General features: G+C 64.9%; 55 protein-coding genes (2 of these 55 only partly in view). 21 read left to right on the top strand and 34 right to left on the bottom strand.

What is annotated here, in order from left to right:
• Window positions 1-71 carry the start of a hypothetical protein gene (locus tag AB7535_RS01655; RefSeq protein WP_071917696.1) on the bottom strand. Its footprint begins 238 nt before the window's first position, so the window shows 71 of its 309 coding nt (coding positions 1-71); it begins with the start codon at window positions 69-71; its stop codon lies off the left edge, out of view.
• A 263-nt stretch (window positions 72-334) separates the two neighbouring features.
• On the opposite strand from AB7535_RS01655, the gene AB7535_RS01650 reads away from it, so the two are divergent.
• The 3 genes from AB7535_RS01650 to AB7535_RS01640 all read left to right on the top strand — a co-directional run bounded on the left by AB7535_RS01650 (window position 335) and on the right by AB7535_RS01640 (window position 3200).
• Window positions 335-1741, top strand: coding sequence for a DHA2 family efflux MFS transporter permease subunit (locus AB7535_RS01650; RefSeq protein WP_085403282.1), 1407 nt, complete (start codon window positions 335-337; stop codon window positions 1739-1741).
• Window positions 1742-1938: 197 nt separating this feature from the next.
• Window positions 1939-2676 (top strand): SDR family oxidoreductase, encoded by a 738-nt coding sequence (locus AB7535_RS01645; protein ID WP_028158991.1) that lies wholly within the window; start codon window positions 1939-1941, stop codon window positions 2674-2676.
• Between the two features lie 26 nt (window positions 2677-2702).
• Complete coding sequence (locus AB7535_RS01640; RefSeq protein WP_167768142.1) at window positions 2703-3200, top strand: DoxX family protein; 498 nt, start codon at window positions 2703-2705, stop codon at window positions 3198-3200.
• Window positions 3201-3243: 43 nt separating this feature from the next.
• On the opposite strand, the gene AB7535_RS01635 is transcribed toward AB7535_RS01640, so the two are convergent.
• A complete protein-coding gene (locus tag AB7535_RS01635; protein WP_085403281.1) occupies window positions 3244-3927 on the bottom strand; it encodes a TetR/AcrR family transcriptional regulator in 684 nt (227 codons plus the stop codon).
• 204 nt (window positions 3928-4131) lie between these two features.
• On the opposite strand from AB7535_RS01635, the gene AB7535_RS01630 reads away from it, so the two are divergent.
• The 6 genes from AB7535_RS01630 to AB7535_RS01605 all read left to right on the top strand — a co-directional run bounded on the left by AB7535_RS01630 (window position 4132) and on the right by AB7535_RS01605 (window position 9164).
• Complete coding sequence (locus tag AB7535_RS01630) at window positions 4132-4965, top strand: sugar phosphate isomerase/epimerase family protein (protein ID WP_085403280.1); 834 nt, start codon at window positions 4132-4134, stop codon at window positions 4963-4965.
• Between the two features lie 19 nt (window positions 4966-4984).
• Window positions 4985-6064 (top strand): Gfo/Idh/MocA family protein, encoded by a 1080-nt coding sequence (locus AB7535_RS01625; protein WP_094184291.1) that lies wholly within the window; start codon window positions 4985-4987, stop codon window positions 6062-6064.
• 100 nt (window positions 6065-6164) lie between these two features.
• Window positions 6165-6833, top strand: a complete 669-nt coding sequence (locus tag AB7535_RS01620) for an amino acid ABC transporter permease (RefSeq protein ID WP_085403278.1) — start codon at window positions 6165-6167, stop codon at window positions 6831-6833.
• Window positions 6834-6842: 9 nt separating this feature from the next.
• The gene (locus AB7535_RS01615; protein ID WP_063985335.1) at window positions 6843-7484 is read left to right on the top strand and encodes an amino acid ABC transporter permease; all 642 of its coding nucleotides are present in this window, start codon (window positions 6843-6845) and stop codon (window positions 7482-7484) included.
• Between the two features lie 22 nt (window positions 7485-7506).
• Window positions 7507-8349 carry a transporter substrate-binding domain-containing protein gene (locus tag AB7535_RS01610; protein ID WP_167768141.1) on the top strand — a complete coding sequence of 281 codons (843 nt, stop codon included), beginning with the start codon at window positions 7507-7509 and terminating at the stop codon, window positions 8347-8349.
• 56 nt (window positions 8350-8405) lie between these two features.
• Window positions 8406-9164 (top strand): amino acid ABC transporter ATP-binding protein, encoded by a 759-nt coding sequence (locus tag AB7535_RS01605; protein ID WP_085403328.1) that lies wholly within the window; start codon window positions 8406-8408, stop codon window positions 9162-9164.
• Between the two features lie 53 nt (window positions 9165-9217).
• Here AB7535_RS01605 and AB7535_RS01600 read toward each other — a convergent pair whose 3' ends face one another.
• The 7 genes from AB7535_RS01600 to AB7535_RS01570 all read right to left on the bottom strand — a co-directional run bounded on the left by AB7535_RS01600 (window position 9218) and on the right by AB7535_RS01570 (window position 14025).
• Window positions 9218-10015 carry an adenylate/guanylate cyclase domain-containing protein gene (locus AB7535_RS01600; RefSeq protein WP_085403327.1) on the bottom strand — a complete coding sequence of 266 codons (798 nt, stop codon included), beginning with the start codon at window positions 10013-10015 and terminating at the stop codon, window positions 9218-9220.
• Between the two features lie 86 nt (window positions 10016-10101).
• Entirely contained in the window at window positions 10102-10314 is a 213-nt protein-coding gene (locus AB7535_RS01595; RefSeq protein ID WP_014497603.1) for a hypothetical protein, read from the bottom strand.
• 1 nt (window position 10315) lies between these two features.
• Window positions 10316-10501 carry a hypothetical protein gene (locus AB7535_RS01590; RefSeq protein WP_085403277.1) on the bottom strand — a complete coding sequence of 62 codons (186 nt, stop codon included), beginning with the start codon at window positions 10499-10501 and terminating at the stop codon, window positions 10316-10318.
• A 79-nt stretch (window positions 10502-10580) separates the two neighbouring features.
• The gene (locus tag AB7535_RS01585) at window positions 10581-10793 is read right to left on the bottom strand and encodes a hypothetical protein (RefSeq protein WP_063985337.1); all 213 of its coding nucleotides are present in this window, start codon (window positions 10791-10793) and stop codon (window positions 10581-10583) included.
• A 704-nt stretch (window positions 10794-11497) separates the two neighbouring features.
• Complete coding sequence (locus tag AB7535_RS01580) at window positions 11498-12691, bottom strand: adenylate/guanylate cyclase domain-containing protein (RefSeq protein ID WP_085403326.1); 1194 nt, start codon at window positions 12689-12691, stop codon at window positions 11498-11500.
• Window positions 12692-12817: 126 nt separating this feature from the next.
• On the bottom strand, window positions 12818-13402 hold the full coding sequence (locus tag AB7535_RS01575) for a HutD/Ves family protein (RefSeq protein ID WP_085403276.1): 585 nt from the start codon (window positions 13400-13402) through the stop codon (window positions 12818-12820).
• A 101-nt stretch (window positions 13403-13503) separates the two neighbouring features.
• Window positions 13504-14025, bottom strand: a complete 522-nt coding sequence (locus tag AB7535_RS01570) for a hypothetical protein (RefSeq protein WP_135215557.1) — start codon at window positions 14023-14025, stop codon at window positions 13504-13506.
• Between the two features lie 800 nt (window positions 14026-14825).
• Between AB7535_RS01570 and AB7535_RS01565 the strand changes: the two genes are divergently transcribed.
• Window positions 14826-15125 (top strand): hypothetical protein, encoded by a 300-nt coding sequence (locus AB7535_RS01565; protein WP_085403273.1) that lies wholly within the window; start codon window positions 14826-14828, stop codon window positions 15123-15125.
• Between the two features lie 57 nt (window positions 15126-15182).
• Here the strand turns inward: AB7535_RS01565 and AB7535_RS01560 are convergent, their stop codons facing one another.
• From AB7535_RS01560 to AB7535_RS01550, 3 genes are read right to left on the bottom strand one after another with little or no spacing between them, the layout of a single operon-like run.
• Window positions 15183-16028, bottom strand: a complete 846-nt coding sequence (locus AB7535_RS01560) for an SDR family NAD(P)-dependent oxidoreductase (protein ID WP_085403272.1) — start codon at window positions 16026-16028, stop codon at window positions 15183-15185.
• A gap of 10 nt (window positions 16029-16038) precedes the next feature.
• A complete protein-coding gene (locus AB7535_RS01555) occupies window positions 16039-16590 on the bottom strand; it encodes a carboxymuconolactone decarboxylase family protein (RefSeq protein WP_085403271.1) in 552 nt (183 codons plus the stop codon).
• A complete protein-coding gene (locus AB7535_RS01550; RefSeq protein WP_085403270.1) occupies window positions 16568-17266 on the bottom strand; it encodes a TetR/AcrR family transcriptional regulator in 699 nt (232 codons plus the stop codon). The genes AB7535_RS01555 and AB7535_RS01550 overlap by 23 nt, the downstream gene beginning before the upstream one ends.
• A gap of 168 nt (window positions 17267-17434) precedes the next feature.
• Between AB7535_RS01550 and AB7535_RS01545 the strand changes: the two genes are divergently transcribed.
• The 5 genes from AB7535_RS01545 to AB7535_RS01525 all read left to right on the top strand — a co-directional run bounded on the left by AB7535_RS01545 (window position 17435) and on the right by AB7535_RS01525 (window position 22008).
• Window positions 17435-18646, top strand: coding sequence for an ABC transporter substrate-binding protein (locus AB7535_RS01545; RefSeq protein ID WP_085403269.1), 1212 nt, complete (start codon window positions 17435-17437; stop codon window positions 18644-18646).
• Window positions 18647-18650: 4 nt separating this feature from the next.
• Complete coding sequence (locus tag AB7535_RS01540; RefSeq protein ID WP_085403268.1) at window positions 18651-19544, top strand: MBL fold metallo-hydrolase; 894 nt, start codon at window positions 18651-18653, stop codon at window positions 19542-19544.
• An 11-nt stretch (window positions 19545-19555) separates the two neighbouring features.
• The gene (locus AB7535_RS01535) at window positions 19556-20524 is read left to right on the top strand and encodes a Bug family tripartite tricarboxylate transporter substrate binding protein (RefSeq protein ID WP_085403267.1); all 969 of its coding nucleotides are present in this window, start codon (window positions 19556-19558) and stop codon (window positions 20522-20524) included.
• Between the two features lie 31 nt (window positions 20525-20555).
• Entirely contained in the window at window positions 20556-21095 is a 540-nt protein-coding gene (locus AB7535_RS01530; protein WP_135215556.1) for a VOC family protein, read from the top strand.
• Between the two features lie 100 nt (window positions 21096-21195).
• Window positions 21196-22008, top strand: coding sequence for a class I SAM-dependent methyltransferase (locus AB7535_RS01525; protein ID WP_085403265.1), 813 nt, complete (start codon window positions 21196-21198; stop codon window positions 22006-22008).
• Window positions 22009-22018: 10 nt separating this feature from the next.
• Here AB7535_RS01525 and AB7535_RS01520 read toward each other — a convergent pair whose 3' ends face one another.
• Window positions 22019-22984, bottom strand: coding sequence for a GlxA family transcriptional regulator (locus AB7535_RS01520; RefSeq protein ID WP_135215555.1), 966 nt, complete (start codon window positions 22982-22984; stop codon window positions 22019-22021).
• Window positions 22985-23249: 265 nt separating this feature from the next.
• Here AB7535_RS01520 and AB7535_RS01515 point away from each other — a divergent pair, with 265 nt between their 5' ends.
• Together AB7535_RS01515 and AB7535_RS01510 are read left to right on the top strand one after the other, a co-directional pair.
• Window positions 23250-23543 (top strand): hypothetical protein, encoded by a 294-nt coding sequence (locus tag AB7535_RS01515; RefSeq protein WP_085403325.1) that lies wholly within the window; start codon window positions 23250-23252, stop codon window positions 23541-23543.
• 151 nt (window positions 23544-23694) lie between these two features.
• Window positions 23695-24099 (top strand): hypothetical protein, encoded by a 405-nt coding sequence (locus AB7535_RS01510; protein ID WP_063985350.1) that lies wholly within the window; start codon window positions 23695-23697, stop codon window positions 24097-24099.
• Between the two features lie 93 nt (window positions 24100-24192).
• On the opposite strand, the gene AB7535_RS01505 is transcribed toward AB7535_RS01510, so the two are convergent.
• The 17 genes from AB7535_RS01505 to AB7535_RS01425 form a co-directional block, all read right to left on the bottom strand.
• On the bottom strand, window positions 24193-25755 hold the full coding sequence (locus AB7535_RS01505) for a L,D-transpeptidase (protein ID WP_085403263.1): 1563 nt from the start codon (window positions 25753-25755) through the stop codon (window positions 24193-24195).
• Window positions 25756-25975: 220 nt separating this feature from the next.
• Window positions 25976-26194 carry a hypothetical protein gene (locus AB7535_RS01500; RefSeq protein ID WP_085403262.1) on the bottom strand — a complete coding sequence of 73 codons (219 nt, stop codon included), beginning with the start codon at window positions 26192-26194 and terminating at the stop codon, window positions 25976-25978.
• Window positions 26195-26296: 102 nt separating this feature from the next.
• Window positions 26297-27412 carry a CaiB/BaiF CoA transferase family protein gene (locus AB7535_RS01495; RefSeq protein WP_439037213.1) on the bottom strand — a complete coding sequence of 372 codons (1116 nt, stop codon included), beginning with the start codon at window positions 27410-27412 and terminating at the stop codon, window positions 26297-26299.
• 165 nt (window positions 27413-27577) lie between these two features.
• Window positions 27578-28792 carry an ABC transporter substrate-binding protein gene (locus tag AB7535_RS01490; protein WP_167768139.1) on the bottom strand — a complete coding sequence of 405 codons (1215 nt, stop codon included), beginning with the start codon at window positions 28790-28792 and terminating at the stop codon, window positions 27578-27580.
• 235 nt (window positions 28793-29027) lie between these two features.
• Window positions 29028-29723 (bottom strand): ABC transporter ATP-binding protein, encoded by a 696-nt coding sequence (locus tag AB7535_RS01485; RefSeq protein WP_063985355.1) that lies wholly within the window; start codon window positions 29721-29723, stop codon window positions 29028-29030.
• Window positions 29723-30514, bottom strand: coding sequence for an ABC transporter ATP-binding protein (locus tag AB7535_RS01480; protein ID WP_085403260.1), 792 nt, complete (start codon window positions 30512-30514; stop codon window positions 29723-29725). The genes AB7535_RS01485 and AB7535_RS01480 overlap by 1 nt, the downstream gene beginning before the upstream one ends.
• Window positions 30511-31791, bottom strand: a complete 1281-nt coding sequence (locus tag AB7535_RS01475) for a branched-chain amino acid ABC transporter permease (RefSeq protein ID WP_135215553.1) — start codon at window positions 31789-31791, stop codon at window positions 30511-30513. The genes AB7535_RS01480 and AB7535_RS01475 overlap by 4 nt, the downstream gene beginning before the upstream one ends.
• Window positions 31788-32735 carry a branched-chain amino acid ABC transporter permease gene (locus tag AB7535_RS01470; protein WP_038936438.1) on the bottom strand — a complete coding sequence of 316 codons (948 nt, stop codon included), beginning with the start codon at window positions 32733-32735 and terminating at the stop codon, window positions 31788-31790. Before AB7535_RS01470 ends, AB7535_RS01475 begins: the two co-directional genes overlap by 4 nt.
• A gap of 119 nt (window positions 32736-32854) precedes the next feature.
• Window positions 32855-34087 (bottom strand): branched-chain amino acid ABC transporter substrate-binding protein, encoded by a 1233-nt coding sequence (locus AB7535_RS01465; RefSeq protein WP_085403258.1) that lies wholly within the window; start codon window positions 34085-34087, stop codon window positions 32855-32857.
• 245 nt (window positions 34088-34332) lie between these two features.
• Window positions 34333-35457 carry a mandelate racemase/muconate lactonizing enzyme family protein gene (locus AB7535_RS01460; RefSeq protein WP_085403257.1) on the bottom strand — a complete coding sequence of 375 codons (1125 nt, stop codon included), beginning with the start codon at window positions 35455-35457 and terminating at the stop codon, window positions 34333-34335.
• A 48-nt stretch (window positions 35458-35505) separates the two neighbouring features.
• On the bottom strand, window positions 35506-36543 hold the full coding sequence (locus tag AB7535_RS01455) for a tagatose 1,6-diphosphate aldolase (RefSeq protein ID WP_085403256.1): 1038 nt from the start codon (window positions 36541-36543) through the stop codon (window positions 35506-35508).
• Entirely contained in the window at window positions 36540-37499 is a 960-nt protein-coding gene (locus AB7535_RS01450) for a sugar kinase (protein WP_085403255.1), read from the bottom strand. Before AB7535_RS01450 ends, AB7535_RS01455 begins: the two co-directional genes overlap by 4 nt.
• The gene (locus tag AB7535_RS01445; protein ID WP_085403254.1) at window positions 37496-38569 is read right to left on the bottom strand and encodes an ABC transporter ATP-binding protein; all 1074 of its coding nucleotides are present in this window, start codon (window positions 38567-38569) and stop codon (window positions 37496-37498) included. Before AB7535_RS01445 ends, AB7535_RS01450 begins: the two co-directional genes overlap by 4 nt.
• A gap of 6 nt (window positions 38570-38575) precedes the next feature.
• Window positions 38576-39580, bottom strand: a complete 1005-nt coding sequence (locus AB7535_RS01440; RefSeq protein WP_085403253.1) for a zinc-dependent alcohol dehydrogenase family protein — start codon at window positions 39578-39580, stop codon at window positions 38576-38578.
• An 8-nt stretch (window positions 39581-39588) separates the two neighbouring features.
• Window positions 39589-40416, bottom strand: coding sequence for a carbohydrate ABC transporter permease (locus AB7535_RS01435; protein ID WP_085403252.1), 828 nt, complete (start codon window positions 40414-40416; stop codon window positions 39589-39591).
• Between the two features lie 4 nt (window positions 40417-40420).
• Window positions 40421-41308 carry a carbohydrate ABC transporter permease gene (locus AB7535_RS01430; RefSeq protein WP_063986668.1) on the bottom strand — a complete coding sequence of 296 codons (888 nt, stop codon included), beginning with the start codon at window positions 41306-41308 and terminating at the stop codon, window positions 40421-40423.
• A 61-nt stretch (window positions 41309-41369) separates the two neighbouring features.
• Window positions 41370-42671, bottom strand: a complete 1302-nt coding sequence (locus tag AB7535_RS01425; RefSeq protein WP_085403323.1) for an ABC transporter substrate-binding protein — start codon at window positions 42669-42671, stop codon at window positions 41370-41372.
• A gap of 192 nt (window positions 42672-42863) precedes the next feature.
• Between AB7535_RS01425 and AB7535_RS01420 the strand changes: the two genes are divergently transcribed.
• Together AB7535_RS01420 and AB7535_RS01415 are read left to right on the top strand one after the other, a co-directional pair.
• Window positions 42864-43904 carry a LacI family DNA-binding transcriptional regulator gene (locus AB7535_RS01420; protein ID WP_063985365.1) on the top strand — a complete coding sequence of 347 codons (1041 nt, stop codon included), beginning with the start codon at window positions 42864-42866 and terminating at the stop codon, window positions 43902-43904.
• A gap of 10 nt (window positions 43905-43914) precedes the next feature.
• Window positions 43915-44649: an SDR family NAD(P)-dependent oxidoreductase gene (locus AB7535_RS01415; protein WP_085403251.1), complete on the top strand. Its 735-nt coding sequence runs from the start codon at window positions 43915-43917 to the stop codon at window positions 44647-44649.
• Window positions 44650-44658: 9 nt separating this feature from the next.
• On the opposite strand, the gene AB7535_RS01410 is transcribed toward AB7535_RS01415, so the two are convergent.
• Window positions 44659-46095: a lipopolysaccharide biosynthesis protein gene (locus tag AB7535_RS01410; RefSeq protein WP_085403250.1), complete on the bottom strand. Its 1437-nt coding sequence runs from the start codon at window positions 46093-46095 to the stop codon at window positions 44659-44661.
• 353 nt (window positions 46096-46448) lie between these two features.
• Here AB7535_RS01410 and AB7535_RS01405 point away from each other — a divergent pair, with 353 nt between their 5' ends.
• A complete protein-coding gene (locus AB7535_RS01405; protein WP_085403322.1) occupies window positions 46449-47516 on the top strand; it encodes an endo-1,4-beta-xylanase in 1068 nt (355 codons plus the stop codon).
• A 9-nt stretch (window positions 47517-47525) separates the two neighbouring features.
• Here the strand turns inward: AB7535_RS01405 and AB7535_RS01400 are convergent, their stop codons facing one another.
• From AB7535_RS01400 to AB7535_RS01390, 3 genes are all read right to left on the bottom strand, one after another.
• Entirely contained in the window at window positions 47526-48479 is a 954-nt protein-coding gene (locus tag AB7535_RS01400) for a DUF6492 family protein (RefSeq protein ID WP_085403321.1), read from the bottom strand.
• Window positions 48480-48574: 95 nt separating this feature from the next.
• Entirely contained in the window at window positions 48575-49369 is a 795-nt protein-coding gene (locus AB7535_RS01395; protein WP_085403249.1) for a protein-L-isoaspartate O-methyltransferase family protein, read from the bottom strand.
• Window positions 49366-52836, bottom strand: a complete 3471-nt coding sequence (locus AB7535_RS01390; RefSeq protein ID WP_085403248.1) for an ATP-binding protein — start codon at window positions 52834-52836, stop codon at window positions 49366-49368. The genes AB7535_RS01395 and AB7535_RS01390 overlap by 4 nt, the downstream gene beginning before the upstream one ends.
• A 135-nt stretch (window positions 52837-52971) precedes the next feature.
• Between AB7535_RS01390 and AB7535_RS01385 the strand changes: the two genes are divergently transcribed.
• Window positions 52972-56168 carry the start of an amino acid adenylation domain-containing protein gene (locus AB7535_RS01385; protein ID WP_354079376.1) on the top strand. 3247 nt of this gene lie beyond the right edge of the window, so the window shows 3197 of its 6444 coding nt (coding positions 1-3197); the start codon lies at window positions 52972-52974; its stop codon lies beyond the right edge, outside the window.

The following is a 56168-nucleotide window of genomic DNA, read 5'->3' as shown; positions in this document are numbered from 1 at the left end:
GCCGAAACCAGCTCGGCGTTCCTGTCGGCCAGCTCGGGCTTGGCCTTGTACCTGATCAACGTCCTTTTCATCGCGCTCTCCTTGCTCATCTCGCGACCTGGCTCGCCCATCGCGCGCCATCTTTCCATTTCGGCATGACCCTCCCGGAAAACCGGTGCCCCGCTTTCCGGATCAAGCTCGCGTCAATGGCCGCGTCATCCCCAAGGACGTTTGGCGGCCGGCGAAGGATGCAGCCGGGGAAAAATTATTTCCGGGCGCATCCTTTGCCCCTCCGACCTCGTCTAGCCCACAGAACGCGCCGCGACAGGGTGGCTCGACACACGGAGAGAGGGCGATGCAGACCCCGACCAATCGCGCCGAGAAGAACTGGGTGCTTGGCGTCACCGCGCTGGCATCCTTCATGATGGCGCTGGACGCCATGATCATCACGACGGCATTCGCGACCATCCGCGCCGAATTCGGCAGCCCGGTCGAGACGCTGCAATGGACCGTCAACGCCTTCAACCTGACCTTTGCCGTGCTGCTCCTGACCGGCGCCGCGCTCGGCGACCGCTTCGGTCGCCGCCGCATGTTCGCGGCCGGGATCGCCCTGTTCGTCGTTGCATCGGCGGCCTGTGCGCTCGCCGGCAATGCCACCGCGCTGATCGCCGCCCGCGCGCTGCAGGGCGCCGGCGCCGCTTTGGTGATGCCGCTGGCGATGGCGATCCTGAGCGGCACGTTCGGCCGCGAGGAGCGCGCCCGCGCGCTTGGCATTTTCGCCAGCATCACCGGCTGCGCGCTGATCATCGGCCCCGCCATCGGCGGCTTCATCACCGAACATTTCGGCTGGCGCTGGGTGTTCTGGATCAACCTGCCGATCGGCCTGATCGCGATCGCCCTGGTGCTGGCACGCTTGCGCGAAAGCTTCGGACCGGCTTCCGCATTGGACATCGCCGGACTGGCGCTCGTCGCCCTCGCGGCGCTGGCGCTGGTCTGGAGCCTGTTGCGCGGCAACGCCGTGGGGTGGGCGAGCGCCGAGGTCATGGGCACGCTGATGTCAGGCCTGGTATTCACAGCCGGCTTCGTGCTCTGGGAATTGCGCGCGGCCGCGCCGATGGTGCCGATGCGACTGTTTGCATCGCGCGCCCTCGCCTCCGGCATGTCCGCAAGCGTCCTGTTCTACGCCGCGATGTATGGCGTCTTGTTCCTGCTGCCGCAGTTCCTGCAGACCACGCTGGGCTTCGACGCCTTCGGCGCCGGACTTCGCCTGCTGCCCTGGACCGCGACGCTGTTCGTCACCGCCCCGATCGCCGGCGCGGTCGTCAACAGGTTCGGCGAGCGGCCGCTGGTGGTGACGGGATTGCTGATGCAGGCGATCGGCCTTGGCTGGATCGCGGAGATCGTGAGCCCCACGGTCGCCTACTCCGCCTTGGTCGCGCCGCTGGTGCTGGCCGGCGTCGGCGTCTCGATGGCGATGCCGGCAGCGCAGAACGCGATCCTGAGCTCGGTCGCGGTGGCTGAAATGGGCAAGGCGTCCGGCGTCTTCAACATGGGCCGCTTCCTCGGGGGCATGTTCGGCATCGCTGCGCTGGTGGCGAGCTTCTCGGCCAACGGCGGGGCCTACTCGGCCGCACATTTCGAGAGCGGATTTGCTGCGGCGATGCGCCTCGCCGCAATGCTGTCGTTGGCCGGCGCGATTGCGGGGCTTTTCCTGCCGGCACGGCGACGGACCGCCAGTGCAGCCGCGCCACAGGATGCGTGACGCTGACACAGGCACGGGGCTGCGGTGACGTTGAGGTGGTGACCTCCCTCATGCCAAGGTAAGGGCCGCCAAGCCGTCAGCGGCGGATACCGCACCATTCACTGTTCGCCCCACCCGAACAGTGAAGCCAATTCCAGCGGGATTATCCAGCCAACCTCCCTGCCTATTATCTCCCCATCAAACAGGGAGACCCCACCATGACCACCCAGCACCCACGCACAGCCATCGTCACCGGCAGCTCGAAGGGCATTGGCGCGGCGGTCGCCGAGCGGCTGGCGCGGGACGGCCTCGCCGTCGTCGTCAACTATGCGAGCGGCGCTGCGCCAGCCGAGGCGCTGGTGGCGAAGATCAAGGCCGCCGGTGGAGCGGCGATTGCGGTCAAAGCCGACATCAGCAAGCTGGCTGACGTGCGCGCGCTGTTCGACGCGGCCGAGACGGCGTTCGGCGGCGTCGACGTGCTCGTCAACAATGCCGGGATCATGAAGGTCGCCCCATTGGCCCAGACCACCGACGAGGTGTGGGACCAGACCATCGCGATCAACCTCACGGGCACCTTCTATGCGCTGCGTGAAGCGGCGAAGCGGCTGCGCGAGGGCGGCCGGATCGTGAATTTCTCAACGAGCGTGGTCGGGCTTTATCAGCCGACCTATGCGGCTTACGCCGCGACCAAGGCCGGCATCGAGGCGATCACCCACATCCTCTCGAAGGAGCTGGGCGTGAGGCGGATCACGGTCAACGCGATCGCGCCGGGCCCTGTCAACACCGAGCTATTCCACAACGCCAATCAGCACGACATCTCGCCGATCATCGATCGGACGCCTCTGCATCGTCTCGGCGAACCCGACGACATCGCGCGCGCGATCTCGTTCCTGGTCGGGCCCGACGGCGGCTGGATCAACGGCCAGATCCTGCGCGCCAATGGCGGCATCATCTGAAGCCGCATCGTCTGGAGATCATGACCATGAGCGATGCGATCACGGGCGGGGCCCCACGGCACAGCCCCGCGTCCCTGCTGTTGCCTGGCTTGCGAAATTTCTACGAGATCGCCAATCCCGTTTCCTATGCGTTTCTGCGCGTTGCCTTCGGATTGATCCTGTTCACGCACGGCTTGCCGAAATTGCTCGGCGAGTCCCACGGCGCCATGGCCAATCCGTTCGCGAGCTCCATCAATTTCATCACCAATTCATTGCATTTTCCGGCCCCGGTGGCGTTCGGCTATTTCGTGATGCTGCTGGAAACCATCGGGGCCATCATGCTCGCCGCGGGGCTGTTCACCCGCCTCGTCGCGCCGATGGTCGCCGTGCAGATGGCGATGATCTGCCTTATCCATTACCCCAAATGGGCCTGGATCGATCGCGGCATGGAGTACCCGTTCCTGATGGGCCTCGTTGCCCTGCACATGTCGTTTCGAGGCGGCGGGCGATTCTCGGCGGACCGCTTGATCGGACGGGAGCTTTGAAGGCGCGCCGGAGGGCCCTGCCCGCTCCGGCCGCGCGAGGTCTTCACACCGCCGCCGTTCGATCCCCCCGCACACAACGCCACAGCAGATCGGCGATCTCGGCGCGGCGCTGCGCCCTCGCCTTTGGCGAGGACATGTCGAAGGCGAATTGCGCCTCGAACGTGTGACGGTTGGCGACCGCGAAGAAGCTCAGCGCATTCAGCGTCATATGCAGTTCGACCGGATCGATGCCGGGCCGGATCGCGCCGCAGGCCGCGCCGCGCTCCAGCACCTTGGCAATCTGGCTGATGCTCGGCTGCGTCATCTCCTTGAGCCTGCGGCTGATGGCCATGTGCCGTCCGCGATGGATGTTCTCGATGCTGACGAGGCGGACGAATTGCGGATGGGCCTGGTGGAAATCGAAGGTGAATTCGGCAAGCCGGCGGATCGCGGCCTCCGGCTCCAGCGCCTCGAGATGCAGATCCTCCTCGGCGGCGCGCATCTCCGCATAGGCCATCTCCAGCACCGCGGTGAACAGCTCTTCCTTCGAGTTGAAATAGTAGAAGATCAGCCGCTTGGTGATGTTGGCGCGGGCGGCGATGGCGTCGGTGTTGCCGCCGGACAAGCCGTTCTCGGCGAACTCCTCGAAGGCGATGTCGAGGATCTCCTGCCGCGTCCGCTCGCGGTCGCGCCGCTTGATCGGCACCGGCTTCGCCGCCCGGACGGGCTGCTTCTTCACACCTGGCATCTGGCCCTTCGGTCCTTCACGGCGGCCGGTCGCGGCATCGCCCTCCCTCCATAGCGCAATCGCGGGCCCTTGACATCAATTATCCCATTGGGTAATTATCAATTAACCTATGGATTAATTAAGAGGGAGGAGACACATGCGCCTGACCGGCGACCGCCGCGCCAGCTCCCGACTGCCGCGATTGCCTGTGCGGGCGAGCAGGCCATGACCGCGCTCGGCCTTGCCCATCTCACCGCGTTGGAGCTTGCGCCCACGGCGCTGGTTGCCGAGGCGGCGCGAGCCGGGTTTGCAGCCGTCGCGCTACGCTTCATCCCGGCAACCAGCGACGGGCCGGCCTATCCGACGCAGGTCGGCACCGAGGCCCACCGAGCGCTGAAGCGCGTGCTTGACGGCGAGGGCGTGCGGGTCAGCGACATCGAGCTGGTCCAGCTCAAGCCCGCCATCGACATCTCCTCGCTCGCAGGCTGTATCGAAGCCGGCGCCGATCTCGGCGCCACAGCGATCATCGCTTCGGGCGACGATCCGGATCGGTCCCGGCTCACCGCGCGTTTCGCCGAGCTCTGCCAACTCGCCGCGTCGTTCGGACTGCGCGTCGACCTCGAATTCATGCGCTGGCGCGCGATCGGCAATTTGGCGCAGGCCGCGGCGGTCATCCGCGACGCAGGCCAGACCAACGGCGCCATCCTGGTCGACGCGTTGCACCTGGCGCGCTCCGGCGGCCGCGCCGCCGACCTGATCCCGCTTCCCGACCATTGGCTCCGCGCCGCGCAACTCTGTGATGCCGTCGCCGAAACGCCGGCAACGGACGCGGCCATCATTGCCGAGGCGCGCGCGGGACGGCTGCCGCCCGGCGACGGCGCTCTGCCGCTCGGCGCACTGCTGGAGGCGCTGCCCACTGATGCCGCCCTCAGCGTCGAGATGCCGTTGCCGGCGCTCGACGCGAGAGAGCGGATCGCCACGGCGTTCAACGCGACCAGGAACTTGCTCGAAGGCCAGGCCCGCGGCGCCAGACGCCGCGACTGCCACGGCTGGGCCTAAACCCAACGGAATGCACGAGATGACAAAAATCAGGATTGGCGTGATCGGCGCAGGATTGATCGGGCGCAAACATCTGCGCAAGCTGGCCGAGCATGGCGACTACGAGCTCGCCGGCATCGCCGACGTCAACGCCGAGCAGGTCGCGGCCGAGCAGCCCGGCGCACGCGTCTTCGCGGATTACCGGAAGCTGCTCGACGAGGCGCGGCCCGAGGCCGTGATCATCGCGTCGCCCAATCAGCTCCACGCCGAGAACGGCATCGCATGCGCGCGGGCCGGCATCCATATCCTGATCGAAAAGCCGGTCACCGATACGCTGGAGACCGCCGCCGGCCTGATCGCGGAAGTCCGCAAGGCCGGCATTCGGTCGCTGGTCGGGCATCACCGCCGCCATCATAGGCAGGTGAAGGCGCTCAAGGCGCTGCTTGGCGAGGGCCGTATCGGCGATGTCGTCGGCGTCTCGGCGATCTGGGCCACGCACAAGCCGGCCGACTATTTCAAGGCTGCGCCCTGGCGCTCGCAAGCCGGTGGCGGGCCGATCCTGATCAATCTGATCCACGAGATCGACTTCCTGCGCTTCGCGGTCGGCGAGATCGTCGCCGTGGAGGCCATCGCCGCGAACCGGCAGCGCGGCTTCGCGGTCGAGGATACCGCCGCCGCGCTGCTCGAATTCGAGAACGGCGCGCTCGGCACGTTCTTCCTCAGCGACTGCGCGGTGACGCCCTGGACGATGGAGCAGGGACTCGGCGAGGCGCCGGAGTTTCCGTTCAGCGGACAGAGCAGCTACCGCCTGATGGGCCGCCGCGGCGCGATCGAATTCCCAAGTCTCGATCAATGGACGCAGGAAGGCGGCGCGCAGGACTGGAACAGGCCGATCCAGGCGCAGGCCAATCATGCGGCGTCGACCGATCCTTATGTCGCCCAGCTCGATCATTTCCGCGACGTGGTCCGGGGCGTGACGCCGTCGCTGCAACCGGTCGAGGACGGCGCGCGAAGCCTGCTGGTGACGCTCGCGATCGCAGAGGCCGCGACGGCGCGACGGCGCATCGACCTGCGCGAGCGCTACGCGGGGCTAGGACAAGGCGAGCAGGCAACGACCTAGAGCACGGCTTTCACCGCCGTCGGACAGACGCGAACGGGCCAAGCCACGCCAAGAGGGCGGCCCGGCCACGCCAAGAGGGCGGCCCGGAGGGAGGAGCGAGGTGAACTACAAGTTCGATTTCGGACCCGTGATCGAGGGCCTGCCGGAGCTGCTCTGGGGCTGTGCCGGCACGCTCGGCCTGGCGCTGTCGGGCATGGTGCTGGCGCTGATCATCGGGATCGGCGGCGTGCTGCTGCGCGATTCCCGGCTTGCGTCGCTGCGCTGGCTAGTCATCGCGTTCGTCGAGGCGATCCGCAACACGCCATTCCTCGGCCAGATCTACTTCGTCTTCTTCGCGCTGCCGATGGTCGGCATCCGCCTCGATCCCACGCTGACCGCGATCATCGCGCTCGGCGTCAACGGCGGCGCCTATGCGATCGAGATTATCCGCGGCGGCGTGCAGTCGATCAACAAGGGGCAGGTCGAGGCGGGACTGGCGCTCGGCCTGAGCCGGACCCTGATCTTCCGCCTGATCGTGCTGAAGCCGGCGCTGCGCGCGATTTTCCCGTCGCTGACCAGCCAGTTCATCATGCTTACGCTGACGACGAGCATCGCATCGGCGATCTCGGCCTATGAGCTGACCTCGGTCGGACAGGCGATCGAGACCAATACGTTCCGCAGCTTCGAGGTCTATGGCGTCGTCACGCTGCTCTATCTCGCGATGTCGTGGATGCTGATGCAGATGTTCGCGCGGATCAACGCGCGCTTCCTGCTCTATCCCGTGAAGTGAGGACGGCGCATGGACAAGAACCAGTTCCTGTTCCTGCTCGGCGGCCTGAAATGGACGCTGGCGCTGTCCGCGATCGGCTTCGCGCTCGGCTCGGTCGCCGGCCTCGGCGTCGCACTGGCGCGCACCTCGGGCCGGCGCTGGCTCGAACGTGGCGCGGCCGCCTACATCGCGCTGTTCCAGGGCACGCCGCTGCTGATGCAGCTGTTCGTTGTCTATTACGGCCTCGCGCTCGCCGGGCTGAAGCTCGATCCCTGGGTTTCCGTCTCGATCGGCTTCACCCTGCATGCCGGCGCCTTCCTCGGCGAAATCTGGCGCGGCTCGATCGAGGCCGTGCCGCGCGGCCAGGTCGAGGCCGCCAAGGCGCTCAGCCTCGGCTATCTCGACCGGATGAAGGACGTCGTGCTGCCGCAGGCGATCCGCATTTCGCTGCCCGCGACGATCGGGTTCCTGGTGCAGTTGATCAAGGGCACCTCGCTTGCCGCCATCATCGGCTTCACCGAGCTGATGCGCGCCGGGACCATCGTCTCCAACCAGAACTTCAAGCCGCTGCTCGTGCTCGGCCTGGTCTGCGCGCTCTATTTCGCGCTGTGCTGGCCGCTTTCGCTCTATGGCGCCTGGCTGGAGCGGCGGCTCGTCACCGCGGCACGATGATGAATTCAACACAGAGGAGGGAATGATGACCAAAAAGACAATCCAGTTCAATCGCCGCCACATGCTGGCGCTCGGCGCCGCCGCGATCGCCTCGCCGTTCGTGCTGTCGCGCGCCGCTTACGCGGTGACGCCCGCGGAGATCAAGGCGCGCGGCAAGGTGCTGATCGGGATCCAGGGCGACAATCCGCCCTGGGGGTTCGTCAATTCCTCGGGCAAGCAGGAGGGCCTCGATGCCGACCTCTCCGAGCTGTTCGCAAAAGAGCTCGGCGTCGCCGCGGAATTTACACCGCTGGCCGTCGCCAATCGCATCCCGGCGCTGACGTCGGGACGCGTCGACATCCTGTTTGCGACCATGGCGATGCTGCCGGAGCGCGCCAAGGCGGTGCAGTTCTCAAGGCCCTATGGTGCCAACATCATCACCTTCATCGCGCCGAAGGAGATCGAGATCAAATCGCCGGCCGACATGGGCAAATATGTCATCGGTGTCGCGCGCGGCAGTGTGCAGGACACCGACGTGACCAAGGCGGCGCCTCCCGGCACCACCATCCGCCGCTTCGACGGCGATGCGCCGACCATGCAGGCGCTGCTGTCCGGGCAGGTGCAGGCGGTGGGCGGCAACATCTTCTACGTTCCGCGCCTCAACGAATCCAAACCCGGCACTTACGAGAACAAGCTCGAATTCACCAAACTCTATAACGGCGCCTGCACGCGGCTCGGCGAGAAGGAGATCAACGCCTTCGTCAACGGCTTCATCGACAAGATCATCGCCAGCGGCGAATGGGCCAGGATCTATCCGAAGTGGATCAACAACCCGCTGCCGGCTTTCCCCGACAGCATTCCCGGCATCCCCTTCACCGTCAGCTGAGGGAGAGTGCCATGTCGGTCACAGCCATGTCGGTCGCAGCCATGCCGGTCGCAGCCATGCCGGTCGCAGCCACGGCGGACACGATGATCGCGATGCGCGGTGTCAACAAATGGTACGGCACCTACCAGGTGCTCACCGACATCAACCTGGCGGTCCGTGCGAGCGAAAAGATCGTTCTGTGCGGGCCGTCCGGATCGGGCAAATCCACCCTGATCCGCTGCATCAATGCGCTCGAGAGCTACCAGAAGGGCGAGATCGTCGTCGACGGCGTCCATCTCGGCAGCCAAGGCAAGGCCGTCGATGCGGTGCGCCGCGAGGTCGGCATGGTGTTCCAGCAATTCAACCTGTTCCCGCACATGACGGTGCTGGAGAACTGCACGCTGGCGCCGATCCGCTCTCGCGGCATTCCGCGCCCGGCGGCCGAGGAGACCGCGCGGCGGCTGCTCGACCGTGTCAAAATCCTCAACCAGGCGGACAAATACCCGGCGCAATTGTCCGGCGGTCAGCAGCAGCGCGCGGCGATCGCGCGGGCGCTGTGCATGGAGCCCAAGGTGATGCTGTTCGACGAGCCGACCTCGGCGCTCGACCCGGAAATGGTCAAGGAGGTGCTCGACACCATGATCGGGCTTGCGACCGACGGCATGACCATGATCTGCGTCACCCATGAAATGGGCTTCGCCCGGCAGGTCGCCGACCGCGTGATCTTCATGGCGGAGGGACGGATCGTCGAGGAGGCGGAGCCGGAAGTCTTCTTCAGGGCCCCGCAGCACGAGCGCACCAAAAAATTCCTCGGCGAGATTCTGCCGCATCATTGAAGCCGTGCCGGCGCGGCGCGAAGGCGGTCCGGTGTCCACCCTTGCCGGACGCCTCACGCCTCCACCCGATACAGCCTCCACCGCTCCGGCACGCCCTTGAGCTGGTGCATGCCGTGATCCCTGAAGCTGATCGTCGATGGTGCCTTCAGCAAATCCTTGACCGCGCTCGAGACCAAGACTTCGCCGGCCCGCGCTTTCGCGGCGACGCGGGTGCCGATGTGGAAGGCGAGACCGACCATTTCGCCGCCGCTGATCGTATACTCGCCCGCATGCAGGCCGACCCTGATCTCTAGCCCCAGCGTGCGCACCGCCTTCTGGATCGCGGTCGCGCAACTGATCCCGGCAGCCGGCGCCTTGAACGTCGCTAGCACGCCGTCGCCCGTCGTCACGACTTCCTTTCCGCGCGAGCTCTTCAGCTCCTTGCGGACGGCTGCGTAATAATGGCCCATCACCTTGGTCCAGCGCGCATCGCCGAGCTTCGCGGCCTTGGCGGTGGAGCCGACGATATCGACGATCAGGATGGTGGCGAGCGCCCGCTTGAGATCGGTGCCGCGCTCGGCGGGGGGGCGCCGGAGCGCGATAGCTCCGGCCAGCGGCTCATAGCGATGGCTGCGGCGCCGCGCAATCGCGGCCTTTGCGTAATCCTGGGCACGCTGCGCCGTGCCGCACCGAACTGTCTTCTCCTGCGGCGAGCGCGTCCAGTAGACCTTGCGCCCGGCACCGGTGCCTTGGACCTCCACGCCGCCCCACTTCAGGAAAACCGCCGAGCCGACGCGCCTGACACACCACGCCTTCGACGTGTATCCCGATACGTTCGACTGATGGACTCCGATGCGAAGGAATTTTGGCATGAACGCGCGGCCAGTCGAAGGAACGTGGGCGGACCTCGGGCCAACGTATTCGCACATGCCTGCATTGGCAACAGGGCTCCTCGCACCTACGCTCCCCGGCGAGCCTCCTGCTTGCCGATCGAGCAGCGCCACGCCGCGAGACGTTCGGCCGGATGCTGCGCCATCCATTCGGCGAGCTGCGGCGCTCCCATCAGACAGGACTGCATCGTCACGTCAGCGAAATCCGAGGTCGTGACGATCTGCTCGTGGCAATCTGTCGGCGACGAGAGGCTGCAGAGCACGGCAATGATCTTGATCATGTCACGAGAGCTCCTTCGACGTACTCGGGCTCTGCGTCGCCGCCCGAGTGGTCGACCGCGGCTCGACGGGCCGCTCGCCGTCGGGATCGGCCCGCGGAAACACGGCGTCATAGTTAGCGCGCGCTTCGCGGATCAGCCGCGCACGCTCGCGCTCGGCTCTTGTGACCAGTCGAACAACTTCGCCCATATCGGCTCCACGGGGTGGCAAGAGAGGAAACTGACCAGACGGCCCTGATTGGGCGACCGGCTCACCGCGCAACCCGCAATCACGGGTACGATTCGTATCGCGTGCCGGCCGAACGCGCCGATGACCTCGCCGCATCGACGCTTGATGCCTTTTCGGCGCGCCGCTGATAGTCATTGGCCAGCATCTCGAGACGGGTCGCGACCACGATGTCCGTCATGGTCCGGGCCGCGCGCAGCAGGCTCTGCGCCGTCTCGAGATATTCCTTTCCTCGTCGTGACATCTGCATGGTCATAGGCGCCTCGCGCGGTTTTCTGAAAACATGTCGACAACCGACGGAAATCGACCGAACCAGTCGCGCTCACCCTGCCGGCGCGTCGCCAAACGTTCGACGCACTTTTTCGAGCAAAGGGGCTTTCGCCAAGAGTAGTAGCGGACTAGGCCAAACTTACCGTCGCACGCGGCACAGCGAGCGGTTCGACTTCCAGAAACTTGGGAACAGTTTGGCATTGTCGTCTCCTCTTGTGGTCGCGTCCGATGTGTCGATCACCTTTTCTGTTGCATCGAGGCAGCCGCATCGACTGTCCTCGACCAAATCTTGCGGCACCGTTCGCAACGCCGCCAGTGAACCCAACCTAGGCGTCCTGCGCGAACATATCTTTCAACAACGCGTCCGATATTGCCCATAAGCACGACTTCCATCGCGCGCAGGGAACGCACCCCGACGATTGCGCGTTTGCGCGATCGCCCGATTCCGGAACTGGATCGACGTCACGGCGACGCACGCATGCACCGTCAATCACGGCACATCGAGGCCATGACGGGCGGCGATGGCGACCGTCGTTCGGAGATGCCGGGGTGTGCGGGACGATGGCAAGCTGGCCGTGGCCGATGAGGATCAGGATTTCTCCGCCACGCCGCGCAATCGGTGGCGCGCGGGTCATCGGCAATCTTGCGTCAGCGAGATTTCAACCGGACGGCTGCGGCGAGCATGCCGCCTCAGCCGTGAAACGCAAACAGCTCGATCGGATCGCTGAAGCCGCGCACCTCGTATTTGCCGACATGCTCGAGCTCGAACTCCCGCTCGACCAGCTCGGCGAAGGCGCGCGAGAGCAGCACCGGTCGTCCGAGCTGCTTGGTCAGGGCTTCGAGACGGGAGGCCATGTTGACGGCGGGACCGATGACAGTGAAGTCGAGCCGGCTGGACGATCCGATATTGCCGTACATGACGTCGCCGACGTGGACGCCGATGCCGTAGTTCAGCGGCGCGCGGCCGGTCCCGTTGTTCCGTTCGTTCAGCGCGGCCATAGCCTGCCGGGCTTCAGTCACGGCGCGCAGCAGGTTTGCGCAGGCGCCGGGCCCGCTGAGCGGGAAAATGGCGAGCAGGCCGTCGCCGATGAATTTCAGGATTTCGCCGCCGTGCCGCGCGATCGGCTCCGACATCGCGTCGAAGTAGTCGTTGAGGAGATCGATGACGTCGTCGCGCGGCCAGTTGTCCGAGATCTTCGTGAAGTCACGGAGGTCGCAGATCATGATCGCGGCACGCACCGTCGTGCCGGTGCCGCGCCGCGTGGCCCCGGCCAGGATGAGCTCGCCGGCATGGGAGCCGACATAGGTCTCGAGCAGCGTTCGCGCCAGGCGGTTCTTGACGCGGATCTCGCTGACCAGCGCCAGCACCGGCAGCACGTTCTTGAGCGCAACCAGATGCGCGTCGTCGAAGCCGCCGGGGCGATCGGTCGCGAAGGTGACGAGATGGCGCTTACCGAGTGTGTGGTGGAGCGGCCAGGCGACGTAGTCGGTCAGACCTTTCGCGCGCATCTCGTCATAGACCGCGTGCCTGCGGCCGAGCGACGGATCGCCTTCGAGGTTCTCGCGGAGTTCGCTCGCACCGTCCAGCATTTCGCTGACAGGGCTGCCGATGAACTCGGATCGCTCGAGCACATCGAAGTCGACCCGCGAGATCTTCGCCTCGCGCATGCCATCCAACCACATGAAGGCGGCGCCGAGCCATTGCGGATGCTGGATCCGGACGTGCATCGTCGACCGCTTGAGCGGAATGCCCGCCTGCTGGAGGCGGATGCACATCTCGGCAAAGATGTTGTCGATGAAGCGCTCGTCGCTCGTGCCGTTGGTCAGCCAGTCGACGACGCCGTCGGATAGCGTGGTGGGGCGATTTTGGTCTGGCGCGGTCATACCCTGCCTGTTCATATCGTGCCTTGCGCGGCGGTCGGCATTGTCGGGGCAGATATCGTGTTCCGGCGCCGCTGCGTCAACCTAGCCAGGTGCATGGATTATGCGCATCCGCCGGGCGGTTGCCATCTAGCCGACGAGCTGAATCGAGCCCAGTACCGCCAGCCCTGAGACGAGTCCCAATCTGGACGCCTCGGTCAGCTCGACCTTCAGCGTGCTGCCGTCGGGAATGACAATATCCTCGCTATTGAGACGAATGCTGCATTCGCCGGAAACCGCGTAAACCAGGTGCGTGCCGGCGGACAAAGGCCGATCGCCGGGTTCCCTGAGTGCCAGCAACTCGATCTCGGCCGCGCCGCGCCGGGCCATCAGGTTGACGACCTCGACGGGACCCGCCTCGAGCGCGGTCACGATCTCCATCTCTCCGGTGAAGCGCACCGTTGTAAAAGGTTCACGCTCGTCAAAATCCTGCGTGGGCGACTTCAGCACCAGCCCACGCCCGCCGACGACCATTTGCAGGCGGTCGATGCCGGGCATGTAGGAGAAGGGCCCGGGCGCCACGATCGGCGTCGAGGCAAAACGCCAGAGCAGGCTGTCCCAATCCTTCGCCGGCGCGTCGGCGCGATGGGCATCCGCGATATCGGTGAAGATGCCGCCGCCGTTCTTCCAGGGCGAGCGGGTGTAGTCTTCGGACTTCAGCAGCGTGGTTTTCATGTCTTGAATTTATCCGGGAAAGCATGTGGCCGAGATCGCCCGCGCATCATGCGCGGGTTGGGCCGGCATTGCCAACCGGTTTCACCAGCGATGAACTGCCGTCACGCCTTGGCGTCGAGGTTCAGCCTGGTGCTCAGCTCGTTGACGAGCGAATCCACGATCTGGTTCTGATAGGCCGAGATGCCGTTGAAATAGACCGGGCCGCCGGACTGCACCAGCAGGCCGCCGCCGGACACTTCGGCATCCTTGGCACCGCTCTCGGATTGGGTATCGAGCTTGCCCATGGCGTCGTCGAGCTGCGCGGCGGTCTTGTCGTCCATCTCGCCATTGGCTTGAAGCGTGGCGAGCAAGGCCTGGGAGGCACTGCCGAGATCGGCTCCCGTCCCCGTCTCGGCCGTCGCCGAGAACGTGCCGTTGGTCTTGCCGCTGTAGCTCTTGTAGGTCAGCGTCTCCGTGGTGGTGCCGTCGCTGTTGGTTCGATTGTCGAGCAACAGTTCGAACGCGCTGCCATAGGCGCCCGTCGTCAGCATGTTCGGATCGTTCGGATTCTTGTTCTTGCTCGCGCCTGTCTTGTCGGAGCCTGCGGTCCAGTTCGGCGGAACGGTGTAGCTGACGTTGGTCACGGCGCGAATTCCTGTGATCATTGCGCGGAAACATTCAGCAATTTTTGTGCCAGCGAAAGCGCAGTTGATTCCTGTCGGCTTTCCTTGTCGTAGCGCGCGGACTTCGCACAACGCTGCAAAAATTGCCCGGCAGTTTCATCCCGTCGCGCGATTGTGCGGAGCTTGCGCCTCAGTTCGTAGCCCGGATGAAGCGCAACGCAGTGCCGGGGGCAGCTCGCGCGATGAGGCTGTGCTCCCGGATGACGCTTCGCTCCATCCGGCCGCGCACCTCACTCTTTGTCAGGGGCATTGTTGGCCGTCAGCCTTCATGGCCGCACCAAAAGCCTTGCTGTCGAACTTGCCTATCTTCTCGGTGACGGATTTGACGAGATTTGGGGGGACGGATCGCTTCCCCTTGCCCCCGCCGGCGGCAACTTAGGTCAGAAATCTACCCCTTTTGGGTACCTTGCACGAAGCTTGAAGCGCCGCATAATACAGACACTTATCCAAAGGTAACCCGCTCGCGCCTCGGCCAGGCAATTGCGTAACGCGCTCCTCTCAGTGGGAGAATTGCAATGCCCGTGTTGGACTTGCCGTACTGGTTGATCATTGCAGGCTCCGCGTTGGTATTGGGCGGGCTCATTGGCTTAGGGGTCAGCCGCAACAGGCGGGTTGAGAGCGATCCCATTCTGCTCCCGGGCGATTTGACGGCATGGAGAGACGAGGGATCAGAGACCTCGGACCTTGCGGCTATCCGGGATTCGCACAACTGACGGCTTGCGCCCGTGGCCCATTCTGCGGAGCAAACTCTGGAGAGAGACATGACCCTGCACTTTACGCGCGTCGAGACTCCGGTGCATGAACTTGAAATCTGGATGGCGTGCAGCGGCGGATTTTCGTTCGTGATCAGTAACGAAAACCGCACCGGTCCTGGCCTTCACGGAAAGCCGGGCCTGGTTGCCTCATGGCGACCGGTCGAAGAAAACAAGTCCGCGATCAAGCTTGGCGGCTCCCCCTTCAGTACCTTCGCCGAAGCCGAGAAGGCCTGCGAGGCCGTCCTGGAGGCACTTGAGCAGATGAGCGAATCGCAAACGCCGAAGATTGCGTCCTCGCCGCAATGAAGAGAGACTCTGCTCGCCGGGGCATCGAATTCCGCGCCGCCGGATTGTACTGGCGTCTTACATTCCGCTCAGGCCGCTATCCACCGCGAGCGACTGTGCGGTGACGTAGACGCTTTCATCCGACAGAAAGAACAGCACGGCATAGGCGATCTCCCAGGCGGTGGCCTGCCGGCCGAAGGGGACGTGGCCCTTGCCGCGGCTGGGGCGGCCGGCGCCGGCTTCGCGGCCGTTGGGGGTGTCGACGAGGCCGGGATAGACGAGATTGGCGCGGATGCCGCGGCGCGAGCCGAGATGGGCGATGTTGCGCATCAGGCCGCCGAGCGCGGCTTTTGAAGAATCATACGCCGCCATCTGCGATCCCGCTTTCAGCGCGGCGATCGAGGAGATGAAGACGATGGCACCGCCATTGTCGAATTTCGGCATCGCTGCGCGGCAACAGAGCATGGGACCGCGAACGTTGACGTCGTAGATCCTGTTCCACTCCTCGGGGCTGACGGCATCGAGGCCGGTCTTGCCGAAGGTGCCGATGTTCAGCACCATGCCGTCGAGGCCGCCCATGGCGCGATGCGCCTCCTCGATCATGCGCTGGACGTCAGGCTCCGACGTGACGTCGGCAGTGATGGCAAAACCCTCGCCGCCTTCGTCGGTGATGTGCTTGACGGTCTGCTGTGCGGACGTCCGGTTGAGATCTGCCACCGCCACCTTCGCGCCCTCACGTGCGCACAAAATGCTCATGGCGCGGCCATTGCCGATTGGATCGGTGGCGGCGTCGAACACGCGCTGGCCGCCGCCGACGATCAGGATACGGCGTCCCTTCAGGCGTCCCCTGCCCGGCGCTTCGCCCAATGACTCCGCGCTTGGTGGACGGACGTAACGTTCCGGCTTGCTATCGATTTCCGCCATCTCAGCCGCCCTACTTCTTGCCGCCGTCATAGACCTTCATGCCGGCCGCGGGATCGAGATCGGTTTCGGTTGCCTCGGTCAGGCGCGCCATCATCATATAGAAGCCGAGCGCGACGATGGCTTCGACGATCTCCTGATCGCTGAAGTGTCTTCGCGCGGCAGCGAAGGTCGCCTCGGGCACCCGAACATTCTCGACCACCTCGCGGCCGAACTTCAGCAACGCGCGCTCAGCATCGCTTAAGCCGGCGGCATCGTAGTCAGCCCGCTCCACCGCATCGATCTGTCCTTGCGTGCAGCCGACCCCGATCGCGATCGGCACGTGCTGGCGCCATTCATAGGCGCCGCCCTCGAGCTGGGCGGCCTGCAAGATCAAAAGCTCGCGGTTGACGGCTGAGAGCTTCTGCTTGTGCAGGATCGAATTGCCGAGCCGCATCGCCGGGATCATGTTGGCCTCGGCATGGGCCATCATGCGGAAGATGTTGAGCTTGACCGGCATGCGGTCGAACGAGGCGCGGATATCGCCGCTCGTCGTCTCCGGATCAATCAGGGGCAGCCTTGCCACGCGTTTCTCCCTTGGGTTTTCGTTTCTTGTTGTCTTCGCCATTGCCCGCCGCGATCAGCGACAGGAAAAAGGCGAGATAGCGGTCGATCGCCTCGATCACCTTCGGCCGCGGCGAAGGTGCTGCGCCCATCACGTAATGCTCGAGGCGGATGTAGATCAGGCCGGCCGCGAACAGCCGCGCGGTCTCGCGCGGATCGGGTGTCGAGACCAAGCCGGCGAGCGCAAAACCGCGAAAGTAATCCGTCATCATGCTCTGCTCGCGCGCGTAAAAATGGTCGGCGAATTTGGCGCGGATGCCGGGCACGCGGTTACGCTCGGCGGTGATTACTTTCTGGAATTGGTGCTCGCGCGGGTCGGACCATTGCTCGACGAGATCAAGCGCGAACTGACGGCAGAACGCGGCCGGCTGGCGCGCCAGCTGCTTGTAGCGCGGCTCTTCCAACCGGCTCGCCGAACTGGCGGGGCCGTGCTCGGCCACGATCGCTTCGAGGATCGCGGCCTTGCCGGAGAAATGATTGTAGAGGCTGCTTTCGCGAATGCCGACGCGGCGCGCAAGCTCGCGCATCGAGGCGCCGCCATAGCCGCTCTGCGCGAACAGATTGAGCGCTTCGGAGAGGATGCGCTCGCGGGTCGTGGGCGCAGCCGCTTCCGCCGCGCTGGAGGTGTGGACAGCCATTTGGCTTGACTAACGAACGATCGTTCGCTAGTCAACCGTACGAACGATCGTTCGTTTCGCCAGTCTGGCGGCAGCGGTCGCGGCCCCGCAAGTCCGCTTCGGGCGCTGTTCTCGCGTTTCAACTCCGCTCCAATGAGAGGCGGAGAGCAATTTTGGGGAGACGACCTCATGGCGCGCTTTGCCCGCCTTCGCCTTCGTGCGGCCTGCATCCTGTTGCCGCTGCTCGCAGCCAGTGCCGTTCAGGCCCAAAGCGCGAAATACGATCCCGGCGCCGACGACAAGACCATCAAGATCGGCACCACCGCGCCGCTGAGCGGGCCAGTGTCCGCCTTCGCGCAGATCGCGAAATCGGCGGAGGCCTATTTCCGCAAGGTGAACGACGACGGCGGCGTCAACGGCCGGCGCATCCAGATGATCATCGCCGATGATGCCTACAGCCCGCCGAAGACGGTGGAGCAGACCCGGCGGCTGGTCGAGAGCGAGGAGGTGCTGCTGATCTTCGGCGGCGTCGGCACGCCGACCAACAGCGCCGTGCACAAATATCTCAACGACCGCAAGGTGCCGCAGCTCTTCCTGGGCTCTGGCGCCGCGAAATGGGACGATCCCAAGAACTTTCCGTGGACCGTTGGCTGGCAGCCGACCTATCGCGACGAGGCGATCGCCTACGCGAAGTACATCAAGGCGAGCCATGCCAACGCGAAGATCGGCGTGCTCTACCAGAACGACGATCTCGGCAAGGATTATCTGAAGGCGTTGGAGGAAGGGCTCGGCAGCGGCGAGGCCATTGTCGCGCGCGCGGCTTACGAGACCTCGGCGCCGACGGTCGATACGCAAATCCTGCAGCTCAAGACCGCAGGCGCAGAAATCGTGCTGGTGGCGGCAACGCCAAAATTCGCGGCGCAGGCGATCCGCAAGATCGGCGAGATCGGGTGGAAGCCTGTCACCATCATCTCCAATGTCTCGGCCTCGATCAGCGGCGTGCTGGAGCCGGCCGGCAAGGACAATTCCACCGGCGTGATCTCCAGCCAGTACCTGAAGGACGCCACCGATCCCGCATCGAAGGACGATGCCGGCTACAAGGAATGGCTGGCGTTCATGGACAAGTATTTGCCGGATGCCAACAAGAACGACTGGCTCAACGTCTACGGCTACACTATCGCGCAGACGCTGGTGACGGTGCTGAAGGCGTCCGGAAACGACCTCACCCGCGCCAATGTGCTGAAGCAGGCCACGACGCTCAAGGACGTAAAGCTGCCGATGCTGATCAACGGCACCGCGGTGAACAATTCGCCCGAGCACTACACGCCGATGACGAGCCTCCAGCTCATCCGCTTCGACGGCACGCGCTGGGTGCCGTTCGGCGATCTCCTGAAGAACTGAGCCCATGCGGCAGGTCAGGATCGGCAGCATGCGGATCGATCTCGTCAGCGAGATCCCTTCGCTTGCCTTCGAGAAGACCTGGCTGTTCGCCAACGTCACCGACGAGGTGATCGCGGAGAACCGGAGCTGGCTCGATCACCGCTATATCGAACCGGAGACCGGACGCTTCATCCTCAGCCACCACTCCTATCTCGTGCGCACGCCGCGCTGGACCGCCATCGTCGACACCTGCTGCGGCAATCACAAGCCGCGGCCGCGCGTGCCGGCGTGGGACAACCTCAACCGGCCTTACCTCGACAACATGCAGGCGCTGGGCGTTGCCCCTGAAGAGGTCGACTTCGTGATGTGCACGCACCTGCATGTCGATCACGTCGGCTGGAACACGCGGCTCCTCGACGGCCGCTGGGTGCCGACCTTCCCCAACGCACGTTATCTGATGGGACGCGAGGAGTACCGCCACTTCGAGGCCGCGCACAATGCCGCGCCGAAACGCCCGGTCAACCACGGCTCTTTCGAGGACTCCGTGCTGCCGGTCGTCGCCGCCGGCCTCGCCGAGCTGGTCGAGACCGATCATCGCGTGTTCAGCGATCGCGACGCAGGCTTACGCTTTGCGCCAGCGCCGGGCCACACCGCCGGCAACATGCAGATCCACCTCAATGGCGGCCACGATCATGCGGTGATGTCGGGCGACGTCATCCACCATCCCATCCAGTGCGCCGCGCCGTGGCTGTCGAATGCCGCCGACATCGATCCGGCCGCGGCGGTCGCGACGCGGATGGCGCTGCTGGAGGAGCTCGCGGACACGCCGAGCTATCTGCTCACCGGCCATTTTCCGGCGCCGACCGCCGGGCGCGTGATCCGGCACGGCGAGGCCTACAGATTTCATTTCGAGGATTAGGGGAAGCCATCATGATGCTGCGCACCGTCACGCTGTCGTTGCTCGCATTGCTGTCGGCGGCGCTGCCGGCACGCGCCGAGGATCCTGCCGCCTACCCCACCCACAAGATCAAAATGCTTCTGCCCTATGCGGCCGGCGGCGGCGGCGACGTGATCGGCCGCTTGCTCGCCGACAAGATGGGCAAGACGCTAGGACAGGGCGTCTATATCGAGAACCACACGGGTGCTGCCGGCACACTCGGCACGCAGATGGTCGCGGCGTCGCCGAACGACGGCTACACCATCACCGTCGGCGGCATGACCACGCATGTGCTGGCGCCGGCGATCTATCCAAAACTGCCCTACGATTCGATCAAGGATTTTACGACGATCGGACGCATCGGGACGTCCTCGATCATGCTGGTGGCGACCAAAGACTTTGCTGCCAATGACATCAAGGGCCTGATCGCGCTTTCCAAGAAGGGCGAGCCGATCCAGTACGGCAGCTGGGGCGTCGGCTCGACCGGACAATTCTGTGCGGAAATCCTGATGCAGCAGACCGGCATCAAGATGGATCACGTGCCGTTCAACGGCATCGCCAAACTCGCGGGCGACCTGCTTGGCGGCCACATCTCGCTCGCGACGCTCGACATGGCGACCGCGACGCCGCTGGTGAAGGACGGCTCTATCAAGGCGCTGGCCGCCTGCGGCGAGCGCTCGCCGAGCCTGCCTGACGTCGCAACCTACAAGGAACAGGGCGTGCCGTTCGACCGCAGCCTGTCCTGGGCGATGTATGGTCCCGCCGGCCTCGCGCCGCCGATCGCACAGAAATTGTCGGCGGCGTTGAAGGACGCGCTGGGCGATGCCGAGGTGAAGGAGAAGCTTTTGGGGCTCGGCATCACGCCGCAATACGTGCCTGGCGACGAGCAGCGCGACATCAACGCCCGCGACATCGCGGCCTGGAAGCAGGTTGCCAGGGACGCAGGCATCGAAGTCAAGTGACGATCGCGAGCGATCAGAAGGGAGCGCGGGCATGAGCCGCATTTTCGGCGCGGTGCGCCAGAACGGATACGTCGTGCGGGACATCCGGGCCGCGATGAAGCATTGGATCGAGGTGATGGGCGTCGGCCCCTGGTACTACATGGACCGCGTCAAGACCGACTGGTTCCGCCATCGCGGCCAGGACTCCGCGGTCGAGATGAGCATTGCGCTGGCCAATTCCGGCGATCTCCAGATCGAGCTGATCCAGCAGCGCAACGATGCGCCCTCGCTGTACAAGGAATTCCTCGACGCCGGCCACGAGGGCCTCCAGCACATGTCCTACTGGAGCCACGACTATCAGGCGCTCTACGACAAGGCACTCGGGCTCGGCTACAGGATAGGCCATGAAGGCCAGATCGGCGGAGACAAGGGACGCTTTGCCTATTTCGACACGCAGGCCCATCCAGGAACCATCATCGAAATCTCCGACATCAGCGGCACCAAGGGGCCGTTCTTCGAGAAGGTCCGGCAGGCGGCGATGACCTGGGACGGGACGCGGCCGATCCGCGAAGTCGGCGGAGCGAAACCTTAAAATCCGACCGCAGGATTGCGACCGGAAGAGGCCGCAGATGCGGTACGACCGCGATCCATGGTAGCATGAACCTCGTGTCCGAACCTTCAGCGAGGCAAGCATGTCCAACACTGACAAGGTTTTCGCCGGCTCGATTCCGAAAATCTACGACGAGTATCTCGTCCCGCTGATCTTTGCCCACTACGCCGCCGACATCGCGAAGCGTATCGCGGCTCTTTCCCCGTCGACGATACTGGAAACCGCGGCAGGTACCGGCGCCGTTACGCGGGCCGTGACCGCGGCGCTGCCTCCCGGCATCCGTTACGTCGCAACCGATCTCAACGAGCCGATGCTCGCGATCGCGGCGCAGCGCCAGGGTGAGGACCCGCGCATGACATGGCGTCAGGCGGATGCCACCGCCCTGCCCTTTGACGAAGCCGCGTTCGACGCGGTCTGCTGCCAGTTCGGTGTCATGTTCTTTCCCGACCGCGTCAAAGGCTATGCCGAGGCAAAGCGGGTGTTGCGACCGGAAGGCACGTTCGTATTCAACGTCTGGGACCGCATCGAGGAGAACGTGTTCGCTGACGACGCCACCGCCGCGCTCGGAAAAATGTTTCCCGATGATCCGCCCCGTTTCATGGTGCGGACGCCGCATGGCTATCACGACAAGGCCATTATCAGAGCCGATCTGGAACAAGCGGGCTTCCGCCACATCTCGATCCAAACGCTTGCTGCGGTGAGCCGCGCGCCGTCGGCCGAGTATGTCGCGATCGCGCTCTGCCAGGGTACGCCGCTGCGGAGCGAGATCGAGGCCAGGGATGCCAGCAAGCTTCAGGCTGCGACCGACCTCGTCGCCGAGGCACTCCGATCGCGCCATGGGTCCGGAGCGGTCGAAGGCAAGATTCAGGCGATCGTGATCGAGGCTCGGCCGTAGGTGCGGACCCTCAGCGCAGGTTTGCGCGAAGCTCGCGCACGCCGCGTCCGAGCCGTTCCCGCAAGAGCGTCCGGAGCGTCGCGCCGTCCTCATAGCCGACCTCGGCGGCGATCGCATCGACGTCGAGACCGCTGCCATGCAGCAGTGACTGCGCGCGCTCGACTCGCAGATCCTGAAAGTAGGAGAGCGGAGACTTACCGAGCACCGACTCGCACCGGCGCTGCAAGGTGCGTGCGCTCGTCGCGAGCGCACTGGCGGCCTCCTGCAGCGAAAACCCTTGCTTGAGATGTTCGCGCGCCCAGCGCTCGAAACGCTGGATGAGCGGATCGGCCTGCGCGAGGTGATTGGGAATGATGAAGGGCGCCTGCAGGGAGCGCAGGTCGGCGAGCAGATAGCGCGACACGACGGCCGCGAGCTCGGGGCTCGCCTGGCGTATGAACCACAGCGCAAGATCGAGATGCCCCATCGCAGCGCCCGCCGTGACGACGCGGTCCGATGTCACCAGCATGCGTGCCTCATCGAGTCGAACATTGGGGTAGCGTTGGCGAAACAAGGGTGACAGCCACCACGTGGTGGTCGCGTCCCGTCCATCGAGCAGCCCCGCCTCCGCCAGCACGAAGGTACCGATGCAGGACGCGGCGATGCGCGCGCCCTCGGCGTACCAGGACTGGAGCTGTTTCACTGCCTCTCTGACATCGCGCCGGTCGAGCGCCGGAATCAGCTGTTCCGGCCGGCTCGTATTCAACGCCGGCACGATGACCCAGTCCGGCTTCAGATCGGATGTTACCGATTTGACGGGGATCGCAAAGCCCTGCCCGGATCGGACCTTCTTCCGCACGCCGACAATTGAGACATCGAAGTGGGGCGCTCCGCCCGTTTGAGCGGCTGCGAAATTGTTGGCGATGGTGAATGCATCGAGCGTCACGGTCAGCCCGGTGTCCCAAAATCCCTCCAGGGCGAGCAATTGAATGCGCATGGCGGAAACGCTCTCAAAGTTGTCGTTTACGACACTACCGTTCGAACGGAAGCAAGCCTAGCTTGCGATGCAACGGCAACCGGAACGAAGGCCTTCATCGCGATCGATAGATAAGAGCAATCATCTGAACAAACAAAGCTATTCCAGATGTTCGCTCGAGGAATCGATGGCGTAAACGCCTCTAAAAATGGCGTTTTTGCCAACATTGCAGGAGGCCCTTGATCCGATGCCGTCCACTGACAAGCAGCAATCCAAAGGAGCCCACATGAAAGTCATCGCCATCGGTAACATCGGCAAGGCACCGACACCCGAGCAGCGGCAGCAGATCATGCCGAGGGAAGTGCCGGCCACGCTCAAGCTCTATCTCGACGGGAAGATCGAGCAGTTCTGGTTTCGCCAGGACAAGCCCGGCGTGATCTTCCTGATGAACGTCGAATCCCTCGAACAGGCCAAGGCGACCGTGGAAGCACTGCCGCTCGTCACCCACGGCTTCGCCACTTACGAGCTGATGCAAGTCGGTCCGCTCGCGCCGCTGGGCATGCTCATCCAGGGCAGGTGACCGCGCGTCAGACCGACGCGACGCTTCCACCAACCTTCCGAACCGGCCCGCATCGCCGCCGTTCCACGGCGGCGATGCAACGTGCGGCAATCGCTGCCGGCGAAGCATGACTAAATGAAGAGCGTAAACCTCGGAACATGGAGGATTTCAAATGAAGCTTACACTCGCTGCCGGTCTCCTGGCATTCGCCCTGTGCCTGACCTCCGCCGTCCCCGGACGAGCGCAATCACCCACGCCACCGACACCGACCACCCGAATTCTCGCGATCGGCACGGTAAACCCCGGCGCCGATGTCGCCGCTGCGCGCGCCATCCTGCCGATGGAAGTGCGCGAGACGGTGAAGCTCTATCTCGATGGCAAAATCGACCAGTGGTACTCGCTGCAAAATCGTGTCGGCGTCGCGTTCATCCTGAACGTCACGGATATCGCGGCCGCTCATGACATGCTCGAAAAGCTGCCCCTGGGGCAGGCTCATCTCATGAGCTTCGAGCTGATCCCGCTTGGCCCGCTCAATCCGCTTCGGCAGTTGCAGGGCATGTCGACGGGTCCACAGTAGACAGCCGGTATGCCCGTCGTCGGCGCCGCTGCGGTCGCCGACGACAAATATCTTCAGCTCAGGCGATGACGCGGCCCAGCGCGGCGCGCCGTCCTACCAGAAGCCCCGCTGCATCGGCTGCGCCGGCTGATAATACTGATACTGGCCGCGGCGGCGCGGATTGACGGGCTGCGGGTTCGGCTGCGGCTGGAAGAAGAAGCCGAAGCCGTTGCCGCCATTGCCCCAGCTGTCATCGCTTGCCATTTCCATCGGCGGCGGCGCGGTCGGCTTGCGGGTGATGAAGCCGCCCTGCGGATGATTGCTCAGCACCGCGACGAACTCGGTGCGGTAGTTGGTCTCGGCACTCAGCGGCTCGTCCGAAATCACGATCGACGAACGCGGCAATGCCGTCGGCCCGATGCGATCCCAGACGTCCTGCGGAATGGTGATGCGGTCGAGCGCGTCCTTGGCGTCGTCGCCGTTCTCGATCGTGACCACGCTCCAGCGCAGGCCGGTATCGGCCTTCGCCATCGCGGTGAAGATATGCGTGCCGAGCGGCTGGTCGGGATTGCGGATGGTGACGGGCACCTCGATGCTGGTGTCGAACACTTCGCCGCCGCCATCCGGCGCCGGCTTGTGCGTGTTCCGCCGCACGTAGAGCTTCTGCGTCGCGCGGCTGATGTAAACGGACACCGGCTCAAGCGCGAGCTTGGCGTCGGTCGCAGCCGTCACGGCATCGGCCTTCCTGGTTGCCGCGACCTTTGCGGCCTCCTTGGTGGCGGCAACGGCGTCGCGCTTCGGCTGCGCGGTGGCCTTGGCGGCATCGAGCGCCGACGCAGCGTCGGCGGCCTTGGTCGCAACCTTCTGCTTCAGTTCCTCGGCCTGCGCCCGCGCCTGATCGGTCTTGGCGGCCGCGATCTTCTTGTCGGCGAAAGCGAGCTCGGCGTCGGCCTTGGCCTTCTGCTGTTCCAGCTTGCGCAGCGATGCGGGAAGCGACGCGGCCTCCTTCGCGGCCGCGGCCGCAGCCTTCTTGGCCTCGGCGGCAGCCTGGATCGCCTCCTCGGCTTCAGCGGAGAGCTTGTCGGACCGGTTCGGCACGGCCGCGATGGCCTCGCGCTTCGGCACGAACAGCGAGGGATGAGTGAAATCGATCGGGGCCGCGTCGTTCGGCGAGATGATCACGCGCATGCCGATGTTGGTTTTGTCGAACAGGCCCTCGGCAAAGCCGAAGGGCATCCGCACGCAGCCGTGCGAAGCGGCATAGCCGGGCAGCGGCCCGCCATGCAGCGCGATGCCGTTCCAGGTGATGCGCTGCATGTTGGGCATCCAGGCATCGTCATACATGGTCGAACGGTGGTCCTTGTCCTTCTCGACGATGGCAAAGACGCCGGCCGGCGTCTCGCGTCCCGTCGTGCCGGTCGAGACCGGCGCACGCAGGATCCAGCCGTCGGCATCGTAGAAGGTGACCTGCTGGCTCTTGATCGACACGATCGCCATGATCGGCTCGCCGGCCTCGCGCGGCGCCACCGCCTCGGCCGGCTGGCGGGCCTGCTTGGCCGCCTCGGCGCTTCCGCTCAGCGCCGTCAGGGCAACGGCCGTTGCGAGCGCAACAAGTCCGGGGGGCCGCCAACGCCGCATCGCCGTGGTGGATTGCGCCGTCGTCATCAGGTCTTTCATGCCATTCCCCGGTCCAGTACCAGTCCGCGCCTTACGTCGATCACGTCAGATTGCGATCTTTGAATTAAGAATTCGCAGCCACCTTGCGTTCCGTATCCGGCAATATTCGGACCTATCAGGCGGCAAATCTCTCATATACGAGGGCTCGCGCGGGCGGAAGATGGGCTGGGGCCGGAGCTGGCCCGGGGCTGGTCACGAATCGCTGCGGCACAATGTCCGGTTAGTGGGTACGGCGCCCGATCAGCCGGGTCATTGCAGCGCCGAACAGGCCGAACAGCGCATACACCATGAGCGGCAGAGCGTGCGCGGCAGCCTGCCCGACCGGTTCGTGCTCCACGATTAGCAGGACCGCGAACACGGTCAGGCTCAGGAGGACGCAGATGAGGGCGGCAGCAAGGCCCAGCCTGCGCAGAACGAAGGCAAAGTCGGCGGTGGTCATGACCGCATCCGGGGCGAAGATGAACAGACCTACGCTAGACCCGCCCGCGACAGCAGGATGTGACCGTCATCACAGAGAGTCGGTTCCCGAACGCCGGCCGACTCAGGACGCGACACCAACCGCCTTGCTGTCGACCGCCGCCTGGATTTCCGCATCGCTCAGGCCGGCCTCGCGCAACACCTCGCGCGAATGCTCGCCGAGGCGCGGCGCCATGCGATGGATGCCGGCCGGGCTTTCCGAGAATTTCGTCGCGGGCCGCGCCTGCCGGATTCGGCCTTCGGTCGGATGATCGATATCCGCAAACAATGCGACGGCGGCGAGATGCGGCTGCTCGCCGATCTCGGTGAGCCGGGCGAAGGCGGTGTGCGGCACGTCCAGCCGCAGCAGCAATTCCTCCCACTCCGCGGTGGTGCGGGTCGGCCCGATCTCGCTCATGCGGTCATAGACCTTGTCGATGTTCTGGGAACGAAGCACGGGATCGCGCACCCCGAGTTCCTCGATCAGCTCGGAACGGCCGACAGCCTCGAAGAAGGCGCACCAATTGTCTCCGGAGTAAGGCAGCATCGTCAGCCAGCCGTCCTTGGTCTGCACCGGGCGCCGGTTCTTCATCCGCATGTAGCCGGTCGGGCCGATCGGCGGATCGAACGCGTGTCCGCCCAGCATCTCGATGCTGTTGAAGCCGGCGATGGTTTCCAGCATGGGGACTTCGACCATCTGGCCCTGCCCGCTGCGCTCGCGCCGGAACAAGGCCGCGGACACCGCGCCGACCATCGCCATCGCGCAGATCTTGTCGCCGATCAGGCTCGGAACGAATTCCGGCTCCTCGTCCGATCCGATCGATGACGCAAGGCCTGAAGCCGCCTGGATGATCTCGTCGAATGCGGGGCGCGCCGCCCACGGCCCGTCCTGGCCGAAGCCGGTCGCCGCGGCATAGATCAGCCGCGGATTGAGCTTTGCGCAGGCCTCGTAACCGAAGCCGAGCCGCGCCATCGCCGCGGGTCGCACATTGGTGACGAGCGCATCGACCGTCGGGATCAGTTTTGCCAGCGCGGCCTTGCCGTCAGGATGCTTCAGGTCGAGCGCGAGGCTGCGCTTGTTGCGGTTGACGGCCATGAACTGGCCGCTCATGCCGCGGTTCCGGAACACGCCGGTGTAGCGCCAGGTATCGCCCGCGGGCGGCTCGACCTTGATGACATCGGCGCCCCAGTCGCCGAGCATCTGCGCGGCGTAGGGCCGAACAGCACGCTCGTCAGATCGAGAACGCGGATACCGCTGAGGGGACCGGTCGGTGTCATCGTCGTTTCACTGTCGTTGGAGGAAGCAACTGTGGGATAAGACGGGCGGGCAAGGCTGTGCCAGCCCGCCCGTCACACTGCGTCGATCCTATTCGCCGATCACGTCGCCGAACAGCTCCCAGGACTTGCCGTTGAAGCGCGCCATCTGCAACTGCCGGATCGGCGTCACCTGCTCGGCCGAGGTGTTGAGCTTGATGCCCGGCAGCAGCATCGGCAATTCGACGTCCTTGAACGACTGCGTCTGCTTCATCAAATTGGCGCGGGTGAGGTCGTTGCCGGCGCGCTGCAGCACCAGCTCCATGATCTGCGCCATGGTGTAGCCGGTGACGTTGAAGACGTCGGCCGGATCGGCGCTCGAATTGTACGTCTTCATCCACTCGCGCCAGGCTTTCATGCCGGAATCATTCTCCCAGCGCGGATCACCGGGATCCTTCTGGAAAGCACCGGTGACGATGCCGACGGAATTGTCGAGCCCGGCCGGCACCAGCACGGAGCCGACGGAGTTGGAAACGGCGGGAAGGATGATCTGCGGCTTCCAGCCGAGCTCGGCGATCTTCTTGATCGCTTGCGCCGCGAATTTCGGCGTGCACTCGTTGAAAACAACGTCGGCGCCGGCGGCCTTGAACTTGACGATCTGGGAGTCGACGGTCGGATCCGATGTCTCGTAGGTGGCCTCGGACACGATCTGGTTGACGTGCTCCCCTAACCCTTCCTTGAAGCCGGCGAGATAGTCGCGCCCGGGATCTTCGTTCGGCGTGATGACGGCGATTTTGGCATTCGGCTTGTTCGCAAGAATCCACTTGGCATAGATGCGGCCTTCGGTCCGGTAGGTCGGCTGCGAACCGGTGGTCCAGGGAAAATGCTGCGGATCGTTCCAGCGGCTGGCGCCGCTCGACGGGAACAGCTGCGGGATCTTCTTGGCGTTGAGGTATTTCTGCGCGGCGATGTTGGGACCGGTGCCGAGCATCGAGAACATCGCCAGCACCTCGTCGCTCTCGGCGAGGCGGCGAATCTGCTCGACCGTCTTCGACGGCGAATAACCGTCGTCCATGCTGAGCAGCTCGACCTTGCGGCCGTTGATGCCGCCCTTGTCGTTGAGCATCTTGAAATAGGCGATCTCGGCGCGGCCAATCGCGGAATAGGCGGAGGCCGGTCCCGAGTAGGGCATGGTCTGCCCGAGCTTGATCGACGTGTCGGTCGCGCCGGTGTCGTAGTTTCCGGCCGTCGCGGCCGAAGCGGCGCCCAGCGCCGCAAGCAGAGCAACGACTCCACGGACCAGTTGTCTTCCCGACATGCTCGGCATCTCCTTCCCAGGCAAGACGCATCGACGCGCGAGCTCACAGGCTGCCGCCGGCGCCCTCCACTTTCTTCTTGGTTATCATCGGCCGCATCGATTGCGATGCCGGCGAGCGCGACGATACAAGGATTATGAAGCGTGAGATGTAGCGAAGAATTCAGATGCGCATGCGCGGCTTGCAGCCGTTCTATTTTGCGCGCTCGTTACACGGCAATGTGAGCGTCAGACCTCGAGCCATGCGTCAGACTTCAAGCCATTCCTGGCGCACGGCGGCATTGGCCTTGAGCTCGTCCGGCGTCCCCTCGAACACGACGCGGCCGTGACCCATGATGTAGACGCGCTTCGAGATCCGCATCGCGATCGAGAGCTTCTGCTCGACCAGCAGGATTGCGACGCCGGCCTGCGCGATGCGCGCAATGAGATCGCCGACCTGCTGCACGATGAGCGGGGCGAGACCCTCGGTCGGCTCGTCGATCATGATCAGGTCCGGATCGCCCATCAGCGTCCGGCAGGTGGTGAGCATCTGCTTTTCGCCGCCCGACAGCACGCCTGCGGCCGTATCGGCACGCGCGGCGAGATTGGGGAACATCTCGAGCATGTCCTCAAGCCGCCATTTGCCGGGGCGGCGCGTGTCCTTGACGCCGAGCAGGAGGTTTTGGCGAACCGTCAGGCTCGGGAAGATATCGCGATGCTCGGGCACATAGCCGAGGCCGAGGTGCGCGATCTTGTAGCTGGGAAGGCCGGCGATGTCCTTGCCCTTGAAGCGGATCGTGCCTTGCGGCGCGACCTCGCCCATGATCGCCTTGACCGTGGTCGAGCGGCCGACACCGTTGCGGCCGAGCAGGCTCACGACCTCGCCCGCGGCGACGTCAAGGTCGACGCCCTGGAGGATGTGGCTCTTGCCGTAATAGGCGTGGAGATCCCTGACCTCGAGCATCAATGCGCTTCCTCGCCGAGATAGGCTTCCTTGACCTTCGGATCGCGCCGGATCTCTTCCGGCGTGCCCGAGGCGATGATGTGGCCGTAGACCAGCACGGAGATGCGGTCGGCAAGGCCGAATACGACGCTCATGTCGTGCTCGACGATGACCAGGGTCTTGCCCTCGGTCAGTCGCCGGATCAGCGACACCGCGCGGTCGGTTTCGGCGTGGCTCATGCCGGCGGTCGGCTCGTCGAGCATGACGACCGTGGCCCCGCTCGCGATGGTGATGCCGATCTCGAGCTCGCGCTGCTCGGCATAGGTCAGAAGTCCCGCCGGAACATCGCGCCGATGGGTGAGATGGATGTCGTCCAGGATCTGGGCCGTGCGCTCGCGCACTTCCGGCAGGCTGTCGACGTTCTTCCAGAAGGCGTAGCGATGCCCCGTCGCCCACAGCACGGCACAGCGGACGTTCTCCCAGACCGACATGCGGGCGAACACGTTGGTGACCTGGAACGAGCGCGACAGGCCGCGCCGGTTGATCTCGAACGGCCGCAGGCCGGAGATCACATCGCCGTTCAGCTTCACCTCGCCCGAGGTCGGCTTGATGTGGCCGCTGATCAGATTGAACGTCGTGGATTTTCCGGCGCCGTTCGGGCCGATGACGGCGTGACGCTCGCCTTTCGCGACGCTGAGGTTGAGGTCGCGGATGATGCCGACATTGCCGAAGCGCTTTTCGACGGCGCGGACTTCGATGGCTGCGTTCTTTCCAGATACCGCTCCGCTCGTGCCAGATACCGCTCCGCTCATGCCAGATACCCCCGGTCACGGGCGACCGTCGCAGCCCTGTCCCACGCGTCCGCGATCCTCCGCCAGCTCAGCCGCGCGACGAACGCACCGCCGACGACGAGAACTGCTGCGGAAATCCACGTCACCGGGGACTTCGCATTGAAGGGAATGCCGAACAGGTTGATCGGGTCGCCGCCGGAATAGCGCGCGACCGTCTCGATGGTGAGGATGACGCCGCAGGCGAGCGCCAGGGTCGGCACAATAGCGACGAGATAGGACGGGATCACCGTCCACAGCGTTCCGGCGCGAACCAGCGGCCGGTGCATCATCAACAGGCCGGCGATACCGCCCGGCGCGAACATCACGATGCCGATGAAGATGATGCCGAAATAGAGCTGCCAGACGCTGGTGAGGCCTGTCAGCCCGAGCTGGAGATAGGTCACCAGGATCGCGCCGAGGATCGGCCCGAAGAAATAGGCGATGCCGCCGATGAAGGTGGAGAACAGCACCAGACCGGACTGGATCGCACCGAGCAGCGCGGAGTTCGCGATCTCGAAATTGATCGCGGTCAGGCCGCCGGCGACGCCCGCGAAGAACCCGGCAAAGCAATAAGCGAGATATCGAACGACGTGAGGATCGTAGCCGATGAACTGGACACGCTCGGGATTGTCGCGGACGGCATTGCTGATCCGTCCCAGGGGCGTCCGGGTCAGCGCGTACATCACGATGGCCGACAGCACCAGCCAGAACGCGATCAGATAATAGACCTGAAGCTGCGGCCCGAACGACCAGCCGAACATCTTGGGCAACGCCGTGCGATCCGTGGTGATGCCGGCCTCGCCGCCGAACACCGAGCGCAGGATCAGTGAGGACGACGCCACCAATTCGCCGATGCCGAGCGAGATCATCGCGAACACGGTGCCGGCGCGCTTGGTCATGACCCAGCCGATGATGACAGCGAAGACGAGACCACCGATCCCGCCGAACAGCGGAATGAACGGCAGCGGGATCGGCCAGCCGTGCGACACCACCGCATTCATCATGTGGCAGGCCGCGAAGCCGCCGAGGCCGTAATGCACGGCGTGACCGAACGACAGCAGTCCGGTCTGGCCGAGCAGGATGTTGTAGGACAGCGCGAAGACGATCGCGATGCCGATCAGGCTGAACGACGTCAGCGAGCCGCCGGAGGAGAAGATCAGCGGCAGGACGATCAGCGCTGCGATGCCGATCAGCCAGACGCCGTAGAAGCGCAGGCCGTCGCCGGCGGGCTTCGATGTCGAAATCGGTTTGGCGGTCATGACTCGCGCGTCCCCATCAGGCCCATGGGGCGAACGATCAGAATGAGCACCAGCAGCATATAGGGAACGATCGGCGCGACCTGCGCGATCGTGACGTTCCAGATGTCGGTGAGGACCGACGGTCCCGTCGACGGATCGAGCGGTCCGAACGCACTCGCCAGCGAGCCGTTCAGCGCCACCGCAAAGGTCTGCACCAGTCCGATGACGAGCGAGGCGATGAAAGCGCCGGGCAAGGAGCCGAGGCCACCGAACACGATGACGACGAACAGGATGGGCCCGAGTGCTGCGGCCATGTCCGACTGCGTCACCAGGGCCGGTCCGGCAATGACGCCGGCAATGCCGGCGAGCGCGCTGCCGACGCCGAACACCACCATGAACACGCGCCCGACATTGTGGCCGAGATGCCCGACCATGTGCGGATGCGTCAGCGCCGCCTGCACGATCAGGCCGACGCGGGTGCGCTTGAGCACGACCAGCAGCGCCACGAAGATCACGACCGACACGGCCAGCATGAAGATCTTGTAGGCGGGATAGTTGGTCGAGAAGATCGTGAAGGCCGGGAAGTCGAGCAGCGCCGGCACGCGATAGTCGACCGGGCTCTTGCCCCAGATCATCGACACGATTTCTTCGATCGCAAAAGCCAGACCGAAGGTCAGCAGCAATTCCGCGACATGGCCGTGCTTGTGGGTGTTGCGCAGGCCGTAGCGCTCCACCGCCATGCCGATGGCGCCGACCAGTAGCGGCGCCAGCACCAGCGCCGGCCAGAAGCCGATCCACTTGGTGAGCTGGAAGCCGAAGAAGGCGCCGAGCATGTAGAAGCTGGCATGCGCGAAGTTGAGCACGCCCATCATGCTGAAGATGACGGTCAGCCCGCTCGACAGCAGGAAGAGCAGCATGCCGAACAGCACGCCGTTCAGGGTCGAAATGACAATGAGTTCAAGCACAGCGCACTCGTCTCTGTCCGGGGCCTGATGGCCCCGGTGAACATCGCCCAATCAAGAATAGTCCGGCCACCGCCTTCCCGCGACCGATGTCGGCCGCGGGAAAACGACGGATGTCGTGATTACGGCCGCGCCATCTTGCAGGTCGTGGGGACCATGGCCTGCGCCGTGTCGACCTTGGAGACGAGGTGCCAGCCCCAGCCGGTGTTTTCCTCGTCGAAGGGCTCATTCTCGGTCAGCTTGCCGAAGGAGGAAATGTAGATCGGCTGAAGGAACTGGTGGTCGTCCTTGCGCATGATGCCGGTGCCGCCGTCCAGAACCTCGAACTTCAGGTCCTCGAGCGCCGCCGCCACCTTCACGGGGTCGATCGAGTTGGCCTTCTCGGCAGCCGCCTTGAACATGCGCATCTCGTTGACCGCACGCGGGTACCAGAGCGACAGATTGACCTTGGCGCGGAACGCCTTCTCGTAATCCATCGCAACCTTGTTGCCGGAATTCGCAAAGCCTTCGGTGATCTGGAAGACCTGATGATCGAGACCGGTCTGCTTGACGGCAGTGGGGCCGCCGGCGCCGCCGGCATAATAAGTGTACCAGTTGACCTTCAGGCCGGCGTCAGCGGCAGCCTTGAGCAGCAGAGCGAAGTCCTGGCCCCAGTTGCCGGTAACGACGCTGTCGGCGCCGGACGCCTTGATCTTGGCGATATAGGGCGAGAAATCGGTGACCTTCAGCAGCGGATGCAGCTCGTCGCCGACGATCTGGATGTCGGGCCGCTTGGCGCCGAGCATCTTGCGCGCGTCGGAGCGGACGGACTGACCGAACGAATAGTCCTGGTTGATCAGGTACACCTTTTTGATCGAGGCGGTGTCCTTCATGTAGTTGGTGAGCGCCTCCATCTTGATGTCGGAGCTCGCATCCCAGCGGAAATGCCAGTAGCTGCACTTCTCGTTGGTCAGGCTGGGATCGACGGCGGCGTAGTTGAAGTACAGCACTTCCTTGCCGGGATTGCGCGTGTTGTTCTTGGTGACGAAATCCGACAGCGCCGCGCCGACGGACGAGCCGTTGCCTTGCGTGATGTAGTGGACCCCGGCGTCGATCGCCTTCTGGGCCTGCACCAGGCTTTCCTGCGGATTGGTCTTGTTGTCGAGCGGCACGATCTCGATCTTGTGGCCGAGAATGCCGCCCTTGGCGTTGAGCTCGTCGGCCAGATACTGGAATGTCTTCAGACCACCCTCGCCGACGCTGGCACCACCGCCGGAGAGCGGATCGATGTAGCCGATCTTGAGGGTGTCCTCAGCCGACGCGGCATGACCGAGCATCGGGGCGATCACGGCAATGGCCAAAGTGAGCTTGCGCATTTTTTCGTTTCCTCGCTGGCTATCGACTTTAGTCGATGGGCTTTTTGCGCATGTTGCAGCGCAATTGCAGATCCCTAATGAGCAGAACGAACTTTGATTTTCAAGCTCGGCGAGACATGGCTCCGGCCATCGTTATGAAATGTGAAGGCGGCTACCCGTCTCGCCGGCAGCTTTCCGCGACGAGGAATAGAACGCAAGGGGAAACTGGCCTGCGCGGCGCCTGACGACGCAGGTGTCGCAGCCGTCTACAGGCTGCGATAGTTCGCGATTCCCGACAGGTCGGGCGTGAATCCGAGCCCCGGTTCCTCGCCGAGGACGATCGTACCATCCGTGACACTGGCAACGGCACCGCAGAACCGGTCGCGCAGCGGATTGTCGTTGGCATCGACCTCGAGCCAACCGTCGCCGCCGATGCCCGCCAGCAGATGCGCCGAGGCGAGCAGTCCGATGCCGCCGCCGAGATAATGCGGGCAGAACGTCTTGCCCGCCTTCAGAATGTCGCGCGCGACGCCAGCGCATGCGCTCAGTCCGCCCCATTTCGCGATGTCGGGCTGAACGACGCCGAGCACGTCTTCGGCCAGGACGTCCTTGAATCCCTCGACGCTCGAAATGTTCTCGCCCGCGGCAATCGGCATTTTCGCGGCTGCCCGCAGCCGGCGCCATTCCTCGCGCGGCCGGTCGGCGCGGATGGGCTCCTCCAGCCATCGCAGATCGAACGCGGCCAACCGCGGCACCATCTCCAGCGCCTGATCGACCGACCAGCCCTGATTGGCATCGGCAGCGAGCATGCCTGCACCGACGATCGCGCGCAGCGCGGCCAGATTGGCGAGGTCGGTCTCGGCACCGAAGCCGACCTTCAGCTTCAACGCACGATGGCCACGCGCGAGCGCGGCTTCGGCCGTCTGCGCGGCGCCGCCCGGATTGATGCCGCTGGCATAGACCTTGATCCTGCGCGACTGCCCACCGAGAAGCCGCCACAGCGGCAAGCGCCGCCGACGCGCGGAGAGGTCCCACAGCGCGAGATCGATGCCCGAAACAGCCTGCGCGAACGGACCGGGCTCGCCGCATTGAAGCGCCAGCACTTCGGTCCCCTTCGTCAGGACCTCGAAAGCCTGGGCGGGACTGTCGAACCTGCGCCCGACAAGCCCCGGAGCCAGCACTTCATTGACAAGCCGGGCGCGGTGCTCGGCGCCCGGTGCAGGAAAGTTGGACCAGGCTTCGCCCCACCCCTCGACACCGTCCTCGTCGAGCGCGCGAACGAAGACGGCCGGACGGTTGAGCATCTTGCCGAACGACGTCACCACCGGCGTCGCCAAGGGATAGCGATAGCAGAAGGCCTCGATCGAGCGGATGGTGAAGCTGTCAGTCATGTTGCAGATCCTGCGATCGAGTTGAGACCACGCGGGACCGTTACCATCTCAGTAGGCGCGCGCGAAGTCACCTTCCTGCTTGATATCAGCGAACACCGGGAAGCGCGCCTTCCACGGCGTGCCCTTGGCCGTGGTCAGTTGATTGAGCCGTTCCAGCACCCCGAGGCCATCCTTGCGCAGGCTGGCCGACACCGCTGCGCGGTCCGGAAAGTTCTTCAGGACGGCATCCAGCCAGATGGTACGGCCCGCCAGGAAACCGCTTGCGCCTGCGGCATAGGAGTAGTCGAGCACGCGCTCGAACTTTTCAGGCGCAGCGCCGCCCGACAGCAACACCCAGGGGATGCTGCGTTCGCGGCAGATATCACCGATCGCATCGAACTCCTTCTGCGCCGCCTTTGCTTCCGTGCTGCCGTCACGCGCCGGCAGGCTGTTGGCTGCAAGCGGGCTCTCCAGCTTGAGAAGATCGACGCCGTATTCAGGCTTTGCGAATTCACGCACGCTGTCGATGACGAGGCCCGGGAGCTTGCCGGGCGATTCCACGTAATCGGCCGTGTGATTGGCGCTGCCGAGGAACGGGTAGACCAGCAACTCGAGCACGTACGGGATATCGTGACGGGCGCAGTCTTCGCCGATTTCGCGCACGAAACGCTTCTGGTGCTCGTTCACCGCGGCATCGGCGTCCGGCCGGTACCAGGCCAGCACCTTGACGGCGTCGCCGCCCATGGCGCGGATCTTCTCCACGCTCCAATTGGTGATCGCGCGCGACTTGCGGCCGCCCGCGGTTTCCTCAACGCGGTGCTCTTCCAGCGTCATGATCAGACCGCAGCGCGGCGGCAGCAGGTCGATCGCGGCAGGCACTGCGAAGTTCGGGTCGAACAGCATCGAGCTGCAATGCGGCGCGAGGTTCTCGACCAAGAGACGCTTGGCCGCCGTGACGTCGGAATATTCGACCTGGTCCCGCGTGATCCCCTTTGCCTTCGCAATGGCATCGAACAATGGCGGCCGCTGATCCAGCGCGACCATGCGAAAATGGCCATCCGCGTCAGCAAGCCGTGCCAGGCCGCGGTTCTTTCCAATCGTTCTCATGGCTTCGTCCTCATGAATACAAGACACTCGTTGATATCGGGGATTCCGTTCCGGCCGCCGGCGTGGCGGCATTTCATGGCGGCCGTCGCCGCCGAAAACGCCATGGCGGCGCGCACATCGAGGCCGGCGCCGATCGCGAGCGCATAGGCGCCGTGGAAGACGTCGCCCGCGCCCGTGGTGTCGACGACGTCGACGGCGTAGGCGGCCTGCCGGTGCAGCTGGCCGTTCTCGTACCAGCTCACGCCGCCCTCGCCGCGCGTAACGGCGATGACGCGGCAGCCGAAGCGCGCAAGGGCTGCGAGAGATCTATCTTCGGCCGAGCCGGCAAAGGCGGCGAGCGCGGGCTCGGAGAAGATGGCGTGATCGGCTAAGGGCAGCAGCCGCTCGAATACCTCAGCATCGGCCATGTCGCCGTCGAGCACCGTCGGAATGCCGCGCGATCGCGCTTCCCGAAACAACGTCGCGGCGCCTTCGACCCAGCGCGGATCAGCCAGCACGGAGGACGCGCGCGCTACGGCTTCGAGCGGAAGCCAGTCTGCGGTCTCTGGGTAAAGGCCACGGAAATTCACGATCTGCCGCTCGCCGCTGCTATCGACGATGATCCCGGAGACCGACGAGCGGCCATCGGGGAACAGCCGGAAATTCTCGACATCGACGCCTTCAGCGGTGAAGGCCGATTTCATCTCATGGCCCGCGGCATCATTCCCTGCCCGCCCCCAGAACGCGACGGATGCGCCGAGCTTTGCCACCGCAACAGAAGCGTTGGCGGCCATGCCGCCGCCGAGCGTGCCGTACTCGACCGCCTTGATCTTCTCGCTTCCACCCGCGAACGGCCGATCGACGCGCCAGACCTGGTCGAGCGCGGACAGGCCGAGGCAGATCACGTGCACGGGCTTCGTGCCGGACGCGAGGTCCGCCAGCGCCGAGAGATCGCCGATGTTTGCCGACGCACTCACCGCAAGACCTGTCCGTTGGATGCAGCGAACAAATGCGTCTTGCCCGACTGTGGGCGCAGATTGATGCGATCACCAACCTTCGGCCGCAGCGCCGGATCGACCCGCGCGATGGCGGAGCCGCCGGCGAGATCGAAATGGATCAGCGTGTCCGAGCCGAGCGGCTCGACCAGCCTGACGTTGATCGCGATGCCATCAGCGGCATCCGCAGCCACAGCAAAATGTTCGGGGCGAATGCCCAGCACGGCGTTGCCGGCCTTGCTCAGGCAGCCAGCGGTCTCGCCGTCCAGCGGCACCACCGTTCCGCCTTGCGACAGGATCGCGCGCTCCTGACGCCATTCGACCGGGAAGAAATTCATCGCGGGCGAGCCGATGAAGCCGGCGACGAACTGGTTGGCGGGCCGCTCGTAAACCGTCTCCGGTGTATCGTATTGCTGGATCGTGCCGCTCTGGAGCACGACGATCCGGTCGGCCATGGTCATGGCCTCGATCTGGTCATGTGTCACGAAGACCATGGTGGTCTTCAGCTCCTGCGACAGCGCCTTGATCTCCGCCCGCACCTGCCCGCGCAGCTTCGCATCGAGATTGGAGAGCGGCTCGTCGAACAAAAAGGCCTTGGGATTGCGCACGATGGCGCGGCCCATGGCGACGCGTTGGCGCTGGCCGCCGGACAACTCCTTCGGCTTGCGGTCGAGATAGGGCTCGATGTGCAGCAGTGCGGCCGCACGCCTCACGCGGGCGTCGATCTCGGCCTTCGGTGTGCCTCTCAGCTCCAGCGCAAACGACATGTTGTCGTAGACCCGCATGTGCGGGTAGAGCGCGTAATCCTGGAACACCATCGCGATATCGCGTTGCGCAGCCTGGACGCCGTTGACGCGCCTGTCGCCGATGTAGAGATCGCCCGACGAAATCGGCTCGAGGCCCGCGATGATCCGCAGCAAGGTCGACTTGCCGCAGCCGGACGGGCCGACGAACACGACGAATTCGTGGTCCGCGATCTCCAGATTGAGATCGGGGATCACGGTGAAATTGCCGTAGCGCTTGGTGAGGTTGCGGATCGAGATCGAAGCCATGATCGCTCAGTCCAGTGCCAGCACGGGCTTGATCAGCTCGCCCTTGGCGAAGCGGGCGAAATTCTCTGGCAGAGCCGACAGGCCGAACTCGCCATCGACCAGGACGCGGTACTCGTCCTTGTATTTGCGCAGCAGCTCGACATTCGGCTCGAAATCCGAGACCGGGAAATAGAAGGTCCGGATCATGTAAAAGTCCTTGCGGCGGAAGACCTTGCCTTCCTCGATGGTCCAGGGCGCGGCGTTCTCGCCGACCAGCACCAGCGCACCGCGCGGCAGGACCAGCTCGATGCCGAGGTTGCGCGCCGCATGGGCGCCGGAGCATTCCATGATGAGGGCGAAGCGCTTCGAGGTATCTCCGACCGGGTGCGCCTTTGCGCCAAAAGACTGTGCGATCTTCAGCCGTGCCGCGTTGGGATCGGCAACGTGGATGTCGTCGTAGCCGAGCGCGCGGAGCGCCAGCACGACGCCAAGGCCGACAGGCCCCGCGCCCATGACGAGAACTGGACCGGCCTCGCTCGGCGGCACCACGCGGCTGACAAAGCGGACGGCGTGGCCTGAGGTGCCGATGGTGTCGAGCAGCAGCGGCGCAAGGCTGTCCTCGATATCATCAGGCACCGGCAGCAGGCAGTTTTCCGGCACCGGCACATATTCGGCATAGCCGCCGGGCCTGTTCCAACCGATCAGGCTGGAGACTTCCAGGCACATCTGGGTATCGCCGCGCTTGCAAGCGGGGCAGTGGCCGCAGTGCAAGGGGATATAGACGGCGCAGCGGCGGCCATGCAGGCGATGACCGGGCTGTTCGACGACACCAAAGATCTCATGGCCGGCGGTGAACTCGGCGCCCTTGTGCCAGAGCTTGAAGTCGGAGCCGCACAGCGCGGTGCGCGAGACGCGGACGAGCACTTCACTTGGGCCGACATCGGGCATCGCGACGCGCTCGATGGTGATGCGGTCATTGCCGTGGAAGACCGCGGCCTGCATGATCGAGTTCGGACGGGGCGACACGTTCATTTCGATACCTAGCCTTTCACCGCACCGAGCGTCAGTCCGGACACCAGCCAGCGCTGAACCAGGGCCGCCAGCACCAGCGGCGGCAACGCGATCAGCGTCGCCGCAGCCATGAGAGCGCCCCATTGCGTTGAGCCCTCACCGATGAAGTTGAAGGCCGCCGCGATCAGCGTCTTGGTGTCGCCGTTGGAGAGCACCAGCGCAAACAGGAAGTAGTTCCACGAAAACACGAAGGCGAGGATCGCCGAGACGGCGACGCCTGATGCCACCAGCGGCAGCGCGATGCGCCAGAGGATGCGCGTGACGCTGCACCCATCCACCTGCGCCGCCTCGAACACGCTGCGCGGAATGCCGTCGAAGGACGGCAGCAAAACCCAGATCACGATCGGCAGCGTGATGACGGCATGGCTGAGGATCAGCGCGGTGTAGGAGCCGATCATGCCGACCTGCCGGAACATCACGTACCACGGCAGCAGGAACAACGTGCCGGGCGCCATGCGCGCGGCGAGGGTCAGGATGGCCGGCCACGAAATCCGCGTCCAGGAGACGGCGAAGGCAGCAGGAATTCCAAACAGCAGACCGAGTGCGGTCGAGCCAACGGTGACGATGAGACTGTTGAGCGCGTAGCTGAGGAACGGTGTGGTCCTGGTCAGCTCGACATAGTTTTCCAGCGTCGGCGAGAAGCTCAGCGTCGGCGGATAGGCGGTGACCTCGAACGACGGCTTGAACGAGGACAGCACCATCCAGACCGTCGGCGCCATGATGAGCACGCCGGCGAGCAGGAGCTGCACCGTGTTGAGCCAGCGGATCCAGCGGTCGGTGTTGGCGGCATCGTTCATGACATCACCAGGCCACTGCGCCGCGCAAGCGGTTGAAGGCGAGCACGGCGCCGAACACGATCGCCGTCAGCGTCAGCATCAGGGCGCTGGCATAGCCGATGTTGAAGAATTCGAAGCCGACCCTGAAGCCGTAGATGTTGAGCGTGTTCGAGGCGTTGCCCGGGCCGCCCTGGGTCGTGATGTAAATGATGTCGAAGAAGCGCAGCAGATCGACGCTCCGCAGGATCGCCGCGGTGACGATGGTCGGTAGCAGCAGCGGCAGCGTGATGCGCTGGAAAGTCCTGAATGGAGACGCGCCGTCGATCTGCGCCGCCTCGTAGACGCTCGGCGGCAGGGATTGCAGGCCGCCCAGCACGATCAGGGCGACATAAGGCGTCCACTGCCAGCTGTCGATCAGAGCCACGGTCGGAATGACCCAGGTCGGCGAGGCCAGCCAGTCCGACGGCGGCAGGCCGAACGACTGAAGGATATAGTTGGCAGCACCGAGCGACGGATCGAGGATCACCAGCCACATCATACCCGCCACCACCGGCGGCATCATGAAGGGCGAGATGAACAGCGAGCGCACGATGCCTGGCAGCCGCTTGGCGTGGAACAGCACCAGCGCCAGCCAGACGCCGAAGACGAGCTGCAGCACCAAGGACAGCACGAACAGCGCAATGGTGATCCACAGCCCGTGCCAGAATTCGTAATCGGAGATCAGCTTCGAATAATTGGCGAGGCCCGCGAAAGACTGCTTGCCGGTCGAGGAGAAGGTCTGGAAGCCGAGCCAGATCGTATAGACGACCGGAAACGCGATCATCGCGACCGTGAAGACCACGGCCGGCGCCGAGAGCGCCGCCATCTCCAGCTTCTGCCGGTCCTGCGTGAGTGTCGCAGCCGTATCAGACATGCGTTCGTGTCCTCGATCGAGTTGGGTGCCGGCAGGCAGCAAGCCTGCCGGAATGAGGCCGTTAGTTCAGCGCGATCAGCGCATCCAGCGCCTTGTCGGCATCCGCGCAGGCCTGATCGACGGTCTTCTGCTTCAGGATCAGATCCTGTACCGCCTGCCCGATGAACTCGCGCGATTGCGGATTGGCGACGATGGGATAGCCGACCTCGGAGGAGCCCTTCGTTGCGAGCACGTCGAGCGCGGCCTGCCATTCCTTGCGGACCGGCTCCTCGTCGATCCACTTGCGATATTCGGGATCCTTGGCGACCGACGGACGCGGCGGGGCAATGCCCTGAAGCGCCATCTTCTTCTGCACCTCTGGGCTGGTCGCCCATTGCACGAAGTACCAAGCCGCATCCGGCTGCTTGCTGTGCGAGGACACTGCCATGCCCCAGCCGATCGTGGTCGGCACCTGGCCGGCATCGCCCGCCGGGAACGGCAGCAGGCCGGTGTCCTTCAGGCGCGCGCCGCCTTCCATCACCGTGCGCAACTCATTCGACGACTCAAACGCCATCGCGGCGCGGCCGCTGCGGTAGAGCGCCGAAATCTGCTGGAAGCTGTAGTTGACGACGCCAGGCGGTCCGAAATCGCGCAGCAGCCGGCTATAGGTGTCGAGCGCTTCCTTGCCCTTGGCCGAGCAGAGGTTCGACTTGCCGTTTGCGACATAGCTGCCGCCGATATTGTGCAGCATGTTGCTGAAGGTATAGGCAATCGCGGGCTTGAGGCCGCGCGAGACGAACGGCGTCACGGTGCTGTCGCAGCTCTTGATCTTCTCGGCAGCGGCCTCGACGTCCTTGATCGTCTTCGGCGCCTCGAGACCGCACTTTTTGAAGATGTCGGTGCGGTAATAGAAGATCGGGCCTTCGATGTTCATGGGCATGCTGGTCAGCTTGCCGCCGAAGGTCGCGGCCTTCAGCAGGGCCTGGCTCAACCCGTTGGAGTCGTATTCCCTGGCCACCTCGTTCTTGGCCATCGCGGTGAGATCGCCGTACCAGCCGGCGGCGGCGAACTGCTCGCCCTCGCGCGAGGGCAGCGTCATGAACACGTCCACCTCGTCGCTGTTCGCATTCATGACGGTCACCAGACGCTGGCGCATCTGCTGTTCCTGATAGCCGTCGACCTTGAGGGTCATGCCGGTCAGCTTCTCGAAATCGGCCTTGTAAGTCAGCAGCGCCTGCGACACCGGATTGTTGTTGGCGAGAAAGGTGACGGTCTTGCCCTTGAACTTCATCCAGTCGAAATCGGCGGCGTGCGCCTGCGCGGTCGCCGCAGCAATCGCGAGAACGGGCAACGCGACGTGGGTCGCGAGCATCCTGGCCTTCATCGAACTCTCCTCCCGGCTGGCCGCCTTAAGCTGGCGGACCATTTTGAACACGTTTGAGCAGCGCTTGAAAACGGTTACAAAATAGACCTCGCATTCGCCGTGTCAAGCGATGGACAAGCCGCACAATCTGCGGCAGATTTGCGACATTGCCGCTACCATGCGGTTCGCTATGCCCGATGTAACGTTACATTCATGAGACTGACCAACGCCAAGTCTGTGAAACAGGGCATCCGCGCCGTGGCGGCCCGCGCCGGCGTCTCGACGGCATCGGTCTCGCGCGCCCTCAACAACCCCGACGCGGTGAGCCCTTCCTTACGGGCGCGCATCGAGCAGGCCATCGACGCGCTCGGCTACATCCCGCACGCGCCGGCGCGCATCCTGTCGTCACGACGCTCGCGCACGCTTGGCGCAATCGTACCGACGATCGACAACACGATGTTCGCACGCGGCATCGCCTCGCTGCAGCAATATCTGTCGTCGGTCGGATACATGCTGTTTCTCACAACGAGCGGCTACGATCTCGACGTCGAATTGCAGCAGGCGCGCAATCTGATCAGCCGCGGTGTCGACGGCCTGGTGCTGCGCGGCGATTGCCATCACGACGGATTACGCAAGCTGCTGGCGGACAATGCCGTACCGTTCATCAATGTCGGCATCTACCAGCCCGACCGGCCCTATCCTTGCGTCGGCACCGACAACGAAGCCGCCGCCCATCGCGCCGCCGCGCATGTCATCGAGCTCGGCCACCGCCGCATCGGGATCGTCTCGGCGCTCCAGCGCAACAACGACCGCGCCAGCGCCCGCGTCGCCGGCTTTCGCCGCGCGCTGACGGAGAACGGGCTCGAATTGCCTTCGCAATGGCATGTCGAGGTGCCCTATACGCTGGACGACGCGCGCGAGGCGGCGCGCTATCTCCTAGGCCTCGAGGACCGCCCGACAGCCGTGGTGTGCGGCAACGACGTCATCGCCTATGGCGTGCTGCTCGAAGCCGAGCGCAGCGGTTTTTCGGTGCCGCGTGACCTCTCGGTGGTCGGCTTCGACGACCTCGACTGGAGCCGGCATTTGCGGCCGAGCCTGACCACGATCCACGTACCGACCGGAGAAACCTGGCAGCGCGCCGGTGAATATCTGGTGCGCAGCCTCGCCGGCGAGCAGACCATCATGCATCGCGAGATCGACTTCTCGCTAGTCGTCCGCGAGTCGACGGCTGCGCCTCCGAAATCCCTGAAGTGAGACACTCCCGATGAATCCGAACTTTTCCCTCGCCCCCGGCTTCCATGCCGTCGTGATCGGCGGCGCCGGCGACATTGGTGCCGCCATCAGCAATCAATTCTGCGATCTGGGTGCGACGGTGTCTGCAACGGGCGCGAACGAGGCCGATCTTGCCCGCACCCTCCTCAAACCGCGCGCGGGCCTCACGCTCGCAACGCTCGATGTCACCGATGACGAAGCCGTCACGTCCTTCGCCCGGAAGCACAAGCGCGTCGACGCGCTGATCAATTGCGCCGGCATTCTCGCGCGCGACAAGGAATTTGAGATCGAGACCTTCATGAAGGTGCTCGACGTCAATCTCACCGGCACGTTCCGCACCTGCATGGCCTTTCACTCCCTGCTCGCGGAGCAGACGGGATCGATCGTCAACATCGCTTCGATGAACGCGACGCTGGCGCTGCCGCGGATTCCCGCCTATTGCGCCAGCAAGGGTGGTGTCGTGATGCTGACCAAGGCGCTGGCTTTGAAGTGGGCCGAAGAAGGCATCCGCGTCAACGCGGTCGCGCCCGGCTATATCGAAACCGCGATCAACGCCGCCGGCCGCAGCGACCTTGCGCATTATCAGCGCATCGCCGATCGCACCGCCTTCAAGCGCTGGGGACAGCCGGAGGACATTGCCGGCGCCGTTGCCTTCCTCTGCATGCCGGCTTCGCAATATGCGACCGGCACCGTCGTTGCCGTGGATGGCGGCTTTCTGGCGGGGTAGCGCGCGGGTCTATACGCCCAGCGCCTTGCGGTTGAACGTCCGCAGGAAGCGCAGCGACAACGTCCGCACATTCGCGACGTTGAGCAGCCAGGCCGCAGCGGCGTAAGCAACCCCACCCGCGGAGCTGACGACCATCAACGCCACGATACCGGTACCGCCGACCTGCGTCCGCGCAACGAGGATAGCGCCCGCCATCGCCGCAGCCGAAGCCGCAACGCCGGCGAGGCGGTTGACGTCGAACGGCACGGGATGGGCGCGGCGCATCAGGGCGACGGCGACGACGAAGCCGAGCGCTTCGGTGGCGAGCGTGGCGAGCGCCGCGCCGTAAAGGCCGTAGCCCGCGACCAGCGCGAACATCAGTGCCACGCTCAAAACGAGCGTGAGGAACGACTGCGCCGCCAGCATGAACGGCCGCTCGGCGAGCTGGAAGCTGATCTGCACATAGAATTGATTGGCGATGCCGAAGAAGCGCGCGAGCACCAGCGTCGGCAACAGCGCCGATACGCCGGCGCGAAAATCGACGCCGACGAGCGTGCCCGCGACCTGGTCGGCCGCGAGCGCGAGCCAGACGGCGACGGGTGCGACGACGACGAGCAGCAACTCAAGGCTCTCGCTCAGCCGCTCCCGCGTCGTCTCGCTGTTTTTCTCCGACAGCGACCGGAACACCAGCGGCACGGTCGCAGCGGCGACGCTGGAGGCGATCATGACCATGAACTGGCGCGGCAGATCGGCGGCGACGCCGAAAATGCCGGCGGCGTCCTTGCCGAGCAGATAAGCGACGATGAGCCGGTCACAGGCCGAATAGACCGCAACGGACAATCCGGCCAGCGTCAGCGGCAGGCCGTAGCGCGCCAGCTGCATGAACTGGCTGCGCTCGAAGCGCGCGATCTTGGTGCGGTCGCCGACGAGATTGAGAATGATGCCGGTGAGCGAGCCCAGGCCGAACGCGGCGAGCAGTCCCAATCCACCCCAGCCGAGCCAGATGCCGAGCAGGCCAAAGCCGACGCTCGACACGCTGCGGACGATCGAGATCGCCGCGAACCTGTAGGGGCGCAGTTTGGCGCGTTCGAATTCCTGGCCGACATCGACAGCATTGGCCATGATCGCGACGAACATGCTGGCGAGCAGCAGCTCGACGCTGAGGTCGCTGCGGAACAGAATGACCAGCGGCGTGGTGGCGCAGAGGACCGCGGCCGTCAGCCCGAAGGCGACCATCGCCGTGCCGCGAAAATCCACCTCCGCCGACATCGCCTGATAGCGGGACACCGACAGCTTGATCCAGGCGAAGAAGATCGCGCCCAATATGCCGGCGAGGCTGATGCCGACGACATAGACGCCGTACTCGGCCGGCGTCAGCAGCCGCGTGTAGGCCGTGACCGCGAAGAAACCCACCGCTGCGGGCAGGATGTAGGCGACGAGATAAATCGAGAAATGGCGGTTCAGCATGCGAGCACAGGACCGGCAACGGTGTTGCGATGGTGACGGCCGTTAATCAATGACCTTGGCGGGGCGAACGAACTGCGCCGCAGCATCTCTCAAGAGTGTCACATAAGTCTGCAGATCGGGCGGCGAATGAGGCTGAGAGGCCGCTTTCGCGCGTTAGCGTTAAATTTGCCCTTTCCCTGGGGCGGTTCGAGCGATCACGACACGAAACCCTGATCCAGACTGGAACAGCGATGCAGCGCCACGCGCGTTGCGCACCGGACATCCGCAAAGGTTAACCCAACGACAGGAAACCCCGGCGTCGCAAGGCGCCGCTTGGTACGATGGCGCGTTGGTTCCAAAAGGAACGTCCCACCGTGACCAGGCTCGACAGACGCGAATTTCTCCTTGGCGGCGCCGCAGCACTCGCGGTGGGGGCAGCGGCGTCCGCCGCGCCGGCATCAAAACTCGCGCAGCGCCGTCCGGGCTTTGGCGCTGCTGCGACGCTCTGGGACCTGCAAGCAGATCCCAGGCTCGGCGAAGCCATCAGTACCTATTGCACCCAGGTGGTGCCGGTGCTCGAGCTGAAATGGCCGATGCTGCGGCCGAACGCGCACACGTTCAACTTCGAGCGCGCCGACGCGATCCTGGATTTCGCCAGGGAGAACGATCTGACAATGCGCGGTCACGCGCTCGCCTGGTATCACGACATTCCGGACTGGACCAAGCAGATCAAGGATTCCAAGGGCGTCGAGCGCGCCTATGTCGACCACATCGGCACCGTCGTGTCCTATTACAAGGACAAGCTGACGTCGTGGGACGTCGTCAACGAGCCGATCCCGGACAATCCGAAGAAGATCACCGACCGGCGCGACACGTTCTGGACGCAGCATCTGGGCAACCGCTGGATTCCGCTGGCCTTCCGCACGGCGGCCGCGGCCGATCCCTTCGTCAAGCTCGCGATCAATGAATATGACATCGAGTCGGCGAAGGACTCGTTCATTGCCAAGCGCGCGGCGTACCGCAACCTGATCATGGACCTGCTCGACCAGGGCGTGCCGCTGCACGCTGTGGGCCTGCAATCGCATCTGCACGCCGAGCTCGAGATCGACACGCATGGGCTCGCCGAGTTCGTCACCGAGCTGCGTTCCTGGGGCCTCGAGGTGCTCGTCACCGAGCTCGATGTCGACGACCAGAAACTGACGGGCAATCCGGCAGAGCGCGACGCCATCGTCGCCAAGCGCGTCGACGATCTCCTGACCGCGATCTCGACCAGCGGGCCGGTGCGCTCGATCCTGACCTGGGGCCTCTCGGATCGCTATAGCTGGATCAACGGCACCTTCGCCCGCGCGGACAAGCAGCCGAACCGCCCCTTGCCGCTTGACGGCGAGTTCAAGCCGAAGCCGTTCATGGACGTCATCAGCAAGTTCACGAGGGACGCCTGAGACGCGGCCTTAGCGCGTCTTCGCCGGCACTTCGAATTCGGCCGCATCACCCATATCTTCAGGAGACAGGCTCGGGCTGCGTCGATCCCGCGAGCTAAGGCGGAACACGTCGCGGATGTCGTCGATCGAGGTCGACGAATAGGACTGGATGCAGAGCGCGACCTGTTCGGGCGAGGCCGCGCGCATCATCGCTTCGATGGCCGGACGGTCGAGGGGCGTCTCATCCCAATGCGAGACGGCGATGCTGTCCTCGGTGACCCGATGGGTGGCCAGATGCGCCGGAGAGTTCGCGACGAAATGGCCGTACATCAGATACTCCGAGAACTTCTTCTTCCGGCACAACGCCAGAACCCAGTTCAATCCCGTTGCCGACTTGATGGCGTCGGTCATCGCGCGCGCGGTGTCCTTGTCCCAGACCAGCGCGTTGCCGACATAGTCATCGGCGGGGAAGGACCGGTCCTTGATGCCGAGCAACTGATCGACTGTGCGCAGCCACAGCCCATGCAACGGGTGGTCAGCGCCGATGTCCTTCGGGGTGACGAACAGCGGCGTCTTCTCTCCGCCGGCATATTGGCCGGCGTCGAATTCGCGGAAGAACAGATTGTCCGAATCCAGGATGCAGACGCGCTGCTCGGATGCGTTGAGCACGCCGGCGATTTTCAGGATCTGCTGGATGTGCCAGCCATGCACCGGCGACGACAGCAGCGACAGCCAGACCCGGCGCTTGCTGAGGAACTGAAGCGAGGGCGGCAGCGCCCAGAGCCATTTCGGCAGATAATTCGAGGCCGGAACGATGACGCGCTTGTCGGATGCAAACGGCGCGAACAGCGGCACGTCCTCATCGTTAACGAGAACATAATGCCGCGTGTATCCCGAGAGCCAGGTGTCGATGCTCTCGCTGAGCAGCGAAAAGCGTTCGATATCCTTGGCGTAGCTGGCGGTCAGCAGGGCAACGGAATGCATGGAGCGCGCTCGAATGGCCATCAAGCCGCACTCATAGCCGCACCGCGAGATGCTGGAAACTCACAAACGGAATCAAGGTAAAACGAAACGAAGCATTAGCCATCCGACGGCAGCCCCTGCTCGATGCCGCGAAAACGCAGTGGCGCCAGCGCGGCGGCGCGCTGCCACCAGTCGGCGACGCGGTCGTCGAGCGCGGTCACGCCGCGACCCTGGCCGGGGAAGATCCTGATCTGCTGCACCGCCTCGGCCTCGAACCCCCTGCCCTTGCGCGTGATCTTGAGGGCGGCGCCCTCGCGGTCGCGCTGCGTCAGCGGCGCCAGGAGGCGGCCGCGCGGGCGGAGCGACTGAAGCCAGAGCGGATGCGGGTGCGGGAAGCCGGCATGCACGATGATCACGTCGGCCGGCTCGCCGATCTCCTCACATCCATCGCCATGCACGACCTCGACATTGCGATAGGGGCGAAGGTAGTTCGCGGCACGCGCCGCAAGCCGCCCGTCGCATTCGATTGCATGCACCCTGCCCCTGGGCCCCACGATCTTCGACAACACCGCCGAAAAATAGCCGAGACCGCAGCCGATCTGGACCACGCGGTCCTTCTCCCCGACGTCGAGCAGATCGATGAAGTGCGCCCACAGGCTCGGCAGCCCGGTGTCGAGCCTGCGGCGCGCATCGATCGCGACCAGCACATTGTCGTAGAGATGAACGGGATCGGGATCCGGCGTCAGCCGGTAGCTGCGCGCCGCCTCGCTCTTGATGCGCCAGGGTCCCTTCGCCAGAAAATCCTCGCGCGGGATGGCGGCGAGCGCTTCGAGCAGGCGTGGCGAGGCGATCCGCTCTCGCTTCGCGATCAACTCGACGTAGCGCGCACGCGCGGCGGCAAGATCGCTCATTTCATCGCATCGGCCTGTTCAAGGACGGGCACGTCTCCGCCGAGCTCGCTGAGGAGCTGCATCGCCTGCTTCAGGTCCGGGGTATAAAAGCCCTCGCTGAACTTGCCGACGATCGGCAAAAGCAGGAGGCTTGCGTGCTCGCGCTTGCCGGCTTGGTGCGACAGGCGCGCAAGGCTGACGGCGGTCCGAAGCTCCCATGACAGCGCGCCCTGCTTGCGCGCGGTCTCCAGCGACAGGGCGAACAGGTCCTCCGCCTCCTGCACCGATGCCGGATCACCGTCCGACATCGTGATCTCGCCCTGCAGGCGATAGACCTCGGCGAGATAGGAGTGATCGCCGGTCCGTCTCGCGGTCGCGAGCGCGCCGTCCAGCGCGCGCAAGGCGGCATCGCGCATCCCGACCTTGGCATAGGCTTCCGCAAGGAGGCAGCGGAACCAGCAGCCGGCGAGCCAGGAATCCATCGCCTCGTATTCGTCGAGGCCGAGGCGCATCTGGCTGAGACCTTCGTCGGCGTCGCCGAGCTGGGCCAGCGCCCAGCCGCGCAGGATCGCCGCCTGCTGCTTCCAATGCAGGAAATTGTGCTCGGTGGCGATGATCATGGCGCGGTTGGCGTGGTCGCGCGTGCCCTCGACGTCGCGCAAATGCTGGCACAGATAGGCGCCGAACACGAGCGCGAAGGCGAGCGTGAAGGGATGGCGGATCTTCTCGGCATTCGCGATCGCCTGCTCGCTGTGCTGGCGCGCCGCGTCGGGCCGGCCGAGGAACCAGAGGAGATAGCCGAGATAGGACAGCGAAACGACGCCGGGATCGGTGCCGTGCCGCTCCATCAGATCGGAGTGCAGATCAGGACTGTAGAGGTTGATGCAGCGGTGCAGATGGTGCTGGGAAGCGGCAAAACGGCCGCGATAGAGCATCGTCATCGCGATCGAGCGGTGCGCCTCGATCAGATAGCCGGTCTGCTGTGCCGGCTGGGTGCGCTCGTTCAGCCGCTCGCGCTTGGCGAACTTCAACAGCTCGACGCTGAGATCGTGCGCGCGGCTGAGATCGGCACGGATGAAATGGCAGACCCAGAGCCCGCGCGTGGCGGCGAAGGCCTTCTCGTCGTCGTCGAGCTGCTGACCGAGCTCGAGCGCGCGGATGTAGTTCTCCTCGACCTCCTGCACAGCGTAGCCCTTGGCGGCAATCAATGCGTTGCCGAGCGCGATGCGCAGCTCCAGCTCCATCTCGTCGGCGCCCTGCATGCGCGCATTGGCCTGCACGACGCTCAAGCCCCGGCGCAAATGCCCGATCGCCTCCAGATTGGCGCCGCTCTTGGCCGCCTGCTTGCCGGCCTTGAGCCAGAAGCTGGCGGCGCCCTCGCTCTGGCCGGATTCGGTGAGGTGATGGGCCAGCAGCTCCGGTTCGCGCTCGGTCTTCTCCGGATACATCTCGGCGAGCACCTGCGCGATCCGCGAATGCAGCTTGCGCCGCTCGCTGTGCAGCAGGCTGTCGTGCGCGGCGTTCTGGATCATCACGTGCTTGAAGGAGTAGAGCGCGCCGGGCGGATGGCCGCGGCGCATGATCAACCCGGCCTCCTCCAGATGATTGAGCGCGGCCTCGATCTGCTCCGCCGGCGTGTTGGCGACCGCGTGCAGCGTCGCGTAGGAGAACTCGCGACCGATGGTGGCGCCGATCTGCGCGATTCGCTTGAACGGCCCCATCCGGTCCAGCCGCGCCATCAGCGAGTCGGTGAGGGTCGCCGGGATCGCGAGCTGCCGCCATGGACCCGACAGCACGTAGCGCCCGTGCCGCTCGGTCAGGAGGTTGGATTCGAGAACGGTCTTGGTCAGCTCTTCCAGGAACAGAGGCACGCCGTCGGTCTTGACGATGATCTCCTCGACCACCTCCTTGGGAAGCTCGCGGCCCGCGACGCGCTCGACCAGCGTCGTGCGCAGCTGCCGGCTCAGGCGGTTCAGCACCAGCGTGGTGATGTGCGAATGCGCGTTCCAGCTCGGCTGGAATTCGGAGCGCGCGGTGATGATGACAAGGACCGGCTGGTTCTGCACCCGGGCGACGAGGAGGTCGATCACCTCGCGGGAGGTCGGGTCGATCCAGTGCAGATCCTCAAGCGCGATCACCAGCGGCATGTCGCGCGCAAGGCCGAGGAAATGATTGACCAGCGCCGCGACGGTCGCATCCTTCTGCTGCTGCGGCGACAGGTCGAGCGGCGGATAGCGGTCTCCGGTCGGGATCGACAGCAGCGCGGCAAACAGCGGCGTGACCTGCTCGATGTCGCCATGGGCGGCCGCGATCGCGGTCTCCAGACCCGCCAGCGAGGTCGCGGATGGATCCTCGCGGTCGAGGCCGAGCGAGAATTTGAGCTGCTCGGAGAATGGATAGAACGCCGTGGAGGTGTAATAGGGCGAGCACTGGAACGAGACGTGTCCATGGCGGTCGCCCGCGATCCGGTCGAAGATCTCCTGGATGATGCGCGACTTGCCGATGCCGGGCTCGCCGAACTTCACCACGACCTGGCCGTCGCCGTCCTTGACCTGCTGCCAGCGTCCCATCAGCAGCGCGATCTCCTCCTCGCGGTTGACGAGCGGTGTCAACCGCCCGCCCATGGCAGCGGCGAAGCGGGTCTCCGCTCGCGAGGCGCGCACCACGTGCCAGGCCTGCGTCTTCTCCGAGATGCCTTTCAGCGCATGGACGCCGAGATTGCGGTAGTCGAACTTGCCCTTCAGCAGCGACTGTGTCGAGGACGAGATCACGACGCCGTTGGGTGGCGCCAGACCTTGCAGGCGAGCGGCGAGGTTGACGGTTTCTCCGACCGCGGAATCGCGCTCCTCGGTGCCCTGGCCAACGAGGTCGCCGACCACGACGAGGCCGGTTGCGATCCCGATGCGGACGGCGGGGGCGTGGCTCAGCGCACCGCGCGGCTCGATCGCGCGCGCAGTCGACAGCACCCGCACGATCTCGAGCCCGGCGCGCACCGATCGCTCGGCATCGTCCTCATGCGCGGTCGGATAGCCGAAATAGACAAGGATACCGTCGCCGACGAAGCGCGCGGCAAACCCTTCGTAATGCTTCACCACCCGGACGCAGGTCTCGCGAAAGCTCGCGATCATGTCGCGCACGTCTTCCGGATCGAACTGCACCGACAGCGAGGTGGAATCCACCATGTCGCAGAACATGGTGGTGAGCTGACGCCGTTCGGCACCGACTTCCGCCCGGACTTGCGGGCGCGCCGCCGCATCGGGCTTCTCTGCGGTCTCAGCCTGGAATAGCGCCGACATCGCGCGCCGAAGCCGCTTGCGATCGCCGAGCGGCAATCCGAGCTCGACCAGGTCGGATTCCGTCAGGTCCCCCATCACATCGAGATCGAGGCGGTGCTGCGCGAAGAGATCGGTGTAATGTCCAAGACCGACGCCTTCGAGCCAGCGCTTCAACCCGCCTTCAGTCCCCGTAACAGGCTCATTCTCCAGCATGGTGATTCTGCCCGACCTTCACTCCGTCGAAGGGCTTTAGGCCCCTCAACCACAGATTTTGGGGCCCGAACTTCACCTCAGACTGGACGCGCTCCCTAAGTCTTGGGAAGAATAGCTCAATCAGATCAAAAGGGAATGGCATTGTCCCACATTGCATCCGTGGCGGGAGAGGATTCGGACAGCGCAGGCGCCGAAACCAGGACGTTTGCCGATATCGGCGGCCTTCTCGACTTTTATGCGCGCAAGACGCCGTCGGCACCGGCTCTCCTCGCGCCGGGCCGGCCGGCCCTCACCTACGGCAAGCTGGGTGAGTTGGTCCAGCAACTGGTCCGCACCCTGCGGGGGCTCGGCATTGCGCCTGCCGACCGGATCGCCGTTGCGCTGCCGCGCGGCGCCGACAGCGCGCTGGCGCTGATCGCGGTCGCCTCGGCCGGCGCCTGCGTCCCGGTCAATCCCGATCTGACGGCCGACGAGCTGCAACGCTATTTCAGCGAATTGAAGCTGACCGCGCTCGTCACCCGGGCCGACATGAATTCACCAAGTCGTGACGTTGCCAAGGCGCTCGATATCGCGGTGATCGATTTCGTGCCGGGGCCGAACGACAATCTCGGCGGCTGCGCGTTCATCGGCCCGGCAGTCGGGCCCGCCAGCACGAGCGGCGCCTCGCGCGGCGACGATGACGCCTTCATCCTGTTGACGTCGGGCACGGCGGCGCGGCCGAAAATGGTGCCGCTGACGCAGCGCAATGTGTGCCTGTCCGCATACAATGCCGGCCGCGTGCTGTCGCTCGCAGCCCACGATCGCCTGCTCAATGCCCTGCCGCTGTTTCACGCCCATGGTCTGATCTCCGGCCTGCTGACGGCACTTGCCGCGGGCTCCAGCGTGATCTGCACCAACGGTTTCGACGCATTGTCCTTCTTCGGCTGGATGCGGGAGCTGCGACCGACCTGGTACACGGCGGTGCCGACCATCCATCGCGCGCTGCTGACGGCGGCCGAGGCCGACCCGGACCGCGCCCGCTCGTCGTCGCTGCGCGTGATCCGCTCGGCCTCATCCTCGCTCGCGCCCGCGATCCTGAACGGGCTGGAGGCGATGTTCGGCGTTCCCGTGCTCGAGACCTACGGCATGACGGAAGCGGCCTCGCAGATCTCCGCCAATCCGTTCGAGCTGCGCAAGGTCGGATCGGTCGGCCGCGCTGCGGGCCCCGAGATCGCGATCATGGACGGGGCGGGCCGCACGCTTGCGAGCGGCGAGCATGGCGAGATCATGCTGCGCGGGCCGAACATGAGCCGCGGCTATTATAATGACGAGGCCGCGACACGGACCGCCTTCCGCAACGGCTGGTTCCGGACCGGCGACCTCGGCTATCTCGACGCCGACGGCTATCTCTTCATCGTCGGCCGCATCAAGGACGTCATCAACCGCGGCGGGCAGAAGATCTCGCCCCTGGAGGTCGAAGAGGTCCTGCTGAGCCATCCGGCGGTGCTGGAGGCCGGCGTGTTCGCCGTCCCGCACCAGAAGCTCGGCGAAAACGTCGCCGCCGTCGTGGTGCTGCGCCCGAATTCCGAAGCAACTCCGGACCAGCTTCGGCAGTTCGCGCGCAAACGTCTTGCGGCCTACAAGGTGCCGAGCCTGATCCGCGGCGTGGCCGCACTGCCGAAAGGCGCGAGCGGCAAGGTCAAGCGCAACGCGCTGGCCGATCTGATCGCAACCGCGGAGCATGGCGTCGAAGCGCAATTGCCGCGCAACGCGCTGGAGACCCAGCTCGCGGGGATCTGGGCCGGTCTGTTGGAGCTGCCGCAGGTCGGCATCGACCAGGATGTCTTCGCGCTCGGCGCAGACTCGCTCGCGGCGACGCAGATGCGCTCGCGCTTGCGCGAACGCTTCAATGTCGACTTCTCCTTCGAGGATATCTTTGATTGCGCCACGGTCTCAGCGCTTGCGGCCCGGATCGAGACCGCCACAACCCATCGCGAGACGATGGTGCCCGCATGGCGCCAGGCGGCTGCGGCAGACGCGCCGCTGTCGTTCCAGCAGCAGCGGATGTATGTGCTCTCGCGGCTCGATCCGACCCGCTACAATTACAACGTCGTCGAAGTCGCCGTTCTCAAGGGCCTGGTCGACGTCGCCGCGCTTTCTGCGAGCCTCGCCTCGATCTGCGCGCGCCACGAGGCGCTGCGCTCGGTCTTCACCGAACGCGAGGGCGAGCCGGCGCAGCGGGTGCTGCAATCACCTCCGCGATTCGAGCGGATCAAGCTCAAGCCCTGCGCCGCGGACAAGCAGGGCGCAATCATCCGGCGCGAGGCGCTCGTGCTCGCGCAATATCCGTTCGATCTCGCGCGCGAGCCGCCGCTGAAGGTCACCCTGCTGTCGTTCGACAAATCCAGCCACGCGCTGGTGGTCAACGTCCATCACCTCGTCACCGACGGCTGGTCGCAACGGCTGTTCTGGGAGGAGCTTGCCGCCCACTATGCCGCTGCGCGCAAGGCAAGCGCGGTGACGTTGCCCTCGCCCGCCTTCCAGTATCGCGACTTTGCGCTATGGCAGCAGAGCTGGGCTCGGACGCCGGCGGCGAAGGAGCAGCTCGATTACTGGCGGACCCAGCTCGACGGTGTCACCACACTGCCGCTGCGGACCGACCGGCCACGCCCGGAGGTCTGGAGCGGTCACGGCGCCCGTCACTATCTCGAATTCTCCAAGGCACTGTCGGCCGATCTGCGCGCGCTGAGCCAGGACCAGGGCGTCACGCCTTTCATGACGCTGCTCGCGGCTTTCCAGTGCCTGTTGTTCCGCCACACCGGACACGAGGATGTCGCGACGGGATCGCTGATCGCCAACCGCAACCAGATCGAGAGCGAGCGACTGATCGGGCTGTTCGCCAACACCCTGATCCTGCGCAACGATTTCGGCGGCGATCCGGGTTTTGGCGAAATGTTGCGGCGGGTGCGGCAGGTCACGCTGGATGCCTACCGCAACCAGGACCTCCCGATCGAGGAAGTGCTGCGCGCGCTGCAGATCGCGCGCCGGAGCGACGGCAACCCGCTGTTCCGGATCATGTTCATTCTCCAGAACGCCTCGATCGAGGCGGCGCGTTTCCCCGGCCTGTCGACGCGGCGGCTGGAGGTCGACCCGAAAGTCGCGCGCTTCGACATCACGCTCGAACTGGTCGAGGCCGACGGCCGCTTCACGGGCTTCTTCGAATACGCCACCGATCTGTTCGACGCTGCGACCATCGAAGGCATGGCCGCTCAATTCAAGACCCTGCTCAAGGCCGTGATCACCAATCCGGAGCAGCGCATCTCGCGCCTGCCGCTCCTGACGGAGGCCGAACG

The organism is Bradyrhizobium sp. 956_D2_N1_4, assembly GCF_052076025.1.
Classification (GTDB): Bacteria; Pseudomonadota; Alphaproteobacteria; order Rhizobiales; family Xanthobacteraceae; genus Bradyrhizobium; species Bradyrhizobium barranii.
This window is presented reverse-complemented; position numbering and strand designations above follow the sequence as displayed.

Coding starts and splice junctions, on each gene's coding strand:
- AB7535_RS01630 (WP_085403280.1), top strand. CDS start 4,132: ATGACCGCGCTCGGCCTTGCCCATCTCACCGCGTTGGAGCTTGCGCCC.
- AB7535_RS01440 (WP_085403253.1), bottom strand. CDS start 39,580: ATGAACGTGTCGCCCCGTCCGAACTCGATCATGCAGGCCGCGGTCTTC.
- AB7535_RS01560 (WP_085403272.1), bottom strand. CDS start 16,028: ATGGCGGAAATCGATAGCAAGCCGGAACGTTACGTCCGTCCACCAAGC.
- AB7535_RS01460 (WP_085403257.1), bottom strand. CDS start 35,457: ATGACTGACAGCTTCACCATCCGCTCGATCGAGGCCTTCTGCTATCGC.
- AB7535_RS01495 (WP_439037213.1), bottom strand. CDS start 27,412: ATGCTCGGCGACTGGGGCGCCGATGTCATCAAGGTCGAGCCGCCCGCG.
- AB7535_RS01500 (WP_085403262.1), bottom strand. CDS start 26,194: ATGACCACCGCCGACTTTGCCTTCGTTCTGCGCAGGCTGGGCCTTGCT.
- AB7535_RS01615 (WP_063985335.1), top strand. CDS start 6,843: ATGGACAAGAACCAGTTCCTGTTCCTGCTCGGCGGCCTGAAATGGACG.
- AB7535_RS01595 (WP_014497603.1), bottom strand. CDS start 10,314: ATGATCAAGATCATTGCCGTGCTCTGCAGCCTCTCGTCGCCGACAGAT.
- AB7535_RS01575 (WP_085403276.1), bottom strand. CDS start 13,402: ATGAAAACCACGCTGCTGAAGTCCGAAGACTACACCCGCTCGCCCTGG.
- AB7535_RS01520 (WP_135215555.1), bottom strand. CDS start 22,984: ATGCGCATTCAATTGCTCGCCCTGGAGGGATTTTGGGACACCGGGCTG.
- AB7535_RS01530 (WP_135215556.1), top strand. CDS start 20,556: ATGAGCCGCATTTTCGGCGCGGTGCGCCAGAACGGATACGTCGTGCGG.
- AB7535_RS01640 (WP_167768142.1), top strand. CDS start 2,703: ATGAGCGATGCGATCACGGGCGGGGCCCCACGGCACAGCCCCGCGTCC.
- AB7535_RS01610 (WP_167768141.1), top strand. CDS start 7,507: ATGATGACCAAAAAGACAATCCAGTTCAATCGCCGCCACATGCTGGCG.
- AB7535_RS01475 (WP_135215553.1), bottom strand. CDS start 31,791: ATGACCGCCAAACCGATTTCGACATCGAAGCCCGCCGGCGACGGCCTG.
- AB7535_RS01580 (WP_085403326.1), bottom strand. CDS start 12,691: ATGACCGCGCCAGACCAAAATCGCCCCACCACGCTATCCGACGGCGTC.
- AB7535_RS01590 (WP_085403277.1), bottom strand. CDS start 10,501: ATGGGCGAAGTTGTTCGACTGGTCACAAGAGCCGAGCGCGAGCGTGCG.
- AB7535_RS01605 (WP_085403328.1), top strand. CDS start 8,406: ATGCCGGTCGCAGCCACGGCGGACACGATGATCGCGATGCGCGGTGTC.
- AB7535_RS01480 (WP_085403260.1), bottom strand. CDS start 30,514: ATGAGCGGAGCGGTATCTGGCACGAGCGGAGCGGTATCTGGAAAGAAC.
- AB7535_RS01650 (WP_085403282.1), top strand. CDS start 335: ATGCAGACCCCGACCAATCGCGCCGAGAAGAACTGGGTGCTTGGCGTC.
- AB7535_RS01410 (WP_085403250.1), bottom strand. CDS start 46,095: ATGCTGAACCGCCATTTCTCGATTTATCTCGTCGCCTACATCCTGCCC.
- AB7535_RS01435 (WP_085403252.1), bottom strand. CDS start 40,416: ATGAACGATGCCGCCAACACCGACCGCTGGATCCGCTGGCTCAACACG.
- AB7535_RS01525 (WP_085403265.1), top strand. CDS start 21,196: ATGTCCAACACTGACAAGGTTTTCGCCGGCTCGATTCCGAAAATCTAC.
- AB7535_RS01395 (WP_085403249.1), bottom strand. CDS start 49,369: ATGAGCGATCTTGCCGCCGCGCGTGCGCGCTACGTCGAGTTGATCGCG.
- AB7535_RS01585 (WP_063985337.1), bottom strand. CDS start 10,793: ATGACCATGCAGATGTCACGACGAGGAAAGGAATATCTCGAGACGGCG.
- AB7535_RS01635 (WP_085403281.1), bottom strand. CDS start 3,927: ATGCCAGGTGTGAAGAAGCAGCCCGTCCGGGCGGCGAAGCCGGTGCCG.
- AB7535_RS01505 (WP_085403263.1), bottom strand. CDS start 25,755: ATGAAAGACCTGATGACGACGGCGCAATCCACCACGGCGATGCGGCGT.
- AB7535_RS01420 (WP_063985365.1), top strand. CDS start 42,864: ATGAGACTGACCAACGCCAAGTCTGTGAAACAGGGCATCCGCGCCGTG.
- AB7535_RS01430 (WP_063986668.1), bottom strand. CDS start 41,308: ATGTCTGATACGGCTGCGACACTCACGCAGGACCGGCAGAAGCTGGAG.
- AB7535_RS01415 (WP_085403251.1), top strand. CDS start 43,915: ATGAATCCGAACTTTTCCCTCGCCCCCGGCTTCCATGCCGTCGTGATC.
- AB7535_RS01550 (WP_085403270.1), bottom strand. CDS start 17,266: ATGGCTGTCCACACCTCCAGCGCGGCGGAAGCGGCTGCGCCCACGACC.
- AB7535_RS01645 (WP_028158991.1), top strand. CDS start 1,939: ATGACCACCCAGCACCCACGCACAGCCATCGTCACCGGCAGCTCGAAG.
- AB7535_RS01545 (WP_085403269.1), top strand. CDS start 17,435: ATGGCGCGCTTTGCCCGCCTTCGCCTTCGTGCGGCCTGCATCCTGTTG.
- AB7535_RS01510 (WP_063985350.1), top strand. CDS start 23,695: ATGAAGCTTACACTCGCTGCCGGTCTCCTGGCATTCGCCCTGTGCCTG.
- AB7535_RS01465 (WP_085403258.1), bottom strand. CDS start 34,087: ATGCGCAAGCTCACTTTGGCCATTGCCGTGATCGCCCCGATGCTCGGT.
- AB7535_RS01455 (WP_085403256.1), bottom strand. CDS start 36,543: ATGAGAACGATTGGAAAGAACCGCGGCCTGGCACGGCTTGCTGACGCG.
- AB7535_RS01565 (WP_085403273.1), top strand. CDS start 14,826: ATGACCCTGCACTTTACGCGCGTCGAGACTCCGGTGCATGAACTTGAA.
- AB7535_RS01515 (WP_085403325.1), top strand. CDS start 23,250: ATGAAAGTCATCGCCATCGGTAACATCGGCAAGGCACCGACACCCGAG.
- AB7535_RS01400 (WP_085403321.1), bottom strand. CDS start 48,479: ATGCATTCCGTTGCCCTGCTGACCGCCAGCTACGCCAAGGATATCGAA.
- AB7535_RS01540 (WP_085403268.1), top strand. CDS start 18,651: ATGCGGCAGGTCAGGATCGGCAGCATGCGGATCGATCTCGTCAGCGAG.
- AB7535_RS01485 (WP_063985355.1), bottom strand. CDS start 29,723: ATGCTCGAGGTCAGGGATCTCCACGCCTATTACGGCAAGAGCCACATC.
- AB7535_RS01425 (WP_085403323.1), bottom strand. CDS start 42,671: ATGAAGGCCAGGATGCTCGCGACCCACGTCGCGTTGCCCGTTCTCGCG.
- AB7535_RS01390 (WP_085403248.1), bottom strand. CDS start 52,836: ATGCTGGAGAATGAGCCTGTTACGGGGACTGAAGGCGGGTTGAAGCGC.
- AB7535_RS01625 (WP_094184291.1), top strand. CDS start 4,985: ATGACAAAAATCAGGATTGGCGTGATCGGCGCAGGATTGATCGGGCGC.
- AB7535_RS01535 (WP_085403267.1), top strand. CDS start 19,556: ATGATGCTGCGCACCGTCACGCTGTCGTTGCTCGCATTGCTGTCGGCG.
- AB7535_RS01490 (WP_167768139.1), bottom strand. CDS start 28,792: ATGCCGAGCATGTCGGGAAGACAACTGGTCCGTGGAGTCGTTGCTCTG.
- AB7535_RS01445 (WP_085403254.1), bottom strand. CDS start 38,569: ATGGCTTCGATCTCGATCCGCAACCTCACCAAGCGCTACGGCAATTTC.
- AB7535_RS01600 (WP_085403327.1), bottom strand. CDS start 10,015: ATGCCAAAATTCCTTCGCATCGGAGTCCATCAGTCGAACGTATCGGGA.